Origin of the sequence: Paenirhodobacter sp. (genome assembly GCF_047600745.1) — a bacterium.
Lineage (GTDB): Bacteria > Pseudomonadota > Alphaproteobacteria > Rhodobacterales > Rhodobacteraceae > Rhodobacter.
Genome location: NZ_JASGKI010000001.1, coordinates 668842 through 723304 on the forward strand (window position 1 = coordinate 668842; position 54463 = coordinate 723304).

Here is a 54463-nt window from a genome sequence, read left to right on the forward strand (position 1 = left end):
CAGCACGCAAGGATCTTGTTTCCGTGCCGATACGGCGTCGCAAAGACTCCCTCCGTCGGCATGAAGCGGATTTCGGCCCCCATCGCCGCGTGAAAGGCCGTGATGAAGGGCGGCAATTCGGCGCGCTTCTCCTGCGGCACATAGGCGATGACCGGGACATCCCCCATCCGGGCGCGGATCGTGCTGAGCAGGATGATGCTGTCTCCCACCAGCGCGGGCGGATCCAGCACATAGATCAGGGCAAGGTCTTGCATCATAGAGGTCCAGACATGACAAACCCCGGCACAAAGGCCGGGGTTTGCTGCATTCACACGGAACGGGGCTCAGCCACGCTCTTCGATGATCTTCACAAGATGCGGGATCTTGTTGACCATGCCGCGAACCGCCGGGGTATCTTCCAGCTCACGGGTGCGGCGGATCTTGTTCAGCCCGAGGCCCTTCAGGGTCGCGGTCTGGATCGCGGGACGGCGGGCGGCCGAAGCGACCTGCTGCACGACGATGGTTTTCTTGGACATGTCTCAGTCTCCTCAGGCTTCGGCCGCTTCAGCGGTCTCGGTCTTCGGCAGGATGTCCGCAACCTTCTTGCCGCGGCGTTGCGCGACGTGACGGGGCGAGGCTTCCTTCTTCAGACCGTCGAGCGTGGCCCGGATCATGTTGTAGGGGTTCTGCGAGCCGATCGACTTCGCAACAACGTCCTGCACACCCAGCATCTCGAACACGGCCCGCATCGGACCACCCGCGATGATCCCGGTCCCGGGAACGGCGGTGCGCATCACCACCTTGCCGGCGCCATGACGGCCTTCGACATCGTGGTGCAGCGTGCGGCCGTCGCGCAGCGGAACGCGAACCAGCGAACGCTTCGCCTGTTCGGTCGCCTTGCGGATCGCTTCCGGCACTTCCTTGGCCTTGCCCTTGCCGAAGCCGACGCGACCGCGCTGGTCACCGACGACGACGAGAGCCGCAAAACCGAAGCGCTTCCCGCCCTTCACGGTCTTCGAGACGCGGTTGATCGCAACGAGGCGATCGGCGAATTCCGGGGTTTCCTCGCGTTCGCGACGGTCCCGACGGTTTTCCCGTTCTGCCATAAGGCATTCCTTTCGTGATGGCGCAGTTCACGCCGTAAATACCAATCCTGGTGAGTGGCCCGAAGACCACTCCCGGATCATCGGGGCGGCGCAGACGCCGCCCACCGGATCAGAACTTCAGACCACCTTCGCGGGCCGCATCGGCAAGAGCCTTGATCTTGCCGTGGAACAGGAAGCCGCCACGGTCGAAGTAGCATTCTTCGACACCCGCCGCCTTCGCGCGTTCCGCGATCGCCGCACCGATCTTCGCCGCCGCTTCGACGTTGTTCTTGCCGACGACACCGAAATCCTTTTCGAGGGTCGATGCCGCCGCCAGGGTCACGCCCTTTACGTCGTCGATCAGCTGCACGCTGATGTTCTTCGAGGAACGATACACCGACAGGCGCGCACGCCCGTTGGCCATCGCACGGAGCTTGTTCCGCACGCGCAGGCGGCGCTTGAGGAACAGATCGCGTTTGTTGTTCGCCATTTTCGCCACCCTTACTTCTTCTTGCCTTCCTTGCGGAAGACATACTCGCCCTTGTAGCGGATGCCCTTGCCCTTATAGGGCTCCGGCTGCCGCCATTCGCGGATATTCGCGGCAACCTGACCAACGAGTTGCTGGTCGATGCCTTCCACGGTGATTTCGGTCGGCTTGGCCGAGGTCACGGTGACCCCTTCCGGAACCTCGAAATTCACTTCGTGCGAATAGCCGAGCGAGAGCTTCAGAACCTTGCCCTGCATCGCGGCGCGGTAACCCACACCTTGAATTTCGAGCTCTTTCTTGAAGCCGGTGGTGACGCCGACGCCGAGGTTCTCGATCATCGAACGCGCCATGCCCCATTGCTGGCGGGCGCGCTTCGAAGTCCCGCGCGGCGTCACCTTCACGGTGTTGCCGTCGAGGGTGATCGTCACGTCGTCGGTGGCGGTGAAGCTGCGGGTGCCCTTCGGCCCCTTCACTTCGATGGTCTGGCCATCCAGCTTGGCGCTCACGCCAGCGGGCAGCTCGACCGGTTTCTTACCAATACGAGACATGCGAACCTCCTTAGAACACGGTGCAGAGCACTTCACCGCCAACATTGGCAGTGCGTGCAGCCGCGTCCGTCATGACGCCTTTCGGCGTGGAGACGATCGAGATGCCAAGGCCCTGGCGGACCGTCGGGATCTCCTTCACCGAAGCATAGACGCGGCGGCCGGGGGTCGACACGCGCTTCAGTTCACGGATGACGGGGGTGCCTTCGAAATACTTCAGCGAGATTTCGAGTTCCGGCAGGCCCTTCGCGCCTTCCTTCTTTTCATAGCCACGGATGTAGCCTTCCGCCGCCAGCACGTCCAGAACCCAGGCGCGCAGCTTCGACGCGGGGGTGCGGACGGTGGACTTGCCGCGCATCTGCGCGTTGCGGATACGGGTCAGCATATCGCCGATGGGGTCGTTCACAGACATTCCCGTTCTCCCTTACCAGCTCGACTTCACCATGCCCGGGATCTGGCCAAAGGAGGCCAGTTCGCGCAGCATGATCCGCGAGAGTTTGAGCTTACGGTAGTAAGCATGGGGACGGCCGGTGAGCTGGCAGCGGTTGTGCAGCCGGACAGCCGACGAGTTGCGGGGCAGTTCCGCCAGTTTCAGCGTCGCCTTGAAGCGATCTTCCATCGGAAGGGACTGGTCTTCGATGATCGCCTTCAGCGAGGCGCGCTTGTTGGCGTATTGCTTCACCAGCTTCGCGCGCTTCACTTCGCGTTCAACCATGGATTTCTTGGCCATAAGGTGTGTCTCCCGCGGATCAGCTGTTGAAGGGCATGTTGAATTGCTTCAACAGCGCCTTTGCTTCCGCGTCCACTTTGGTGGTGGTGCAGATGATGATGTCCATGCCGAGCACCTCATCGACCTTATCGAAGTCGATTTCCGGGAACACGATCTGTTCCTTCAGGCCCATCGCATAGTTCCCGTTGCCGTCGAACGAGGTGCCCTTCACGCCGCGGAAGTCGCGAACGCGCGGCAGCGCCACGTTGATCAGGCGGTCCAGGAATTCATACATCCGGTCACCACGGAGGGTCACCTTGCAGCCCAGCGGCATCTCTTCCCGCACGCGGAAGCCGGCGACCGACTTCTTCGCATGGGTGATGACTGCCTTCTGACCGGCGATGAGCGTCAGCTCCTCGGCCGCCTGCTTGACCTTCTTGGTGTCCTTCACGGCTTCGCCGACGCCCATGTTGATCACGATCTTGTCCAGACGCGGGATCTGCATGTCGTTCTTGAAGCTGAACTCTTCCTTCAGCGCCGCGCGGATCTTTTCGCGATACAGCGTCTTCAGGCGCGGGGTATAGGTGGCTTGGTCGAGCATCAGATCGCCTCCCCGGTGGTCTTGGCGAAACGCACCTTCTTGCCGTCTTCGAGACGGAAGCCGACGCGGGTGGCCTTGCCGTTGGCATCGACCAGCGCGAGGTTCGACAGGTCGATCGGCATCGCCTTCGCGATCCGGCCGCCTTGCGAGGTTTGCGACTGGCGGGTGTGGCGGATGGCGGTGTTCACGCCTTCCACGACGGCCTTATTGTCCTTGGGCGACACGGACGAAATCTCGCCCTGCTTGCCCTTGTCCTTGCCGGTGAGCACGACGACCTTGTCGCCCTTACGGAGTTTCGCAGCCATTACAGCACCTCCGGCGCAAGCGAGATGATCTTCATGAAGCTCTTCGCACGCAGTTCGCGCACGACCGGCCCGAAGATACGGGTGCCGACCGGTTCGCCCTGGTTGTTCAGGATGACAGCGGCGTTGCGGTCGAAACGGATCGACGTGCCGTCTTCGCGACGGACTTCCTTGGCGGTGCGGACGACGACGGCCTTGCGGACATCCCCCTTCTTCACGCGCCCCTTCGGAATCGCTTCCTTGACCGACACCACGATGATGTCGCCCACGGATGCGTAGCGGCGGTGCGAACCGCCCAGAACCTTGATGCACTGAACCTTCCGGGCTCCGGAATTGTCAGCAACATCCAGATTGGTCTGCATCTGGATCATTGGGTTACTCCCGACCTTTGGAAACTAGTTCCAGGGTTTCGACAAACTGACGTCTGTCGCCGGGCCTGAACGAATTCAGGCTTCGACGACGACCTTCCAGCGTTTGGTTTTCGAGATCGGCGCGCATTCCTCGATACGGACGGAATCGCCGGTCTTGAAAGTGTTTTCCGCGTCATGGGCGCGGTATTTCTTCGACTTCCGCACCGTCTTTTGCAGCAGCGGATGCTTGAAGCGGCGCTCCACGAGGACGGTGATCGTCTGATCGTTCTTGTCCGAGGTGACGACACCTTGCAGGATACGTTTGGGCATCGGAAGAACTCCTTACTTCGCGGCTTCGGCGGCTTGGGCGTTCAGCACCGTCATCACACGGGCCACATCCTTGCGGACGGCGCGCATACGGGCGGTGTTCTCAAGCTGGCCGGTGGCCTGCTGGAAGCGGAGGTTGAAGGCTTCCTTCTTCAGCGCAACGAGCGCGTCGCGAAGCTCATCAGGCGTTTTCGCCTTGAGTTCTTGGGCTTTCATCCCACGGTCCTTTGTTGGCACCGGAAGGCCCGCGAGGGGTCACCTTGGCTCCGGTGGGTTATTACAGAATCCACGGCTCCGGGAGACCCGAATCCGCAAGATGTGCCCGCATACAGGTTCAGGCCCGAAAGGGCAAGTAAAACCTGCCCTTCCCCCACGCGCGCGGCCCGATATGCTGCGCAGCAGGCAATTTGAAAGGGAGCACACCTTGTTCTGGGAGGACATCGGGGAATACCGGACCACGGTTCAACTGGCGCTTGTCGCCGGGCTGACATGGGGTCTTGGCGTCTGGGCCGGACGCGGGCGGGCGCACAGCCGCGACGGCTGGACCTATGCCTATTTCGGCCTGCCGATGAAGCTCATCACGGTCGCGATCGTCGCCATGCCGACCACCGCCCTTCTGCGCAAAGGCGCCACATTGTTCGCGGAACCCTGGCCGGTGATCGTGGCCTTCCTGGCGATGACCGCCGCCTTCTGGTGGCTGTTCTGGGAGATCTTCGTCACGCGTCTGCGCTGGAACGCCGATGGGCTGGAACTGCGCCGCCTGCCCTTCCGGGTGAAATATATCCCTTTCGATCAACTGGAGCGGATCGTCGTTCACCCGATCACCGAGTCGATCAGCTTCATCGGTGCAGACGGCACCCGGATCTGGCTCCCCTATAGCTATCGCACCGGGATGGCCGACCTCAATTTCCGGCTGTCGCAGGAATTGGAAGACCGCGGCGACTGATCGGAACACCCCGCCTTCAGGCGGTGCTATCCGGGATTGCCCCGTGCAAATAGAAAACGCCCGCCGATTTTCATCGACGGGCGCTGTCTGTTTCACGATTCCGCTCAGAATTACCAGTCTTCGCGGGCCACGATCCGGGTCAGGACCGGCAGCTTGTTCGCGCCGAGGCGCAGGGCCTCGCGGGCGATCGTTTCCGACACGCCGTCGATTTCGAACATGATCCGGCCGGGGTGAACGCGGGCCGCCCAGTAATCGACGGAGCCCTTGCCTTTACCCATCCGCACTTCGGTCGGCTTCGAGGACACCGGCACATCCGGGAACACCCGGATCCAGACGCGACCCTGACGCTTCATGTGGCGGGTGATCGCGCGGCGGGCCGCTTCGATCTGACGGGCGGTGACCCGCTCCGGTTCGGTAGCCTTGAGGGCGAAGGAGCCGAAGTTCAGGGCGAAACCGCCCTTGGCTTCGCCGTGGATCCGGCCCTTGTGCTGTTTGCGGAACTTCGTCCGTTTCGGTTGCAGCATCTTTCCCTACTCCTCAGCGCGCGTCGCGGTCACGACGCGGACCGCGCGGAGCCGGACCCTCTTGGGCTTCGGCTTGCTTGCGGTCACGCGCCTGCGGATCATGTTCCATGATCTCGCCCTTGAAGATCCAGACCTTCACGCCGATGATCCCGTAGGGGGTCGACGCTTCGGACAGCGCATAGTCGATGTCGGCGCGCAGCGTATGCAGCGGCACGCGGCCTTCGCGATACCACTCGGTCCGGGCGATTTCGGCCCCGCCGAGGCGGCCACCGACGTTGACCCGGATGCCCAGGGCACCCATGCGCATCGCGTTCTGCACCGCACGCTTCATCGCACGGCGGAACGACACCCGGCGCTCCAGCTGTTGCGCGATCGACTCGGCCACCAGCTGCGCGTCGAGTTCCGGCTTGCGGACTTCGACGATGTTCAGGTGCAGTTCGGACTTGGTGAAGTTCGCGAGCTTCTTGCGCAACGTCTCGATGTCCGCGCCCTTCTTGCCGATGATCACGCCCGGGCGTGCGGCAAAGATGGTGACGCGGCATTTCTTGTGCGGACGCTCGATGATCACGCGGCTGATGCCGGCCTGCTTGACTTCCTCATGGATGAAGTCGCGCATCTTCAGATCTTCGAGCAGCAGATCGCCGTAGTCCTTCGACTCCGCGAACCAGCGGCTGTCCCAGGTGCGGTTGACCTGGAGGCGCATCCCGATCGGGTTGACCTTCTGTCCCATTACGCACGCTCCTCGATCTGACGCACCTTGATGGTGATTTCCGAAAACGGCTTCATGATCTTGCCGAAGCGGCCACGGGCACGCGGACGACCACGCTTCATGACCAGGTTCTTGCCGACCCAGGCTTCCGCGACGACCAGGCTGTCGACGTCGAGGCCGTGGTTATTTTCAGCGTTGGCGATGGCCGATTGCAGGCACTTCTTCACGTCCGCCGAGATCCGCTTGTTCGAGAAGGTGAGGTCGGCCAGCGCCTTGTCCACCTTCTTGCCGCGGATCAGCGCGGCGACGAGATTCAGTTTCTGCGGCGAGGTGCGAAGCATCTTCGTTTTCGCGAAGGCTTCATTGTCCGCCACGCGGCGCGGATTTTGTTCCTTACCCATGGCTCTTACTTCCTCTTGGCTTTTTTGTCGGCGGCATGACCGTAGTAGGTCCGGGTCGGTGCATATTCACCGAACTTCTGGCCGATCATTTCCTCGGTCACGTTGACCGGGATATGCTTCTGGCCGTTGTAGACCCCGAACGTCAGACCAACGAATTGCGGCAGGATGGTCGAGCGACGCGACCAGATCTTGATGACGTCGCTTTTGCCCGATGCGCGCGACTTCTCCGCCTTCTTCAGAAGGTAGGCGTCAACGAACGGGCCTTTCCAAACAGAACGTGCCATATCTTAACGACCCTTCTTAGCTTTGCGCGAACGGAGAATGTACTTGTCCGTCTTCTTGTTCGAGCGGGTCTTCTTGCCCTTGGTGTCCTTGCCCCAGGGCGTCACCGGGGTCCGGCCACCCGAGGTCCGGCCTTCACCACCGCCATGCGGGTGGTCGATCGGGTTCATCGCAACACCGCGGACTGTCGGGCGGATGCCCTTGTGACGCATCCGGCCAGCCTTGCCGAAGTTCTGGTTGGAGTGGTCGGCGTTCGACACGGCACCGATGGTCGCCATGCATTCCTGACGCACGATGCGCAGTTCGCCCGAGGACAGGCGGATCTGGGCATAGCCGCCGTCACGGCCGACGAACTGGGCATAGGTGCCCGCGGCGCGCGCCAACTGGCCACCCTTGCCGGGCTTCAGTTCGACGTTATGGACGATCGTGCCGATCGGCATCCCCGAGAACGGCATCGCGTTGCCCGGCTTGATGTCCTGCTTCGCGCCGGCGATCACCGTATCACCAACAGCAAGGCGCTGCGGCGCCAGGATGTAGGCCAGTTCGCCATCCGCATATTTCACCAGCGCGATGAACGCGGTCCGGTTCGGATCGTATTCGATCCGCTCGACGGTCGCCGCGATATCGAACTTGCGACGCTTGAAATCGACAACCCGGTAGAGACGCTTCGCGCCGCCGCCCTTGTGCCACATCGTGACGCGTCCGGTATTGTTCCGGCCGCCCGTCTTGATCAGACCCTCGGTGAGGGCTTTGACGGGACGACCTTTCCAAAGCTCCGAACGGTCGATCAGAACCAGCCCACGCTGGCCAGGCGTCGTCGGTTTATACGACTTGAGTGCCATGCTCTCTGTCTTCCGTTGCTTTGGACCATAGGTCCGTTCGTTCAGGGGTTGCCCCCGGCTCACGTTCCCGGTTGCCCGGGACCATAAAACTCAGCGGGCCCGGCGAGGGGCCCGCGAGATTCGTGTGGCTTCTATCAGAGGCCCGTGGAAACGTCGATGGTGTTTCCGTCTTCGAGCGTCACATAGGCTTTCTTGACGTCCGAGCGGACCCCGGCCTGACCGCGGAACCGCTTGGTCTTGCCCTTGGTCACCAGCGTATTCACCGCCTTGACCTTGACGCCGAAGAGCGCCTCGACCGCTTCCTTGATCGCGGGCTTGGTGGCCGTGGGGGCCACGCGGAAGACCACCGCACCATTTTCCGAGGCCATGGTGGCCTTTTCGGTGATGACGGGCTTCACGATCACATCGTAATGTTCGGGTTTCGCGCTCATTTCAGGCGAGCCTCCAGAGCTTCGACACCGGCCTTCGTGATGACCAGGGTCTCACGACGCAGGATGTCATAGACGTTCGCGCCCATCGACGGCAGGATGTCCAGGCCTTCGATGTTGCGCGAGGCGACCAGGAAGTTCTGGTTCACTTCGGCACCGTCGATCACCAGAACCTTCTTCCAGCCCAGTTCCTTCGCGGCCTTGGCCAGCAGCTTGGTCTTGGCTTCGGCGAGTTCCGCCACATCGAGAACGACCAGGTTGCCCGCCTTCGCCTTGGCCGAAAGCGCATGCTTCAGGCCGAGCGCACGGAACTTCTTCGGCAGGTCATGGGCGTGCGACCGCGGGGTCGGGCCCTTGTAGACGCCACCGTGACGGAAGATCGGAGCCTTCTTGGACCCGTGACGTGCGCCGCCGGTGCCCTTCTGCTTGTAGATCTTCTTCGTCGAATAGCTGACGTCCGACTTGCCCAGCACCGAATGGGTGCCTGCCTGGGCCTTCGCACGCTGCCAGCGCACGACGCGGTGCAGGATGTCCGCACGCGGCTCCAGACCGAAGATGTCATCGGCGAGTTCGATTTCACCGGCCTTGCCGGCGTCGAGCTTGATCACATCGAGTTTCATGCTTCACCCCCTTCGACCGAAACTTCTTCGGCCGGAGCAGCAGCGGCGCCCTTCAGAGCGGCCGGGAACGGAACGTCCGACGGCAGCGGCTTCTTGACGGCATCCTTGACGGTGACCCAGCCACCCTTCGCGCCGGGCACCGAGCCCTTCACGAGGATCAGGCCACGCTCGGCATCGGTCTTGACGACCTGGATGTTCTGCGTGGTCACACGCACGGCGCCCAGATGGCCAGCCATCTTCTTGCCCTTGAACACCTTGCCCGGATCCTGGCACTGGCCGGTCGAACCATGCGAACGGTGCGAAATCGACACACCGTGCGAGGCCCGCAGACCGCCGAAGTTGTGCCGCTTCATGACGCCCGCGAAGCCCTTACCGATCGAGGTGCCGGCGATGTCGACGAACTGACCGGCATTGTAGTGCTCGGCCGAAATCTCCGCGCCCACTTCGATCAGGTTTTCCGGATCGACGCGGAATTCCGCCAGCTTGCGCTTCGGCGCCACATTCGCTTTCGCGAAATGGCCACGCATCGCCGCCGTCGTCCGCTTCGCCTTGGCTTCGCCCGCGCCGAGCTGAACAGCGGTGTAGCCATCCTTCTCTTCGGTGCGTTGTGCCACGACTTGCAGCGCGTCGAGTTGCAGAACCGTCACCGGAACCTGCTTGCCGTCTTCGAGGAACAGCCGGGTCATGCCCAGCTTCTTGGCGATAACACCAGAACGTTGAGTCATGGTGAACCTCCTCAGACCTTGATCTCGACATCGACACCCGCAGCGAGGTCGAGCTTCATCAGCGCGTCCACGGTTTGCGGGGTCGGGTCAACGATGTCCAGAAGACGCTTGTGCGTGCGGATTTCCCACTGGTCGCGCGACTTCTTGTCGATGTGCGGACCACGGAGAACCGTAAATTTCTCGATCTTGTTCGGCAGCGGAATCGGACCGCGCACCTGTGCACCCGTGCGCTTCGCGGTGTTGACGATTTCCTGGGTGCTGGCGTCCAGCACGCGGTAATCGAACGCCTTGAGCCGGATGCGGATATTTTGACCACTCATTTAGTCTTGCCTCTCGCAGGGGCCTGGAAGGTTGAGAGGCAGACACCGCCGAATGCGACGCCTGCATCGAACCACATAAAACAAAGACAGGCCACCATACCCGGCAGCCACGCCCTTAAGCGCGCCGATTCTCGTCAGAATGGCAATGCTGCGGTGCTATGGAGGAAAAGCGCGGCTGCGTCAAGCCGCTTCGCCCCATCCTCATCGCCCGGACCCCGACAGCCCCGGGATGGGCCATCCGGCTATTTCTTCACGCCCAGTATATAGTCAACGCCCTCAAGGAGGTTGGGACCGGCAGCCTTCAGATGCTTGTCCAAGGCCGACCTTATCGCGTGATCGGTGAAATGATCTCTCAACGCATTGAAGTCCATCTTTTCACGGTCGAAATCCGAAACCGTCCATTCTCTCGGAACACGCGCCTCCACCGGCCCTCCGGCATCAGAATGGGCCATGACGATCACCCCGGCATTCCGGGCATGCCCGATCTCCTCCGGTCCCCTTGCCGGCTCCGCCCCCGACGCGGGCGCCGTTGACAGAACGTGGTCGAGTCTGTCGCGCAACTCGGCGTCCGCACGTTTCAGATCCCGCTCCAGACCGTCGAACCAGGCCTTGATCGTTTTCGTTGCATCGGTGAAAGGCCGCCCGTCTTGCAGCCTGACCTTCCCGACCTTCTTGAGCAGGGCTTTGGTTTCCTCTCGGAATTGATGCAGCGCCGCAGCGGACTCCGGCGACGGACCGCCCTGAAGCAGCGATTGATGCCGGTCCAGATGCGCCCTCACCTCCTCAACCAGCCCCGCATTCGCGTCGGAAAGAACCCGTTCAATAGCCTCCAGGTCCAATGAAAACAGATTATTCCCGCGATGCTCTCGTGCCACAGATGCTCTCCGGATGACCGATGTCCGACCATAGGCAGCCCCGGAACCAGACACAATGGGGCATTACCCCACACATCCGGCTTCCCGAAGCAACCACGACACATCCCGATTTCAGGGGCATCACGGAAAACCAACGCCCACGCCTGTGCGGCTTCGCTCCCTGTCGCACGGGGGAGACGTTCCGCCGACCTGCCCAGCGGGTCCGCCCGGCGCGTGTGAAAACCGCCGCCGCCATGCAAAAGGCCGCCCCGGAGGGCGGCCTTTGTTGTCCGATCAGGACAAGATCACTTGAGGATCTTCGAGACGACGCCCGCGCCGACGGTGCGGCCGCCTTCGCGGATGGCGAAGCGCAGCTTTTCTTCCATCGCGATCGGGGCGATCAGTTCGACCGTGAACTTCAGGTTGTCGCCCGGCATCACCATTTCGGTGCCTTCCGGCAGCTTCACCGTCCCGGTCACGTCCGTCGTGCGGAAGTAGAACTGCGGCCGGTAGTTCGCGAAGAACGGCGTGTGGCGACCGCCTTCTTCCTTCGTCAGGATGTAGGCTTCGGCCTCGAACTCGGTGTGCGGCGTCACCGAGCCCGGCTTCGCCAGAACCTGACCGCGTTCCACGCCGTCACGGTCCACACCGCGCAGCAGCGCGCCGATGTTGTCGCCCGCCTCGCCGCGATCCAGCAGCTTGCGGAACATTTCAACGCCGGTGCAGGTGGTCTTCTTCGTCGGGCGGATGCCGACGATTTCCAGTTCGTCACCCACGTTCACCGCGCCGCGCTCGACACGGCCGGTCACCACGGTCCCGCGGCCCGAGATCGAGAACACGTCTTCGATCGGCATCAGGAACGGCAGGTCCACGGCGCGTTCCGGCGTCGGGATGTAGTCGTCGACCGCCGACAGCAGCGCACGGATCGAATGCTCGCCGATTTCCGGATCGCGGCCTTCCAGCGCCGCCAGCGCCGAACCCTTCACGATCGGAATGTCGTCGCCCGGATAGCCGTAGGCCGACAGCAGTTCGCGGATTTCCATTTCCACGAGCTCCAGCAGCTCTTCGTCGTCAACCTGGTCGATCTTGTTCATGTAGACGACCATGTAGGGGATGCCCACCTGACGGCCGAGCAGGATGTGCTCGCGCGTTTGCGGCATCGGGCCGTCCGCGGCGTTCACAACCAGGATCGCGCCGTCCATCTGCGCCGCGCCGGTGATCATGTTCTTCACATAGTCCGCGTGGCCGGGGCAGTCGACGTGCGCATAATGGCGCTTCTCGGTCTCATACTCAACGTGCGCCGTCGAGATCGTGATCCCGCGCGCCTTCTCTTCCGGCGCTCCGTCGATCTGGTCGTAGGCCTTGAATTCACCGAAATACTTCGTGATCGCCGCCGTCAGCGTCGTCTTCCCATGGTCAACGTGACCAATCGTCCCGATGTTGACGTGCGGTTTCGTCCGTTCAAACTTTGCCTTTGCCATACTGGCCTCCTGGTGTTCCTGAAACGTGGGCGCTGGCGCCGGGTTGCCCCGGCGCCCTCACATCACGCGTATTTCTTTTGGATCTCGTCCGAGATGTTCTGCGGAACGGCTTCGTAGTGATCGAAGATCATGGTGAAGACCGCACGGCCCGAGGACATCGAACGCAGGTTGTTGATGTAGCCGAACATGTTCGCGAGCGGCACGAAGGCGTTGATCACGTTCGCGTTGCCGCGCGTGTCCTGCCCCTGCACCATGCCCCGACGCGAGGTCAGGTCGCCGATGATGCCGCCGGTATACTCTTCCGGGGTCACCACTTCGACCTTCATGATCGGTTCGAGCAGCTTCGCGCCGGCCTTCTTGAGGCCTTCGCGCATCGCCGCACGGGTCGCGATTTCGAACGCCAGCACCGAGGAGTCGACGTCGTGGAACGCACCGTCGATCAGCGCGACCTTGAAGTCGATCACCGGGAAGCCCGCCAGCGGACCGGAGTCCATGACCGACTTGATGCCCTTTTCGACACCCGGGATATATTCCTTCGGAACCGCACCGCCGACGATCTTCGACTCGAACGAATAGCCTTCGCCCGGCTCGGTCGGCGTGATCACCAGCTTCACGCGCGCGAACTGACCGGTGCCACCGGTCTGTTTCTTGTGCGTGTAGTCGATTTCCGCCTCTTGCGAGATCGTTTCACGATAGGCCACCTGCGGCGCACCGATATTCGCCTCGACCTTGAACTCGCGCCGCATGCGGTCGACGAGGATGTCGAGGTGAAGTTCGCCCATGCCCTTCATGATCGTCTGGCCCGACTCGAAGTTGGTCTCGACGCGGAAGGACGGATCTTCGGCCGCCAGACGTGCCAGCGCGAGGCCCATCTTTTCCTGGTCGGCCTTCGACTTCGGCTCGACGGCGATTTCGATCACCGGCTCGGGGAAGGTCATGGTTTCCAGAACCACCGGCTTCGCGGGATCGCAAAGCGTATCCCCCGTGGTGGTTTCCTTCAGACCCGCCAGCGCGATGATGTCGCCCGCGAAGGCTTCTTCGATTTCCTCGCGGTTGATGGCGTGCATCATCATCATCCGGCCGACGCGTTCCTTCTTGCCCTTGGTGGCATTGAGGATCGAATCGCCCTTCTTCATCTGGCCCGAGTAGATCCGGGTGAAGGTCAGCGAACCGACGAAGGGGTCGTTCATGATCTTGAACGCCAGCGCCGAGAAGGGTTCGCTATCCGCCGGATGCCGTTCGATGTTCCGGGTTTCCGTCTCGTCGCCCGGGGCGAAGCCGACATAGGCCGGCACGTCGAGCGGGCTCGGCAGGTAGTCGATCACCGAGTTCAGAACCGGCTGAACGCCCTTGTTCTTGAACGACGAACCTGCGGTCACCGGAACGAAGGCCATCGCCAGCGTGCCCTTGCGGATCAGCTTGCGCAGGGTGTCCACATCCGGCTCGGTGCCTTCGAGATAGGCTTCCATCGCCGCGTCGTCCTGCTCGACAGCCAGTTCGACCAGCTTGCCGTGCCACTCATCGGCCACGTCCTTCAACTCGTCACGGATGTCGCGGATTTCCCACGAGGCGCCCAGGTCTTCGCCCTGGTAGACCCATTCCTTCATCAGAACGAGGTCGACGATGCCTTCCAGCTTGTCCTCGGCGCCGATCGGCAGGGCGATCGGGCACGGGGTCGCGCCGGTGCGGTCCTTGATCATCTGCACGCACTTGAAGAAGTCCGCGCCGATCTTGTCCATCTTGTTGACGTAGACGATCCGCGGAACCTTGTAGCGGTCGGCCTGACGCCAGACGGTTTCGGTCTGCGGTTCGACACCGGCGTTGGCATCGAGCAGGCAGACCGCACCATCGAGCACCGCCAGCGAACGTTCGACTTCGATGGTGAAGTCGACGTGGCCGGGGGTGTCGATGATGTTGAACCGATACTTCGGACCCTCATGGGTACCGTCCACGGTGCGCTGCCAGAAGGTGGTGGTCGCAGCCGAGGTGATGGTGATGCCCCGTTCCTGCTCCTGTTCCATCCAGTCCATCGTCGCGGCGCCGTCGTGGACTTCGCCGATCTTGTGCGACTTTCCGGTGTAGTACAGGATCCGCTCGGTCGTGGTGGTCTTGCCCGCGTCGATGTGGGCCATGATCCCGAAGTTGCGGTAAAGGTCGAGGGGGTATTCGCGTGCCATGAGGGCTTCCTCTCTTACCAGCGGTAGTGGCTGAATGCCTTGTTGGCATCGGCCATCTTGTGGGTGTCTTCGCGCTTCTTCACAGCCGAACCACGCGAATTCATCGCGTCGAGCAGTTCGCCCGCCAGACGCTCTTCCATCGTGTGTTCGTTGCGGTTCTTCGCGGCCGTGATCAGCCAGCGGATCGCCAGCGCCTCACGGCGGGTCGGACGCACTTCGACCGGAACCTGGTAGGTGGCCCCGCCGACGCGGCGCGACCGGACTTCGACGGCCGGCTTCACGTTGTCGAGCGCTTCGTGGAACACTTCCACCGGCTCGCGCTTCAGCTTGCCCTCTACGCGCTCCAGCGCGTTGTAGACGATGCGTTCGGCGACAGATTTCTTGCCGTCGATCATCAGGTTGTTCATGAACTTGGTCAGAACCCGGTCGCCATACTTGGCGTCGGGCAGGACTTCGCGTTTTTCAGCGGCGTGACGACGAGACATATTTCACACTCCTCACTTCGGCCGCTTCGCGCCGTACTTCGACCGGCGTTGACGACGATCCTTGACGCCTTGGGTATCCAGCACACCGCGCAGGATGTGGTAACGGACACCCGGAAGGTCCTTCACACGGCCGCCGCGGATCAGAACAACGGAGTGTTCTTGCAGGTTGTGCTTTTCGCCCGGGATGTAGGAGATGACCTCGAAGCCGTTCGTCAGGCGCACCTTGGCGACCTTACGCATAGCGGAGTTCGGTTTCTTCGGCGTCGTGGTATAGACGCGCGTGCAGACACCGCGCTTCTGCGGGCACTGCTGAAGGTGTTGCGACTTGGATCGCACCACCTTGGGCTGCCGCGGCTTGCGGATCAGCTGCTGGATGGTAGGCATTCGGTTCCCCGTCTTGCTCTGTCAATACTCGCGCCAGAACCCGGTTTCCCGCATCTTGACGCGCCACTTCTCGACGACGTTTCATGCGGATCATGAAACGCCAATTCCATCCCCCGCCCGAAGGCCGCGGATGTGCCGATGTCCCAGAGGATCTGGGTTGTCGGCCCGGATCTTACCAGAAATGTTCCCGCCGGGCAGACTGCGCCCGTCAGGTGGCTCGCGCTATAGGCGGAGTCGCCCGCCTTGTCAACCGCGCCTCCACGTCAGGAGGGCGTAGAGCCCCCAGCCCACGGCGAGCGTGAGCAGCGTGGCAAAGACCGCATCCGAGGCGAAGTGCCGCCCCGTCGTGAGCCGCTGCACCGTGATGAAAACCGGGATCAGAACGCCCGCCACCCGCAGATAGATCCGCTGCCACGGCTCCAGCCGCCAGACCGCCGACACCAGCCACAGCGCCACACCTAGCGCCACGGCGGCGGAGACTTCGCCCGAGACGAAGGCGCAGTTCTTCGCGCATTGATCCGCGAAACTTCCCGCCGGTGTGAACAGCCGGTCGCCGCCGAATTCGATAATATCCGCCGGACGCGCCCGCCCCGAATGGCTTTTCAGCCATCCATTCGCCAAAAGACCCGGCGCCAGCAGGAACAGCCCCGCGACAAAGCCCCAGGCCCGCGCACCCATCCCCAGCACGTCGCGCCCCTTCAGCCCCGCGCGGATCCACGCGACCAGCGCAACAGCGAAGACCACGATCTCCGCATTCCACAGCGCATTGCGCAGAAAGTCCCACAGCGGCCGGTCGATCAGCGTGAACCCGGCGCCGTCGCGCCAGAACAGCCGCGCAATATCCAGATCGACCGACGGCGCGCCCCAGAACAGCACCCCCGCCGCCAGCCATCCCGCCAGCAACCAACGTCCAGTCAGGCTCAGGTCAATCCGCGGCAGCAAGGCAGTCTCCTGTCACAATATAGGGGGTGATGTTCTTCCCCGCCCAGACACCCGACGCATTCAGGATCCCGGCAGGCGGCACATCGCCCTGCCCGCAATCCATCGGACCGCGCCGGATCACCAGAATGCGGCCATCGAAGCCTTCGGGCAACGGGAAGTTCTGTTCGTAATAGTTGCGCGGCCGACCCTCGGCACGCGGGGCATAGACCGTCACGCCCGCATCCCGTCCGATATAGAACAGATCGGCGAGGATATCGCGGTCCGACGCATAGACCGGCACATCCTCGGCCTGCGCCAGCGCTAGGATGCGGCGGCTCAGCTCGGCCCGGCCCAGATAGCGGTTCAGCGCGGGCTTGCCATGGAGTTCCGGCCAGGGCGCCGCCACGATCAGCAGCGGCACCAGCAGCGCCGCCACCATATTGACCACCAGCGCCGCCCATCGACCCCAGGGCGGCAGCATCAGCACCGCTGCGATCACCCCGGTGAAATAGGCCGCCACCGCCCAGTTCGCATAGGCCTTGCCCAGAAGCGCCTGCACCGTGACGACGATCAGCGGCGGCAGCGACAGAAGCGCCAGCGCCCGGACATCCCCGCCACGCCCCCGCACGATCGCCCAGAGCAGCGCCGCCATCGTCACCGGGCCGAACACACCGAACTGGCTCAGGACGAATTCCGCCATCGACGCCCAGTTCAGCGCCGCCCCCGTGCGCACCCAGCCAACATTGTCCATCGTATGCTCGACGGTCGCCAGTTGATGCGTCAGGTTCCAGACCACATTGGGCGCGATCACCACGGCAAAGGCCAGCCCCATCAGCACCGTATTGCGCCAGCCGATCCGCCGCGCGGGCACGAACAGCATCGCCAGCCCCGCCCCCATGAACATGTAGAAGGCCACATATTTCGCCATGAAGGCCGCGCCGGTGCAGACCCCCGCAATCAGCGCATCGCGTGGCGCCCGCGTCTCGCCCGCGCGCCAGAAGAACAACGCGGCACCCGCATAGAACGGCGCCATCACCGTATCGGTCGAGATCATCACCGAGCCGACGGCCACGAAAGGCAGCGAAACGTAAAGCACCGCCGTCCACAGCGCCGCCTTCGCCCCCGCGATCCGCGCCGCCAGCGCCCCCAGGATCAGCGCCGTGATCCCATGCAGCAGCGCCCCCGGCATCCGCAGCCAGAACGGCGCATCCGACCCCGCCAGATCCGTCACCAGCCGGATCACCCAGCCGATCAGCGGCGGCTTCGAATAATAGCCGAAATCCAGCCGCTGACCCCAGAGCCAGTATTGCGCCTCGTCGACGAAAATATCGGTGCGGTCGAAGGCCAGCGCCAGCAGCCGCAGCGCCGTCAGCGCGGCGACAAAGGCCAGCGCGGGCCGAAGCCAGCCGGTCCTATCGGCGCTTTGCATGGATCAGCCAGAGATTGCGCATATAGATGACCACACCCAGCCCCTGCCCCAGGATGAACACCGGATCGGCGCGGTAGACGGCATAGCTGAGCAGCATCACCCCGCCCGCGAGCGAGAAATACCAGAAGGCCACCGGCATGACGGAATCCTTCGCGCGTTCGGAGGCGATCCATTGCACCACGAAGCGCGCCGTGAACATCAACTGCGCGGCGAAACCGAAAAGCACCCAGAGCAGTTCGCTCACCGAGTCGACATGAAACAGGCGTTCGAGCCATTCGGTCATCGCGTCACCTCGGTCGGTCGCGCCTTCTTGCGGCGGCGGATCAGCCAGGCGACGCCCATCAGATCCGAAATCCCGACCAGCCCGCGCTGAAGGTTGTTGTAATGCGAGTGCCCGCCCCCGCGCGGCCGGTGGCTGACATCGACATGCGCCACCTGCCAGCCGTCACGCGTGAACAGCGCGGGCAGGTAGCGGTGCATGTGGTCGAAATAGGGCAGCTCCAGAAAGGCGTCGCGCCGGAACCCCTTCAGCCCGCAGCCGGTGTCTCGGGTATGGTCGTGCAGCACCCGCGCCCGCAGCGCATTCGCGAATTTCGAGGCATAGCGTTTCGACCAGCTATCCTGCCGCCCGACACGCTGTCCGGCCACCAGCCCCACCGCAGGATCGGCGAGCGGCGCCAGCAGCTTCGGCAGTTCTCCGGGCGGGTTCTGCCCGTCGCCGTCCAGCGTGCAGCAGATCGCCCCGCGCGCGGCCCTCACGCCGGAATGCACTGCCGCCGATTGCCCGCCCGAACGGTCGTGGCGCAGCACCCGCAGATGCGGCGCCTGCCGGGCCGCCAGAACCGCTGCCATCCCGTCATCCGAGGCATCATCGACCACGATCACCTCGTAATCGTGCCCGGCCATCGCCGCGTCGATCCCGTCGAGCAGAGCCTCGATATTCTCCGCTTCGTTCTTCGCGGGAATCACGATGGATATATCTGTCACTGAAAGGCCCTCTCTGCCCGGGGTCGGGAGCGGCTTTTATTAACCGCTGCCCGATGGGTTGTAAACGGAGCAGCCCGGATTGCGAAAGCCCCGCACGCATGGCGCACGGGGCTGATTTCAAACCGGGAAACGGTGATCAGAATTGGCTTTCCGGTGTTTCGACCGGGCCGGTCTGCACATCGCTGCCGGTGTCGATCGGTGCCGCCAGTGCCGCGGCAGCTTCGGCCTCGGCCCGGCGGGCCTCGATGACCTTGCTGTCGCGATCGGCCGCGATCTTGCGCACCCGGGTGGTGGCGCCACCCGTGCCCGCCGGGATCAGACGACCGACGATCACGTTCTCCTTCAGGCCGACGAGCTTGTCGCGCTTGCCCTGGGTCGAGGCTTCGGTCAGCACGCGGGTCGTTTCCTGGAACGAGGCCGCCGAGATGAAGGACCGCGTTTGCAGCGACGCCTTGGTGATGCCCAGCAGCACGGGTTCCCCCGTCGCCGGACGGCCACCGCGGGCCTCGACCTTGGCGTTCTCTTCCTCGAACTCCTGCTTGTCGATGTTCTCGCCCTTCAGCAGCGTCGTATCGCCGGAATCGAGGATCTCGATCTTTTGCAGCATCTGGCGAACGATCACCTCGATGTGCTTGTCGTTGATCTTCACCCCTTGCAGACGATAGACGTCCTGAACCTCGTCGATCAGATAGTCGGCCAGCGCCTCGATCCCCATGATCCGCAGGATGTCGTGCGGCGCCGGGTTGCCGTCCATGATGTAGTCACCCTTCTGCACGAAGTCGCCTTCCTGCACCGGGATGTGCTTGCCTTTCGGCACCATGTATTCGACGGGCTCGTGCCCTTCCTGCGACGGCTCGATGGTGATGCGGCGCTTGTTCTTGTAGTCCTTGCCGAAGCGGACATAGCCGTCCATTTCCGCGATGATCGCGTGATCCTTCGGGCGACGGGCCTCGAACAGTTCGGCCACACGCGGCAGACCGCCGGTGATGTCCTTCGTCTTCGCCCCTTCGCGCGGGATCCGCGCCACCGTGTCACCGGCCTTCACGTCCTGCCCATCCTCGACCGACAGAATCGCGTCGACCGACATCGGATAGGTCACCGGGTGACCCGCGTCGTTGCGGACGGGCTCGCCATCCTCGTTGACGATGATCAGTTCCGGCTTCAGGTCGTTGCCCTTCGGCGCGGTGCGCCAGTCGACCACGATCTTCTGCGTCATGCCGGTGGCTTCGTCGGTTTCCTCCTTCACGGAGATCCCCGAAACCAGGTCCACGAACCGCACCTTACCCGCCTTTTCGGCGATGATCGGCAGGGTATAGGGATCCCATTCGAACAGCTTGGCGCCGCGCTTGATGCTGTCGCCTTCCTTGACGTGCAGCTTCGAGCCGTAGGTCAGCTTGTAGGCCACCCGCTCGCTGCCGTGATCGTCCATGATCGCGATCTGCATGTTCCGGCCCATCACGATCTGGTCGCCGTTTTCGGCGACGAGCAGCGACGGGTTGCGGAACTCGACCTTGCCCTCTTGCGAGGCTTCCTGGAACGACTGCTGGCCACCCTGCGCGATGCCGCCGATGTGGAAGGTCCGCATCGTCAGCTGCGTGCCCGGTTCCCCGATCGACTGCGCCGCGATGATGCCCACCGCTTCGCCGATGTTCACCAGCGTACCACGCGCCAGATCGCGGCCGTAGCAGAGCGCGCAAACGCCCTCCTCGGCCTCGCAGGTCAGTGCCGAACGGATCCGCAGCGACTGCACGCCCGCCTGCTCCAGCAGGTCGGCCTTGCGTTCGTCGATCAACTCGTTCTTGCGCACGATCATGTCGTCCGTGCCCGGAGCAAAGACGTCATCCGCCGCAACCCGGCCCAGAACCCGCTCGGAAAGCGGCGCAACCACCTCACCATCGTTGACCGCCGCCGTCGCGGTGATCGCCCGCTCGGTGCCGCAGTCATGCACGCGCACGATGCAATCCTGCGCCACGTCCACCAGACGGCGGGTCAGATAGCCCGAGTTCGCCGTCTTCAGCGCGGTATCGGCCAGGCCCTTCCGCGCGCCGTGGGTTGAGTTGAAGTATTCAAGAACGGTCAGGCCTTCCTTGAAGTTCGAGATGATCGGCGTTTCAATGATCTCGCCCGAGGGCTTGGCCATCAGGCCGCGCATCCCACCGAGCTGCTTCATCTGCGCCGGCGACCCCCGCGCCCCGGAGTGGGACATCATGTAGACCGAGTTCGGCTCCTGCTCCATCCCCGCGTCATCGACGCGAACGGCGGAGATTTCCTTCATCATCTCGGCCGCGACGGCATCCGAGCACTTCGACCAGGCATCGACGACCTTGTTGTATTTCTCACCCTGGGTGATCAGGCCGTCCATGTATTGCTGTTCGAATTCCTTCACCTGATCGCGAACGTTGTTCACGATGTCCCATTTGGTATCCGGGATCACCATGTCGTCCTTGCCGAAGGAGATCCCGGCCTTGAACGCCTCGCGGAAGCCCATGCCCATGATCTGGTCACAGAAGATCACCGATTCCTTCTGGCCGCAGTAGCGGTAAACGGTGTCGATGACGTTCTGCACGTCCTTCTTCCGCAGCAGGCGGTTCACCAGATCGAACGGCGCCTTGGCGTTGAGCGGCAGGAGCGCGCCCAGACGCAGACGGCCGGGCGTGGTCTCGAACCGCTTGAAGACCTCGTTGCCTTCTTCGTCGATCTGCTTCACCCGCGCCTGGATCTTCGAATGCAGATGCACCGCGCCGGCGTTCAGCGCGTGTTCCACTTCCTCGATCGAACCAAAGACCATGCCTTCGCCCGGCAGGCCCTTGCGCTCCATCGTGGTGTAGTAAAGGCCCAGGATCATGTCCTGCGACGGAACGATGATCGGCGCGCCGTTCGCGGGCGACAGAACGTTGTTCGTCGACATCATCAGCACGCGCGCTTCCAGCTGCGCTTCGAGCGACAGCGGAACGTGAACGGCCATCTGGTCACCGTCGAAGTCGGCGTTGAAGGCCGAGCAGACCAGCGGGTGAAGCTGGATCGCCTTGCCTTCGATCAGCGTCGGCTCGAACGCCTGAATCCCCAGCCGGTGCAGCGTCGGCGCCCGGTTCAGCAGAACCGGATGTTCGCGGATCACTTCGTCGAGAATATCCCAGACTTCCGGGCGTTCCTTTTCGACCAGCTTCTTCGCCTGCTTCACCGTCGAGCTGTAGCCCTTGGCTTCCAGCCGCGAATAGATGAACGGCTTGAACAGTTCGAGCGCCATCTTCTTCGGCAGGCCGCATTGATGCAGCTTCAGTTCCGGCCCGGTCACGATGACCGAACGGCCCGAGAAGTCGACCCGCTTGCCCAGAAGGTTCTGCCGGAACCGGCCCTGCTTGCCCTTGAGCATGTCGGAGAGCGATTTCAGCGGGCGCTTGTTGGTGCCCGTGATGACGCGGCCGCGGCGGCCGTTGTCGAACAGTGCATCGACCGATTCTTGCAGCATCCGCTTTTCGTTGCGGACGATGATGTCGGGCGCGCGCAACTCGATCAGCCGCTTCAGGCGGTTGTTCCGGTTGATCACCCGGCGATACAGGTCGTTCAGGTCCGAGGTCGCGAACCGGCCCCCATCGAGCGGCACCAGCGGGCGCAGTTCGGGCGGGATCACCGGCAGCACGGTCAGGATCATCCATTCCGGACGGTTGCCCGATTCCAGGAAGGACTCGACGATCTTCAGCCGCTTGATGATCTTCTTCGGCTTCAACTCGCCGGTGGCTTCCTTCAGCTCCTCGCGCAGCTGCTCCGCCGTCGCGTCGAGGTCGATCGCCGCCAGCATCTCGCGGATCGCTTCCGCGCCGATATTCGCGGTGAAGGCATCGGCGCCATATTGGTCCTGCGCGTCGAGGTATTCGTCCTCGGTCAGCAACTGGCCATAGGACAGATCGGTCAGGCCCGGCTCGATGACGACATAGTTTTCGAAATACAGGATGCGTTCGAGATCCCGCAGCGTCATGTCCAGCATCAGGCCGATGCGCGAGGGCAGCGACTTGAGGAACCAGATATGCGCAACCGGCGAGGCCAGTTCGATATGGCCCATCCGCTCGCGACGCACCTTTTGCAGCGTGACTTCGACGCCGCATTTTTCACAGACGACGCCGCGGTATTTCATCCGCTTGTATTTGCCGCACAGGCATTCGTAGTCCTTGATCGGCCCGAAGATCCGGGCGCAGAACAGCCCGTCCCGCTCCGGCTTGAACGTGCGGTAGTTGATCGTTTCCGGCTTCTTGATCTCGCCGTAGGACCACGACAGGATCCGCTCGGGCGAGGCGAGCGAGATCTTGATCTCGTCGAACGCCTTCGGCTGGGCGAGCGGGTTGAACGGGTTCTGGGTCAGTTCCTGGTTCATCTGCTATTCCTTGAATGAGAGGTCAGAGGGTGGGGAGCGCCGTGGCGCTCACTCCTCTTCCTCCGAGTCCAGGAGTTCCATGTTGAGGCCGAGGCCCCGGACCTCTTTGACGAGAACGTTGAACGATTCGGGCACGCCCGCCTCGAAATTGTCCTCGCCCTTGACGATGCTTTCGTAGACCTTGGTCCGGCCCGCCACGTCGTCCGACTTGACGGTGAGCATTTCCTGAAGGGTATAGGCGGCGCCATAGGCTTCGAGCGCCCAGACTTCCATTTCCCCCAGACGCTGACCACCGAACTGCGCCTTCCCGCCCAGCGGCTGCTGGGTGACGAGCGAGTAAGGCCCGGTCGAACGCGCGTGCATCTTGTCATCGACAAGGTGGTGCAGCTTCAGGAAGTATTTCACCCCCACGGTGACCGGACGCGCGAACTGCTCCCCGGTGCGGCCGTCGAAGACGATCGACTGGCCGGACTGGTTGAAGCCCGCACGGCGCAGCGCGTCGTTGACATCCGCCTCCTTGGCGCCGTCGAAAACCGGGGTCGCGATCGGCACACCGCCGCGCACCGATTCCGCCAGTTCCACGAAGCGATCCGCCTCCATGTCGGCGAAGACCTCTTCATAGGTCTCGTCGCCATAGCCGTGGCGCATCGCCTCGCGCACCGGGGACATGTCGCCCGAGCGGCGGTATTCGCGCAGGGCTTCGTCGATCTGGATGCCCAGACCGCGCGACGCCCACCCCATATGGGTCTCAAGGATCTGCCCGACGTTCATCCGCGACGGCACGCCCAGCGGGTTCAGCACCAGGTCGACCGGCGTGCCATCCGCGAGGAACGGCATGTCCTCCATCGGAACGATCTTCGACACGACGCCCTTGTTGCCGTGACGACCGGCCATCTTGTCGCCCGCTTGCAGCTTGCGCTTCACGGCGACGAAGACCTTGACCATCTTCATCACGCCCGGAGGCAGGTCGTCGCCGGCGCGAACCTTCTCGACCTTATCCTCGAACCGCAGTTCCAGCGCGCGCTTCTGCACGTTGAACTGATCGTTCAGGGCTTCGACTTCCTTGGCGTCGTTCTCGCCTTCCAGCGCGAGCTGCCACCACTGGCCGCGGCTCAGCGAAGCCAGCAGATCCTCGGTGATCTCCGCCCCGGCCTTGATGCCCTTCGGCCCCTTCACCGCGGTCTTGCCCAGGATGATCTGCTTCAGACGCGCATAGAAGTTGCGCTCAAGGATCGCCAGCTCGTCGTCCCGGTCACGGGCCAGACGTTCGACTTCCTCACGCTCGATCTGGAGCGCGCGTTCGTCCTTGTCCACACCGTGGCGGTTGAACACCCGCACTTCGACGATCGTGCCATAGGCCCCCGGCGGCAAGCGCAGCGACGTGTCGCGCACGTCCGACGCCTTTTCACCGAAGATGGCGCGCAGCAGCTTTTCTTCCGGCGTCATCGGGCTTTCGCCCTTGGGCGTGATCTTGCCGACCAGAATATCCCCCGGCCCCACTTCGGCGCCGATATAGACGATCCCGGCTTCGTCGAGGTTGCGCAGCGCTTCCTCGCCGACGTTCGGAATGTCGCGGGTGATTTCTTCCGGCCCGAGCTTCGTATCCCGCGCGGCGACCTCGTATTCCTCGATATGGATCGAGGTAAAGACGTCATCGCGGTGGATCCGCTCGGAGATCAGGATCGAGTCTTCGTAGTTGTAGCCGTTCCACGGCATGAAGGCCACGACCACGTTCCGACCAAGCGCCAGTTCGCCAAGCTCGGTCGACGGACCATCCGCCACGACCTGACCCTTGGCGATGGTGTCGCCCACCTTCACGATCGGACGCTGGTTGATCGTCGAGGACTGGTTCGAGCGCTTGAACTTGCGCAGACGGTAAATATCCACGCCCGCGTCGCCGATGCCCAGGTCTTCGGTCGCGCGGATAACGATCCGCTGCGCATCGACCTGATCCACGATCCCGCCGCGCTTCGCCATGATCGCGGCGCCCGAGTCACGCGCCACGGTGGCTTCCATGCCGGTGCCGACATAGGGCGCCTCGGCGCGGAGCAGCGGAACCGCCTGACGTTGCATGTTCGCGCCCATCAGCGCGCGGTTGGCGTCGTCGTTTTCAAGGAAGGGAATGAGCGCCGCACCGACCGAAACCAGCTGCTTCGGCGACACGTCGATCAGATCCACCGCTTCCGACGGGTTCAGCATGAATTCGCCCGACTGACGGGTCGAGATCAGGTCGCTGGTGAAGCGGCCTTCGCTGTCGAGGTCGGCGTTCGCCTGCGCGATCGTGTGGCGCATTTCCTCGGTCGCCGACATATAGACGACATCATCGGTCACATGGCCATCGACAACCCGGCGATAGGGGGTTTCGATGAAGCCGTATTTGTTCACGCGGGCAAAGGTGGCCAGCGAGTTGATCAGACCGATGTTCTGGCCTTCGGGCGTTTCGATCGGGCACATCCGGCCGTAATGGGTCGGGTGAACGTCGCGCACCTCGAAGCCCGCGCGCTCGCGGGTCAGACCGCCCGGCCCGAGCGCCGAGAGACGCCGCTTGTGCGTGACTTCGGAGAGCGGGTTGGTCTGGTCCATGAACTGCGACAGCTGCGAGGAGCCGAAGAATTCACGCACCGCCGCCGCCGCCGGTTTGGCGTTGATCAGATCCTGCGGCATCACCGTGTCGATCTCGACCGAGGACATGCGCTCCTTGATCGCCCGCTCCATGCGGAGCAGACCGACGCGGTACTGGTTCTCCATCAGCTCGCCGACCGAGCGCACCCGGCGGTTGCCGAGGTGGTCGATGTCGTCGATCTCACCCTTGCCGTCGCGCAGTTCCACCAGCCCCTTGATGCAGGCGATGATGTCTTCCTTGCGCAGCGTGCGTTGGGTGTCCGGCGCGTCCAGATCCAGCCGCATGTTCATCTTGACCCGGCCCACGGCGCTCAGGTCATAGCGTTCGCTGTCGAAGAACAGCCCGTCGAACATGGTCGAGGCGGCTTCCACGGTCGGCGGCTCGCCCGGGCGCATGACCCGGTAGATGTCCATCAGCGCGGTGTCGCGGTTCCAGTTCTTGTCCGCCGCCATCGTGTTGCGGATGTAGGGGCCGACGGTCACGTTGTCGATGTCCAGCACCGGAATCTCGGTGATGCCGTTGTCGAGCAGCGTCTTGACCGTGCCGCCGACAAGCTGGCCTTCCTTGTCGTAATCGGCGGTCAGTTCCTCGCCCGCTTCGATATAGATGAAGCCGGTGCGTTCGTTGATGATGTCCTTGGCACTGTAGCGGCCCAGGATATGCTCGAACGGAACCAGCAGTTCCTTGACCGCGCCCTCGTCGGCCCATTTCTTGACCATCCGCGGCGTCGCCTTTTCACCGGCGGCCAGGATCACTTCGCCGGTGGCGGCGTCGATCAGGTCATAGGTCGGGCGGGTGCCGCGGACGCGATCCGGGAAGAACGGCGCGACCCAGCCACGCTTGCCCTCGGCGCGGAAGGTGATGGTGTTGTAATAGGCATCCATGATGCCTTCCTGATCCAGCCCGAGCGCATAGAGCAGCGTCGTCACCGGCAGCTTCCGGCGGCGGTCGATCCGCGCGAAGACCAGATCCTTGGCGTCGAATTCGAAATCGAGCCACGAGCCGCGATAGGGAATGATCCGGCAGGCGAACAGCAGCTTGCCCGAGGAATGGGTCTTGCCGCGGTCATGGTCGAAGAACACGCCGGGCGAACGGTGCATCTGGCTCACGATGACCCGCTCGGTGCCGTTCACGATGAACGTCCCGTTATTGGTCATGAGGGGCATGTCCCCCATGAACACGTCCTGTTCCTTGATGTCCTTGACCGAACGCGCGCCGGTGTTTTCGTCCACGTCGAACACGATCAGGCGCAGCGTGACCTTCAGCGGCGCCGAATAGGTCAGGTCGCGCTGCATGCACTCCTCGACGTCGAACTTCGGCTTTTCCAGCTCGTATTTGACGAATTCGAGGATCGCGTTGTCGTTGAAGTCCTTGATCGGGAAAACCGACTGGAACACACCCTGGAGGCCCTCGCCATCCAGCGGCCTGTCGGCGTCGCCCGAGCGCAGGAACAGATCGTAGGAGGCTTTCTGAACCTCGATGAGGTTCGGCATCTCCAGGACTTCGCGGATTTTGCCGTAATAGCGGCGGATGCGCTTCTGACCAACGTATGCGTGAGCCATGCTCGTCGTGACCTTTCGTCTCTTCGCGGGTGCGCATCGTCGGGGCCCGGTGCGCGTCGCAGGCGAATGAAGGAGGGCGGTCCCATACCTGCCCCCCGTCCCACCGGAAGGCTCCCGAACCGCGTCGCCGCCTTGGAGAATGCTTTCGCGAAAGCCCTCTCCGAGACAGCTAAAGCCGGGCCCGGGAAATCCCGGACCCAGCCAAATTCAGGGAAGAGGATGCGGACGCATCCTACCCGATTACTTGAGCTCGACCTTCGCGCCGGCTTCTTCGAGCTTCTTCTTGATCTCTTCGGCTTCGGCCTTCGCCGCGCCTTCCTTGACCTTGCCGCCAGCTTCGACCAGATCCTTGGCTTCCTTCAGGCCAAGGCCGGTGATCGCGCGGACTTCCTTGATCACGTTGATCTTGTTCGCGCCGGCTTCGACCAGAACGACGTCAAATTCGGTCTTTTCTTCGACGGCTTCGGCAGCAGCGGCCGGGCCGGCAACCATGACGGCGCCACCAGCAGCCGGCTCGATGCCGTATTCGTCCTTCAGGATCGTCTTCAGTTCTTGGGCTTCGAGCAGGGTCAGGTTGACGATTTGCTCAGCAAGGGCTTTAAGATCGGCCATTTTTCCGTTCCATTCTGTATAGGGTTATCCGACATCGCATGACGTCGGCATGTGATTGCTTCAGGCGGCTTCCCGCTCCTCAAGAGTCTTGAGGATACCCGCGATGTTGGAAGCAGGCGCGCCAATGGCACCGGCGATGTTCGAGGCGGGCGCGCCAATGCAGGACACGATCTGAGCGATAAGCTCTTCACGCGACGGCATTTGTGCGACAACCTTGACACCTGCCGGATCCAGAGCCGTGTCACCCATGGCCCCGCCGAGGATCACGAACTTGTCGTTCCCCTTGGCATAGGCGTCCGCGACCTTGGCCGCAGCCACCGGGTCTTCGGAATAGGTGAGGACGGTCATCCCCGTCAGAAGCTTACCCATGCTGGCGCAGGGCTTGCCTTCGAGGGCGATCTTGGCGAGCGTGTTCTTGGCAACGCGAACAGAACCCCCGACTTCGCGCATCTTCGCGCGGAGGTCCTGCATCTGAGCAACCGTCATGCCGGCGTAGTGGGCAACCACCACGACGCCAGAGCTTCTCGAAGATCTGGCCGAGTTCCTCGACCACTTTCTCTTTCTGGGCTCTATCCACGGTTACACTCCAAGTTCGGGGGTTTCCCCCCTGCTCTCATTTCCCCCGACTCATGCCGGAGGTTCGGGTCCGAACGGTCCCCGAGAAGATCGCCCGAGGCGAACCCCGGAATTCTCTCAGTTCCCATCTCAGGCAGGAGATTAAGCCCCGGAGGGCACCCACCGTCTCGGACGACATGCCCCGCCCACGAATCGCGAGCAGGACACGAGCGCTGCATATAGGACTTGTTTACAGGATTGCCAAGACCAAAGCGTCCGGCCTGCCCCGCATCAGATCGCGAATTCGTCGATCGAGCGGCCCGCCGCCAGCGCATCGTTCAGCCAGCCCGGCTTGCGGCCGCGCCCGGTCCAGGTCTGCTCAGGATTCAGCGGATTGCGGTATTTCGCTTCCGACACCGTTTTCTTCCGGAGGGTGGCGGTCTGGGCAAGCTCGTCGATGCTGAAACCCAGGCGCTTGGCCAGGTCTTCCACTTCACGACGCGCTTCCAAAAGCCGCCGGGATTCAAATGACGCGATTGCCCGCGACACTTCCTTTTCCAGCTGCTTCAACTCCGAAAGAGTTAGAGCGTTCAGATCAATTCCATTCATGTTCAGGGCTCCCGCAAAATGACTATTGAACAAACGATAGCAGGCATTCATTCGGAGGATCAAGATCATATGGAGATATATCCATAACCGACACGCATTCTTTATCCATCCGGGAAAACGGGAATGAATAGTGCATTTCCGACTGCCACCGGAAACACCAAATCCCGCACCGCCATCACGAAAGTCGAAATGAAAAAGGGCGCGCCGAAGGCACGCCCTTTGCATTCCGATGATCCCGCGATCAGTTCGCGGTCGCCGAGACCAGATCAAGCGTCACGCCCGGGCCCATGGTGGCCGAAAGCGAAACCTTCTTCAGATAGGTGCCCTTCGCGCCGGTCGGCTTCGCCTTGGCAACCGCCTCGACGAAAGCGCGGACGTTCTGCGCCAGAGCTTCCTCGGTGAAGGAGATCTTGCCGATGCCGCCGTGGATGACGCCGGCCTTTTCGACCTTGAACTGGACTTCGCCGCCCTTCGCGGCCTTGACCGCGTTCGCGACATCCATCGTCACCGTGCCGACCTTCGGGTTCGGCATCAGGTTGCGCGGCCCGAGGATCTTGCCCAGACGGCCGACCAGCGGCATCATGTCCGGCGTCGCGATGCAGCGATCGAACTCGATCCTGCCCGACTGGATCGTTTCCATCAGGTCTTCGGCGCCGACGATATCCGCCCCGGCGGCCTTCGCCTCATCAGCCTTCGCGCCACGGGCGAACACCGCCACGCGGACGGTCTTGCCGGTGCCGTTCGGCAGTTGCACCACGCCCCGGACCATCTGGTCCGCGTGACGCGGATCGACGCCGAGGTTCAGGGCGATTTCCAGCGTCTCGTCGAATTTCGCCGAAGCGGTCGACTTGATCAGCTTGACCGCCTCTTCCACCGAGAGGCTGGCCTTGTTTTCAAATGCGGCGCGCGCGGCGACGGTGCGTTTACCCAGCTTAGCCATGGTTTACCCCTTCACCTCGATACCGACCGACTTGGCCGAACCCAGAATGATCTGCATCGCGGCTTCGACGTCGTTCGCGTTCAGATCCTTCATCTTCGCTTCGGCGATCGCACGGATCTGCGCGGCGGTGACGGTACCCGCGACTTCGTGGCCCGGCTTCACCGAACCCTTCGGACGGTTGCGCTTGCCCACCGGCTTCAGGCCCGCGGCCTTCTTGAGCAGGAACGACGCCGGGGTGGTCTTCACTTCAAACGTGAACGACTTGTCGGCGTAATAGGTGATCACGACCGGGGTCGGCGTGCCCTGCTCCATCTCCTGCGTGCGCGCGTTGAACGCCTTGCAGAATTCCATGATATTGATGCCGCGCTGACCGAGCGCGGGGCCGACCGGCGGGGAGGGGTTGGCTTGCCCCGCCTTGATTTGCAGCTTGAGCTGCCCCATGACTTTCTTGGCCATCTGGCCTTCTCCTTTTCACTGTCACCCCTGCGGGCGAAGTTTAGCGGTCCGGCTCACGCCTCCCGCAGCTCACACGTCAGGCGACTTTCGACACCTGCGTGAATTCCAGTTCGACCGGCGTCGGGCGGCCAAAGATCGACACCGTGACCTTCAGGCGGCCCGCGGCCTCGTCGACTTCCTCGACCATGCCCGAGAAGCCCTCGAACGGGCCGTCGGTCACACTCACATTCTCGCCGACCTCGAATCGGATCAGGTTGCGCGGCGCGGCCGCCTCTCCCGTTTCCGTCGTCCGGTTCAGCATCTGGTTCACCTCCGAATCGCGCATCGGCGTCGGCTTACCCTGCGGCCCCAGGAACCCGGTCACCCGGTTGGTCGAGGTGATCAGGTGATAGCCCCGGTCGGTCATGTCCATCCGCACCAGGACATAGCCCGGCATGAAGCGACGCTCGGACGTCACCTTCTTGCCACGGCGGATCTCGATCACTTCCTCGGTCGGAACCAGAACCTCTTCGATCTCATCCTCCAGGCCCTTTTCGATCACGGACTGCTTGATCTGCTCGGCCACCTTCTTCTCGAAATTCGAGAGAACGCTCACCGAATACCACCGCTTCGCCATGCCGTCAGCCTCTTCCACCCGGCGTCACCGCCGCTAGATCCAAGTTCGCGGGTCATCCCGCACCGCAATACGAAACCCGCGCCCGAATCGGGGCGCGGCGTCAGCGGTCAAACTCCCGCCCCTTTAACGCCAAGGGCCTGCCGATGCAAGCCCCGGCCCTTACCCGATCAGGAGTTGCACACCCGTCCGGATCACCCAGTCGACCAGCGAGAAGAACACCGCCGCCAGCGTCGCCAGGACGAAGACCATCGCCGTGGTCAGCAGAACCTCGCGGCGCCCTGGCCAGGTGATCTTGCCCACCTCGGACCGCACCTGTTGCAGGAACTGAACCGGATTCGTCATATTGCTGATCCTCTGTTTCGGGTCCGGCCCCAGATACGCGCTCGCCCCCGTCTGTTCAAGGCTTGGCTGCACCGGCGCGTGTGAAAACCGCCGCCGCCATGCAAAAGGCCGCCCCGGAGGGCGGCCTTTGTTGTCCGATCAGGACAAGATCACTTGAGGATCTTCGAGACGACGCCCGCGCCGACGGTGCGGCCGCCTTCGCGGATGGCGAAGCGCAGCTTTTCTTCCATCGCGATCGGGGCGATCAGTTCGACCGTGAACTTCAGGTTGTCGCCCGGCATCACCATTTCGGTGCCTTCCGGCAGCTTCACCGTCCCGGTCACGTCCGTCGTGCGGAAGTAGAACTGCGGCCGGTAGTTCGCGAAGAACGGCGTGTGGCGACCGCCTTCTTCCTTCGTCAGGATGTAGGCTTCGGCCTCGAACTCGGTGTGCGGCGTCACCGAGCCCGGCTTCGCCAGAACCTGACCGCGTTCCACGCCGTCACGGTCCACACCGCGCAGCAGCGCGCCGATGTTGTCGCCCGCCTCGCCGCGATCCAGCAGCTTGCGGAACATTTCAACGCCGGTGCAGGTGGTCTTCTTCGTCGGGCGGATGCCGACGATTTCCAGTTCGTCACCCACGTTCACCGCGCCGCGCTCGACACGGCCGGTCACCACGGTCCCGCGGCCCGAGATCGAGAACACGTCTTCGATCGGCATCAGGAACGGCAGGTCCACGGCGCGTTCCGGCGTCGGGATGTAGTCGTCGACCGCCGACAGCAGCGCACGGATCGAATGCTCGCCGATTTCCGGATCGCGGCCTTCCAGCGCCGCCAGCGCCGAACCCTTCACGATCGGAATGTCGTCGCCCGGATAGCCGTAGGCCGACAGCAGTTCGCGGATTTCCATTTCCACGAGCTCCAGCAGCTCTTCGTCGTCAACCTGGTCGATCTTGTTCATGTAGACGACCATGTAGGGGATGCCCACCTGACGGCCGAGCAGGATGTGCTCGCGCGTTTGCGGCATCGGGCCGTCCGCGGCGTTCACAACCAGGATCGCGCCGTCCATCTGCGCCGCGCCGGTGATCATGTTCTTCACATAGTCCGCGTGGCCGGGGCAGTCGACGTGCGCATAATGGCGCTTCTCGGTCTCATACTCAACGTGCGCCGTCGAGATCGTGATCCCGCGCGCCTTCTCTTCCGGCGCTCCGTCGATCTGGTCGTAGGCCTTGAATTCACCGAAATACTTCGTGATCGCCGCCGTCAGCGTCGTCTTCCCATGGTCAACGTGACCAATCGTCCCGATGTTGACGTGCGGTTTCGTCCGTTCAAACTTTGCCTTTGCCATTCGCGGGCGCCTCGTGTTTTGGGGCCGGCACTCGGCCCGAGTCAATATCGCGCCGCTACCTATTGCCCCGGAGGGCAAAAATCAAGCCCGCTTCGCAGCTTCCGGCCCATGCCGTGCGTGGGTGTTGCCGCCGGGCCGAAAATGAGGAACCGCCGTATCGGTTTTCCCCCGCGCGCGGGGGCCAAAAACGCCACCTCGCTGACGGAACCGCAGCAGGGCGACACGGCAGTGCCCCGGTCAAGCACATGCGGGCATCGGCCTTATCCGGCACGACAGCATCACCTGGCATGGCCTTGGGGGGGTGCGGGAGGCTTGCCCCCCGCATCGGTCGGACGCGAAGCGTCCGAAACCGCCTTAGTTGAACCGATTGTCCCTCGGGAAACCGCGCGGCGCCATCCGCCCCGCCGTTCCGCGCTTGGCCAGCCATTCGCTCAGGTCCGTCTCCGTCCGCGTCCGCCCGGCCGGATCCTTCCAGCTCAGCCCGCCCGCCAGCGCGAAGGTCACGGCATCGGTCAGGCCGCCGTCCTTGAACTTCTGCAACCGAACCCCCTTGCCACGCGCCATCTCGGGCAGTTCCTCCAGCGCGAAGACCAGCATCTTCCGGTTCTCGCCGACGCAGGCCACATGATCCCCCGACACCGGGCGGCAGACCACCGTCCGCGCGCCGTCGCGCATATTCAACACCTGCTTGCCCGCCCGCGTCTGCGCGATCAACTCATCGCCCGGCACCACGAATCCATCGCCATCCGACGAAGCCAGCAGGAATTTCTCCCCCGCCTTCGGGATCAGCACATGCGTCACCTCGACCTCGTTCGGCAGATCGACCATCAGCCGCACCGGCTCCCCCATGCCGCGCCCGCCGGGCAGGTTCGCGCCCAGCACCGTCCAGGCCCGCCCGTTCGAGCCCATCAGCACGATCCGGTCGGTGGTTTCCGCATGCAGCGCGAAACCCGGCCCGTCGCCATCCTTGAACTTCACCTCGGCATCGAGCGGCTGATGCCCCTTCATCGCCCGGATCCAGCCCATCTTCGACAGGATCACGGTGATCGGTTCGCGCTCGATCATCGCCTCGATCGGCACCTCGACCACCTCGCCCGCCTCGTCGAAGACGGTGCGGCGTCGCCCGGCCACGGTGCCCTTGCCGAAGGCCTTGCGCACCTCGCCCAGTTCCTGCCCGATCTTGCGCCACTGCGCCTTGTCGGAGGCCAGCAGCGCCTCCAGCCCGGCGCGTTCGGCCAGCAGCCCGTCCCGCTCGCCGCGCAACTCCATCTCTTCGAGCCGCCGCAAGCTGCGCAGCCGCATGTTCAGGATCGCCTCGGCCTGCGCCTCGGTCAGATGCACCACCCCGGCCTCGCCCTTCCAGGGCTCCGCCATCAGGGCGCGCTTCGGTTCGTCCTCGTGGCGGATGATCTCGATCACCCGGTCGAGGTTCAGATAGGCGACGATATAGCCTTCAAGGATCTCCAGCCGGTTCGCGATCTTCTCCAGCCGGTGCTGAGACCGGCGGCACAGCACATCGCGCCGGTGGTCCAGAAACGCCCGCAACACTTCCTTCAGCGAACAGACCTTCGGCACCTTGCCGTCGATCAGCACGTTCATGTTCAGGCTGAACCGCACTTCGAGTTCGGAGCTGCGGAACAGCATCCCCATCAGCTGCGCCGGATCCACCGTCTTCGCCCGGGGCTCCAGCACGATCCGCACGTCATCGGCGCTTTCGTCGCGCACATCGGCCAGCGCCGGAACCTTCTTCGTCTCGATCAGTTCGGCCAGCCGCTCGATCAGCTTCGCCTTCTGCACCTGATAGGGGATCTCGGTGACCACGATCTGCCACTGCCCGCGCCCCAGATCCTCCGTCGCCCATTTCGAGCGCAGCCGGAACGCGCCGCGCCCGCTGCGATAGGTCTCGCGGATCGACTCCTTCGGCTCGACCAGCACACCGCCGGTCGGGAAATCCGGGCCGGGAATCAGATCGACCAGCGCATCGTCCGAAATCCCCGGATCCCTGATCATCGCAAGGCAGCCCTCGACCAGTTCGTCGAGGTTATGCGGCGGGATATTCGTCGCCATCCCCACCGCGATGCCGCTCGCGCCATTGGCCAGAAGGTTCGGGAAGGCGGCGGGCAGCACCACCGGCTCTTCCAGCGTGCCGTCGTAGTTCGGCCGGAAATCCACCGCGTTTTCGGCCAGCCCCTCCAGCAGCACCTCGGACGGCGCCGCAAGTCGCGCCTCGGTGTAGCGCGAGGCCGCCGGATTGTCGCCGTCGATATTGCCGAAGTTCCCCTGCCCGTCCACCAGCGGGTAGCGCATGGCGAAATCCTGCGCCAGACGCGCCATCGCATCATAGATCGCCGCGTCGCCGTGCGGGTGATAGTTCCCCATCACATCGCCCGAAATCTTCGCCGATTTCCGGAACCCCCCGGTCGAGGTCAGCTTCAGCTCCCGCATCGCGAACAGGATCCGCCGATGCACCGGCTTAAGCCCGTCGCGCGCATCCGGCAGCGCCCGGTGCATGATCGTCGACAGCGCATAGGTCAGGTAACGCTCGCCGATCGCGCGGCTCAGCGGCTCGGAATGGGTCGAGGGCGGGGTGTCGTCATGCTCGGTCATGCGCGGGGTGTAATTCGCCCCGCGCGCCCGGTCCAGCCGGAAGTTATTGCGCCCGCCCGGGGGACGCGTAATCATGCGCGCGGCAATATGGGTTCCAGGACTTCAGGCGCATGACAGAACCGACGTGGAAAGAGGCGATCATCGAGGTTCTGAAAGAGGCGGGGGAAGCCTTGCACTATACCGAGATCGCCGAGCAGATCGCCACACGCGGCTTGCGGACGAATCTCGGCGTCACGCCCGCTCAGACGGTAAATGCACAGATTGGCAGGAATGGCGCCCTTTTCCTCAGAACGGGGCGCGGCACATATATGCTGAATACAGCAGATCCTGAAGTGCCGAACTCCGTGGCTGCACGCCACGAAGCCATGACGGAAAGTCGCGCGATCGGCGAAATGACAGGAGATGCGGCTGAGGAAACCGAGGCAGCCCCGGTTCTCAAGAGCATCGGAATATTCTGGAACCGACTGGACCGCGCGGCCGAAACTCCTTGGCCAGCAGCAGTTCGGCAGTGCAACGGTCGATTTTTCAGAACAGATTGGCGTATATGTCCTCTATGACGGAAATCGGGCAGTTTATGTCGGCAGAGTCTGTAGACCGGCCAATCAGCATCCGCCTGAGAGAACATCTGCGCGATCGGCTGAATGGCCGATGGAACCGTTTCAGCTGGTTTGGCCTGAGAGGTGTGGATGATGCCGGTCGCCTCACCGAACCGGATTTCGCAACAAGTCAACGAGACATCATCGCACTGATGGAAGGCATCCTGATCGAGACGCTGGAGCCGCCCCTGAACCGCAAACGGGGAGACGATTTCAGCGCCCGAGAATATCTTCAGGTGGACGATCCCGGGCTTGAGGAACGGCGTTTCAAGGAAACGGTCGAGGCTCTGTGGAAAGGCCGCCGGAACTGAAATCCCGACGACCCATAAGGGGCCGCCCTCACTCGTCCATCTTCAGCGCAGAAATGAAGGCCGATTGCGGGATTTCGACCTTGCCGAACTGGCGCATCTTCTTCTTCCCGGCCTTCTGCTTTTCCAACAGCTTCTTCTTCCGGGTGGCGTCGCCGCCATAGCATTTCGCCGTCACGTCCTTGCGCATCGCCGAAAGCGTCTCGCGCGCGATAACCCGGCCGCCGATCGCCGCCTGGATCGGGATCTTGAACATGTGCCGCGGGATCAGTTCCTTCAGCTTTTCCACCATCGCCCGGCCCCGGCTTTCGGCACGGTCGGCATGGACCATGATCGACAGCGCATCGACGGGTTCGTCGTTCACCAGAATCGACATCTTCACCAATCGGTCCTCGCGGTATTCGCTCAGCTGATAGTCGAACGAGGCATAGCCCTTGGTCACCGATTTCAGCCGGTCATAGAAGTCGAAGACCACCTCGGCCAGCGGCAGGTCATAAACCACCATCGCGCGCGAACCGGCATAGGTCAGGTCCATCTGGATCCCGCGCCGGTCCTGACACAGCTTGAGCACATCGCCAAGGTATTCGTCCGGGACCATGATCGTCGCCTTGATCCGCGGCTCCTCGATATGGTCGACATAGGTCAGGTCGGGCATGTCGGCGGGGTTGTGCAGGTCGCGCACCTCGCCATCCTTCATGTAGATCTTGAACACCACCGAAGGCGCCGTGGTGATCAGGTCGAGGTCATATTCCCGTTCCAGCCGGTCGCGCACGACCTCAAGGTGCAACAGCCCGAGGAACCCGCAGCGGAAGCCGAAGCCAAGCGCCGCCGACGTCTCCATCTCATAGCTGAAGGACGCATCGTTCAGCGCCAGCTTCTCGATCGCGTCGCGCAGAGCCTCGAAATCATTCGCATCGACCGGGAACAGCCCGCAGAACACCACCGGCTGCGCGGGCTTGAACCCCGGCAGCGCCGCGGCGCAGGGCTTTTTCTCGTGGGTGATCGTGTCGCCGACGCGGGTGTCGCGCACCTGTTTGATGGAGGCCGTGAAGACGCCGATCTCGCCCGGCCCAAGCTCCGGGAAATCGACCATCTGCGGCTTCAGCACGGCCAGCTTGTCGATGCCGTAAACCGCGCCGGTCTGCATCATCTTGATCCGGTCGCCCTTGCGGATCACGCCGTCCATGACGCGGATCATCACGACGACGCCCAGATAGGGGTCATACCACGAATCGACCAGCATCGCCTTCAGCGGCGCGTTGCGGTCCCCCTTCGGCGCGGGCAGGCGGGTGACGATCGCCTCCAGCACATCGGGAATGCCAAGGCCGGTCTTCGCCGAAATCGGGATCGCATCCGAAGCGTCGATGCCGATCACATCCTCGATATTCGCCTTCACCGCGTCCGGGTCAGCGGCGGGCAGGTCGATCTTGTTCAGCACCGGCACGATTTCGTGGCCCGCGTCGATCGCCTGATAGACGTTCGCCAGCGTCTGCGCCTCGACGCCCTGCGAGGCATCGACAACCAGCAAAGACCCCTCCACCGCGCGCATCGAGCGGCTGACCTCATAGGCGAAATCGACGTGGCCGGGCGTGTCGATCAGGTTCAGGACATAGGTCTCCCCGTCCTTCGCCGGATATTCGATCCGCACGGTATTCGCCTTGATGGTGATGCCGCGCTCGCGCTCGATGTCCATGCTGTCGAGAAGCTGCGCCTTCATGTCGCGTTCGGCCACCGTCCCCGTCATCTGGATCAGGCGGTCGGCCAGCGTGGATTTGCCGTGGTCGATATGCGCCACGATCGAGAAGTTGCGGATGTGATCAAGCTCGGTCATGGCGGCGCGTATATCCAGAAAAACAGGGGCCGGGAAGGGGTGTCAGAGCGGGCGCGACAGCAGCGCGCCGGGCCGGTATTTCGCGATGGTCATGGTGAGCCAGCCCGCGATCACCGCCTTGATCAGATCGCCCGGGATGAACGGCACCGAAAGCAGGGCCGCTTCCAGGAAACCCTTGCTCAGGATCGCCATCATGCCGAGCGTGCCGCACAGATACAGCACCACGATCCCGCCGATGATCGCGCCGAAGGCGGCGGTGGCGCCGATATGGCCGCGGGTGCGTTCGACGATCAGCCCGGCGACGAAGGCCGCGGGCAGCCAGCCGATCAGGAAACCGACCGTCGGCCCGGCGAAAACGCCCAGTCCCCCGCGCCCGCCCGCCAGCACCGGCAGGCCAAGCGCCACCAGCGCGATCACCACCAGCACCGCCAGCGCCCCCCGCCAGCTGCCCAGCACCGTCCCCGCCAGCATCACGCCAAGCGACTGCGCCGACACCGGCACCCCCGAGGCCAGCGCGATCGGTGGCACGAAGCCAAGCGCGCAGATCAGCGCGGCGAACAGCACGACAAGGGCGAAGTTGCGTTCCAAATCAGTCTCTCCCATTCTGGCGCGGCGGGTTCAGCCCGCCCCGCGCACGCAATGCTTCCGCCAGATGATCCGAATCGTCCAGAAGCGAAAGAGTCATCGGCACGATCAATCGCACGCCGGGCCTGCGCCGCGACCGCGCCCGCCAGGCCAGCGCCAGCGCCTCCATCCGCCCGCGCAGCACCGGAATCAGCCGCAGCACCATCGCCACCGCCAGCGCCGGCAGCCGCGGCGGCAGCCCGAACCGCGCCAGCGGCCGGGCCAGCCGCTCGACCAGCGCGATCAGGTCGGGCAGCGGCGTCGTCAGCGTCACGAAATTCGCCAGCGCCACCATCGTCAGGATCCGCAGCACCAGAACAGCCGCCTCGCGCGGGGCACCAAGCCACATCCACCACAGCGCAATGGCCGCAACGATCCACAGCACCGGGCGCAGCGCCACCATCCCCTCGCGCATCGCGCGGGGCCCGAGCGTCGCATAAAGCCCCACCACCGCCAACAGCGCCGCCATCAGCGGCACCGGCGCGCGCAGGAAGGTCAGCGCCGGAAGAACCACCGCCAGCGCGCCGAACTTTGCCCCGGCGGGCAGCCGGTGCGCCCAACTGGTTCCGGGCAGCGCGAGGCTCAGCATGGCGCCGCGCGCGCGAGGCGCTCCATTTCGGCGCCATAGGCGGGCAGGACCGTGCCCGGCGGGCCATCCGCCACCACCTGCCCCTGTTCCAGCCAGATCACCCGGTCGTATCCCCGCACCCGCGCCGGATCATGCGTCACCGTCAGCACGTTCTGCGGCAGTGCGGCGATCCGGGCCTCGATGCGCAGCGTCGAGGGCAGGTCGAGGCTCGCGAAGGGTTCGTCGAACAGGATCCAGCGCGGAGCCATCGCCAGAATCGCCAGCAGGCAGACCATCTGCCGCTGCCCCTGCGACAGGGTGTGGCACAGTCGCTCCGCCCAGTCGGGCCGGTCCGCCAGCATCTCCGCCGCCCGCGCCCGTGCCGCCGGACGGGTCATGCCCTGCTGCTCCAGCCCGAAGGAAATCTCCTCGATCACGGTCGGAAAGATGATCTGGTGGTCCGGGTTCTGGAACAGGATCCCCACGGTATCGAGCGCGCCGCGCCGGTCCCGCGCCACGTCGATGCCGTTCACCGTCACCCGCCCCGCCTGCGGCACCGCCAGCCCCGCGATCAGCCGCAGGAGCGAGGACTTGCCCGAGCCGTTGCGCCCGACCACCGCCACGCGCCGTTCCGACAGGCTCAGGCTCAGGCCGTCGAAGACGCGCCCCGCTTCGCGCGTGAATGTGATGTTGCGGATGTCGATCGTGCTGCTCATGGCGGTGGTGTTTGCCCTGCGCGCAAGGCCGGGTCAAACGAAACCGGCATTGACGCGGGCCGCGCGCTGACCGATCTTCATGCCGATTGATCAGGAGGTTCCCATGATCCTTTCCGTTCCCGACATGACCTGCAACCACTGCAAGGCGAGCGTCGAAGCCGCCATCACCGAAGTCGGCGGCAAGGCCGTCGTGAGTCTCGAAGACCGCGAGGTCGAGGTCAACGGCCTGCCCGAAGCCACCGTCCTCGCCGCGCTGAAGGCCGCCGGATACGAGGCCGAAGTCATCGCCTGACGCAACCTCTGGTGGTGATTCCGCACCGCCGCACCACCCCTTGCTGCTGCGGATTTCGTTGTGTTTTCACGCCGGAATCGCTACCATCCCGCCCAAACAAATGGGGTGAGCAACCAAGCCCGCTCCGCGCGACGAGAGGCAGCAGTATGAAATATTCCCTGTTCGTGATCGCGGGTGTTCTCGCATCCGGGGCCGCCCATGCGGGCGCCATTGATTCCGCCTGCATGAAATATGCGGGCCGTGCCAGCGCCGCCACCTGCGGCTGCATCCAGCAGGTCGCTGATTCGACGCTGAGCCGGTCGGATCAGCGCCGCGCCGCGGGCTTCTTCAAGAACCCTGACAAGGCGCAGGACGTGCGGATGTCGCCGAGCCAGTCGGACAACGACTTCTGGGCGCGTTACAAGACCTTTGCCCAGACCGCCGAAGCCTACTGCGCCCGCTGAAGCCGGTCGATCCAGACCCGCGCGCCTGCCTCGATGATGTCGAGGCAGCGTTCGTAATCGCGTGTATAATAGGGGTCGGGCACATCGCGCAGGCCCGTCCCGCCCTCCAGGAACAGCCCGAGCTGCGCCCGCCCGCCCTGCGGCGCGATCCGCTCGGCCTCCGCGATATTGCGCGAATCCATCGCCAAGATCCGGTCGAACCGGTCGAAGTCGCCCGGTTCCAGCCGCCGCGCCCGCAGTTTCGACAGGTCATAGCCCCGCCGCCGCGCGGCCACCTGCATCGGCCCATAGGGCGCCGCCCCGACATGCCAGCCACCGGTTCCGGCACTGTCCAGTTCGACCGAGAGGCCCGCCTTCGCGGCCATGTCACGAAAAACGCCTTCGGCGGCGGGGGAGCGGCAGATATTGCCCAGGCAGAGAAACAGGATACGCATAAGGGGCATATAGCAGGAGGAACGCATGGCGAGAATCGTTGTCCTGACCGGAGCGGGGATTTCCGCCGAAAGCGGCATCCGGACCTTCCGCGCGGCGGATGGGCTGTGGGAAGACCACCGGATCGAGGATGTCGCCACGCCCGAGGGATTCGCGCGTGATCCGGAGCTTGTCCTGCGCTTCTACAACGAGCGCCGGGCCGCAGCGGCGGCGGCCGAGCCCAATGCGGCGCACCGGGCGCTGGCCCGGCTGACGCAGGCGCATCAGGTGACGGTGGTGACGCAGAACGTCGACGACCTGCACGAGCGCGGCGGCTCGCGGGGCGTGATCCACATGCACGGCACGCTGAACGGGGCGCTTTGTGCGCGCTGCGGGCATCGCTGGACGGCGCCGAGGGTGATGCAGGTCACCGACCCCTGCCCCGCCTGCGGCGCCCCCGCCAGTCGGCCCGATATCGTCTGGTTCGGCGAAATGCCCTATCGGATGGCGGAAATCTGGCAGGCGCTGCGGGCCGCCGATCTGTTCGTGTCGATCGGCACCTCCGGGAATGTCTATCCGGCGGCGGGGTTCGTGGCCGATGCGCGCCATGCCGGGATTGCGACGCTGGAGCTGAACCTCGAACCCTCGGCGGGGTCGCGGCTGTTCGATGCCGCGCGCCACGGCCCGGCCACGCAGATCGTGCCCGCATGGGTGGCGGAGATGCTGGCCGCCGCATGAATCGCTTGACGTCCGGCGGCTTTGCCCTTATCCCGCCAGACAGATTCATCGGCGCCGCAGTCCGCGGCGGTCGTAGTATTGGTATAGGGCGGACACGCGCCCCGAGGAAACGAAGGATACACGCCATGTCGCGCGTCTGCGAACTGACCGGCAAGGGCCCGATGTCGGGCAACAACATCAGCCACGCGAACAACAAGACGCGTCGCCGCTTCCTGCCGAACCTGAACGAAGTCACCCTGATCTCCGACGTGCTGGGCCAGTCGTTCAAGCTGCGCATCTCGGCCGCCGGCCTGCGCTCGGTCGACCATCGCGGCGGTCTGGACGCCTATCTGCTGAAGGCGACCGACACCGAGCTTTCGGCCAATGCGCTGAAGATCAAGAAGGCGATCGTCAAGGCGCAGGCCGCCGCCTGATCGGCCCGACAGTATTCCGGAAGGGCGTGGGGAAACCCGCGCCCTTTTTGCTTTGCCGCGGGGAAACCTGCGCGGGCGATCGGGCAGGTGCGCCTCCACCACCGGTCGAAAGCACCGCGTCATGACCCCGGCGAACGATAAGGCCGCGCTGCCCGTCAGGGTTCCACTGCCGCAAGGAACCGCACTAACAGGTTGTTGAAAAAGTTCGCGCGATGAGAGGGGCCAAGCCAGGATCCGGGAAAACCACCTCGGATGGGCCGGAAATGCCCAATTTTCAGACCGTCACCGAATCCAGAACGATTTCGGCCACAACAGCTTCTCAAAACCCTTTCTCAGCAGCCCACTAACCCAGTGCGCCACGCCACGGCCCCAGCGGGCGCAACCGGCGCCGGGTGGAACTGGCCACGACCGCAACGCCCTCGCCGGGCTCAGCTACCGGACGAAGGCATCGCGGAAGCCGTTGCGGCGCAGCTTGCGCACGGCCTGATCGGCGCCCTTCGCATCGAACGGCCCCGAGAAGATCAGCTCCAGTTCCTTGCCGCCACGCTTCAGCGTCGATGTCGCCACCGGCAGCCCGAGCGCCCAGATCTGCGCCTTGACCTTCTGCGCATTCTCCGGATCGCCAAAGGCACCGATCTGCACGAAGCGCTCGCGCCCTTGCTTGCGGATCTTGGCGGGGACATGCGCCCGGGGCGCCTCGGGCAGCGGATTGCGCAGCGCGAGGTCGAGCAGGACGGTCATCCGCGGCGTTGCCGGCAGCGGCCCGGGCGCGGGCCCTTCGACCCGCAGCCCCGGCAGCCCGGCGGCATTGATGAATCCCACCGGATCGCCCCGCAGCGAGGAACAGCGCATCACCACCCGCCCGTCGGACAACAGATAGCGCTGCGCCATCGCCGGGCGGTTCGGGCAACTGGTCAGCGCACCCGGAACCGTCCGCGTCTCGGTGATCGTCACCCGTTGCGGCGCGGCCTGCACCAGCGGCCTGGGCGCGCCCGGCACCGGGCTGGGCGTATAGCCGCACAGCGGCTGGCCGTCACGCGTCAGCCGCGCCTGCCACTGCCCTGCGGCATCGCGGCGGAACACGCAGCCCGCGCTATCGACATATTGCGCCCCGGCATACTCCGGCGGCGGCAGTTCCACCGGCCCCGCCGCCACCGGCAGCGCCGCCATCAGGCCAACAGCAAGCGCACGCAGATTTATCATTTCGTCCCGAACATCCGGTCCCCGGCATCGCCAAGACCGGGAACGATATAGCCGTGATCGTCCAGGTGATCGTCGATCGAGGCCGTCACGATCGGCACATCCGGATGCGCCGCGCGCATATGCGCGATGCCCTCGGGCGCGGCCAGCAGGCACAGGAAGCGGATATTCTTCGCCCCCCGGTCCTTGAGCATCTGCACCGCCGCCGCCGAACTGTTGCCAGTGGCCAGCATCGGATCGACGACGATCACCATCCGCTCGCCCAGCATCGGCGGCACCTTGCAGTAATATTCGACGGGTTGCAGCGTCTCCGGATCGCGATAGAGCCCGATGAAGCCGACCCGCGCCGCCGGGATCAGCTCCAGGATGCCGTCCAGCAGCCCGTTGCCCGCCCGCAGGATCGACACCAGCGCGAGCTTCTTGCCCTCCAGGATCGGCGCCTCCATGGTGCAGAGCGGGGTTTCGATCGTCTTCTTCGTGACCTCAAGGCCGCGGGTGACCTCATAGGCCAGAAGCAGGCTGATTTCGCGCAGCAACTGGCGGAAACTCGCGGTCGAGGCGTCCTTCTCGCGCATCAGCGTCAGCTTGTGCTGCACCAGCGGGTGATCCACCACCGTCACGAACTCGTCCATCTGCGTCCCCTATATGAATGCGCGCCCCGGCCCTTCGGCAGCCAGCCCCAGATGCGCGGCGACCGATGCCGCCACATCCACATAACCCACTTGGCCGACAGGTTTCAAACCCAACCCGTAGCCCAGCACCGGAACCCGCTCCCGCGTGTGGTCGGTGCCGGTGAAGGTCGGGTCATTGCCGTGATCTGCCGTAAAAAGCGCCAGATCCCCGGGGCGCAGCCGCGACAGGAACACCCCCGCCCGTTCATCGAACCATTCGAGCGCCCGGGCATAGCCCGCCACATCGCGGCGGTGGCCATAGAGGCTGTCGAACTCGACGAAATTGGCGAAGGTCAGGCTGCCCGGTTCGGCCTCATCCGCCAGCCGGATCAGGTGCTCCATCAGCGCGGCATCGTCCCGGCCCTTGTGCAGCCGGTCAATGCCGCGATGGCTGAAGATATCGCCGATCTTGCCGATGGCATGGGTCACCCGGCCCGCCGCCTGCGCCCGGTCGAGGATCGTCGCCCCGGGTGGTTCGATCGCGAAATCGCGCCGGTTCGGGGTGCGGGTGAAATGGCCGGGGGTACCGGTAAAGGGCCGCGCGATCACCCGCCCCACCCGCATCGCATGCAGCACCGGGGCGATGGCGCGGCACAGGGTCAGCAGGCGATCGAGGCCGAAGCTCTCCTCATGCGCGGCGATCTGGAACACGCTGTCGGCGGAGGTGTAGCAGATCGGCCAGCCGCTGCGCAGATGTTCGGCCCCCAGCCGTTCGATGATCGCGGTGCCGGGCGCGTGGCAATTGCCCAAAATCCCCGCCGTCCCCGCCGCGCGGGCCACCTGCGCGACCAGATCGGCGGGGAAGCTGTTTTCGCGGTCGGGGAAATAGTGCCAGTCCCACGGCACCGGCACCCCGGCCAGTTCCCAATGGCCGGAGGGGGTATCCTTGCCGCGCGACACTTCCGTCGCCGCGCCCCACAGGCCGGTCGGCGCAGCCCCCAGCCCCGGCGCCCGCAGCCCGGAGGCCAATTCCACCGCCGCGCCAAGGCCCAGCCCGTCCAGCACCGGCATTCGCAAAGGCCGAGCCTGCGCGATATGGCCCACGGTATTCGCCCCGGTGTCGGGCGTGCCCTCGTTGAAGAACGTCCCGGCATCCGGCGCTCCGCCGATGCCCACGCTGTCCATCACGATCAGGAAAGCCCGGCTCATGCGACATCCTCCGGGCCGATGCGGTCATGGATCAGCGGCGGTTCCTCGGGCAGGTCTGCGGACAGGCCATAGGCCGCGCGGACGGCGGCCACGGCGCGCGCGGCGTCCGTGTCATTGGCGGCATGGATCAGGGCGAGCGGCTCGCCCTCGGCCATTTCCTCGCCGATCACGGCAAGCCCCGTCAGCCCGACCGAAGGGTTCACCCGATCCGTCGCCACCAGCCGCCCGCCGCCCAGCCGCACCACCGCCTCGCCAAGCGCGCGCCCGTCCACCCGGGCCACGAACCCCGCCCGCGGCGCGGGCACCGGCACGATCACCGGCGCCGCGGGCAGCCGGTCCGGATAGCGCTCCACGAAATCCGCCGGGCCGCCGAGCGCCGCCACCATCCGGCCGAATACCTCTGCCGCGCGGCCCGATTCCAGCGCATGGTCGATCATCGCCGCGCCCTCATCCAGATCCGCCGCCCGGCCCGCAAGCGCCAGCGCCTCGCCGCCAAGCGCCGCCGCCACATCCCACAGCGCTTCGTTCACCGCCGTGCCGGTCAGCGTCTCCATCACTTCCAGCACCTCCAGCGCATTGCCCGCCGAATGACCAAGGCTCTGGCTCATGTCGGTGATCAGCGCGGTGGTCCGGCACCCCGCCCCGTTCGCCGTGGCGACCAGCGCCCGGGCCAGCGCGCGCGCCTGCTCCATGTCAGGCAGGAAGGCACCGGAACCCACCTTCACATCCAGAACCAGCGCCTCCAGCCCCGCCGCCAGCTTCTTCGACAGGATCGAGGCGGTGATCAGGTCGATGCTTCTCGACCGTGGCGGATTCGTCGCGCACCGCATAGAGGCGCCGGTCCGCCGGGGCGATTTCGCCGGTGGCTCCGATGATCGCACAGCCGACCTCCGCCACCACCTTGCGCAGCGCCTCCACCCCCGGATAGGCGCGATAGCCCGGGATCGCCTCCATCTTGTCGAGCGTGCCGCCGGTATGGCCGAGCCCCCGCCCCGAGATCATCGGCACGAACACCCCGCAGGCCGCCAGCGCCGGCGCGAGCAGCAGCGACACGCTGTCGCCGATGCCGCCAGTCGAATGCTTGTCCACCACCGGGCCGGGCAGATCCCATCGCAGCACCTGCCCCGAATCGCGCATCGCCTCGGTCAGCGCGACCCGGCCCGCATCGCCGATCCCGTTCAGCACGACCGCCATCGCGAAGGCGCCCGCCTGCGCATCCGACACCTGCCCCGTGGCCAGCCCGCGCGCGAACCACCGCGCCGCGCCGGCGTCCAGCCCCCGGCCATCGCGCAGGGCCGCGATGATGCCGCGCGCCTCCATCAACACTTGTCCATATGGCTCGGGTCGAAGCGGGCGGGCAGGAGTTCCCCGATCGTGGTGGCCAGAACCTTGCCCGAAACGGTGGCCAGCGTGACCGGGGTTCCGGGCTTACCGAATTCCGCGAGCTTCTGGCGGCAGCCGCCGCAGCAGGGCACGGGCTCCGGGCTGTCGGCGATGACGGCGACCTCGACCAGCTCGGTCTCTCCCGCCGCCACCATCGCCGCGATCGCCCCCGCCTCGGCGCAGGTGCCTTCGGGATAGGCGACATTCTCGACATTCACGCCGCGATAGACCCGGCCCGAAGCCCCGCGCACTGCCGCGCCGACCTTGAACCGCGAATAGGGAGCATAGGCATTCTCGCGCACCTCGCGCGCCGCATCGAGAAGGGACATTCGGGCCTCCGGGCTGTTTCACCGAATTCTGCGCCGCGCGCGAAGTTGATGCAAGCGGCCATACGGAGCCTTGCCGCCGCACGCTGGCCGCCCTATTCCCCAAGGGCACGGAGTGGTTTAAGGCTAAACCAGTTTCAGGGAGGCTCTCATGGACGAGGCGAGGCACGATCAGGCGCGGCATTCGGCGCTGGACTATCACGAATTCCCGACCCCAGGGAAACTGGAGATCCGAGCGACGAAACCCCTCGCCAATGGTCGCGACCTGAGCCGCGCCTACAGCCCCGGCGTCGCCGAAGCCTGCCTTGAGATCAAGGCCGACCCCGCCACCGTATCGCGCTATACCGCGCGCGGCAATCTGGTCGCCGTGGTGACGAACGGCACCGCGGTGCTGGGCCTTGGCAATATCGGCGCGCTGGCCTCGAAGCCGGTGATGGAAGGCAAGGCCGTCCTGTTCAAGAAATTCGCCAATATCGACGCCTTCGACATCGAGGTGAACCAGTCCGACCCCGAAAAGCTCGCCGAACTGGTCTGCGCGCTGGAGCCCTCCTTCGGCGCGATCAACCTTGAGGACATCAAGGCCCCCGACTGTTTCATCGTCGAAAAGATCTGCCGCGAGCGGATGAACATCCCGGTGTTCCACGACGATCAGCACGGCACGGCCATCGTCGTCGGTGCCGCCGCCACCAACGCGCTGCGCATCGCGGGCAAGAAGTTCGAGGAGATCAAGATCGTCTCCACCGGCGGCGGGGCGGCGGGGATCGCCTGCCTGAACATGCTGCTGAAGCTGGGGGTGAAGCGCGAAAACGTCTGGCTGTGCGACATCAAGGGGCTGGTCTATCAGGGCCGCAACGAAGAGATGACGCCGCAGAAAGAGGCCTATGCGCAACCCTCCGACCTGCGCACACTCGACGAGGTGATCACGGGCGCGGACATGTTCCTCGGCCTCTCCGGCCCGGGCGTGCTGAAGCCCGAAATGGTCGCGAAGATGGCGAAGGATCCGATCGTCTTCGCGCTGGCGAACCCCACCCCCGAAATCCTGCCCGACGAGGTGCGCGCCGTCGCGCCGGGCGCGATCATCGCCACCGGCCGGTCGGATTTCCCGAACCAGGTCAACAACGTCCTGTGCTTCCCCTTTATCTTCCGCGGCGCGCTGGATGTGGGGGCCACCACGATCAACGACGAAATGCAGCTGGCCTGTATCGAGGGCATCGCCGCGCTCGCCCGCGCCACCACCTCGGCCGAGGCAGCGGCGGCCTATAGCGGCGAGCGACTGACCTTCGGCGTCGATTACCTGATCCCGAAACCCTTCGACCCGCGGCTGATCGGGGTTGTTTCGGTCGCCGTGGCGAAGGCGGCGATGGAAACCGGCGTCGCCACCCGGCCGATCGCCGATCTGGATGCCTACCGCCGGAAGCTGGAAGGGTCGGTGTTCAAATCCGCCCTGATCATGCGCCCGGTGTTCGAGGCCGCCGCCACCGCCACCCGCCGCATCGTCTTTGCCGAGGGCGAGGACGAGCGCGTGCTGCGCACCGCCAACGGCATGCTGGAGGAAACCACCGACCGGCCGATCCTGATCGGGCGGCCCGACGTGATCGCGGCCCGCTGCGAACGCGCGGGCCTGCCGATCCGCCCCGGCGTGGATTTCGACATCGTGAACCCGCAGGACGACCCGCGCTATCGCGACTACTGGGGCACCTATCATGAACTGATGGCCCGGCGCGGCGTGACGCCAGACCTGGCGCGGGCGATCATGCGCACGAACACCACCGCCATCGCCGCCGTCATGGTCCACCGCGACGAGGCCGACAGCATGATCTGCGGCACCTTCGGGCAATATCTGTGGCACCTGAACTACGTCCGGCAGGTTCTGGCGCGGGGCGGGCTGCACCCGATCGGCGCGCTCAGCATGATGATCCTCGAAGACGGGCCGCTGTTCATCGCCGACACCCATGTCCACCACGAACCGACACCCGACGAGCTCACCGCCACCGTGATCGGCGCGGCGCGGCATGTGCGCCGCTTTGGCCTGACGCCGCGCGTCGCGCTGTGTTCGCACAGCCAGTTCGGCAATCTCGACATCGATTCGGGCCGCCGGATGCGCGCCGTTCTGGAAATGCTCGACGCGCGCGAGCCGGATTTCCAGTATGAGGGCGAGATGAACATCGACGCCGCGCTGGACCCGGACCTGCGGCGCCGGCAACTGCCGGAGAGCCGGTTGGAGGGATCCGCGAACGTGCTGATCTTCGCCAATACCGATACCGCCTCGGGCGTGCGCAACATCCTGAAGATGAAGGCCGGGGGGCTTGAGGTCGGGCCGATCCTGATGGGCATGGGGAACCGCGCGCATATCGTGACGCCCTCGATCACCACGCGCGGGCTGCTGAACATCTCCGCGCTGGCGGGTACGCCGGTCTCGCAATACGGCTGATGGGGAGTCGGCGCCCCGCGCGGGCGCCGCTTTGCAAATCCTTCGGCAAAATTTCTGGACGCAAACAAAACCCCTGCATTTGCAAATTTATTGCCGGATCTTCGGCCGGAATCTGCAAATTTTATCCGCTACGATGCGCCTGCGGGCGGTAACATTGTTGCGGAATTTTTCTCCGATGCCTTACATGCTTGCAAGTCTGGAGGAGACTCAAGCATGACATACAAGGACGTTTATGCCGCCTGGCAAGCCGACCCCGAAGGGTTCTGGATGAAGGCGGCCGAAGCGATCGACTGGGTGGAAAAACCCTCGAAAGCGTTGTTCGACGAAAACGCACCGATCTACGAATGGTTCTGCGACGCCAAGGTGAACACCTGCTGGAACGCGGTGGACCGCCATGTCGAGGCGGGCCGGGGCGACGAACTCGCCATCATGCACGAAAGCCCGATCACCCATTCGACGAAGGGCATCACCTACCGGGAACTGCGCGACCGGGTGGCCTCGCTTGCGGGGGCGCTGCGGGCGAAGGGCATCGAAAAGGGCGACCGGGTGATCATCTACATGCCGATGATCCCCGAGGCGCTGGAGGCGATGCTGGCCTGTGCCCGGCTGGGCGCGGTGCATTCGGTGGTGTTCGGCGGCTTCGCGGCACATGAGCTCGCGGTGCGGATCGACGATGCGACGCCGAAGGCGATCATCGCGGCCTCTTGCGGGATCGAACCCGGGCGGATCGTGCATTACAAGCCGCTGCTCGATGCCGCACTCGAAGCCGCGACGCACAAGCCCGACTTCTGCGTGATCTACCAGCGCGAACAGGAAGTGGCGAAGCTGGAAGAGGGCCGCGATGTGGCCTGGCACTCGTTCCAATATGGCGTGGAACCGGCGGAATGCGTGCCGGTCGAGGGCAACCACCCCGCCTATATCCTTTATACCTCGGGCACGACCGGGCAGCCGAAGGGCGTGATCCGCTCGACCGCCGGGCATCTGGTGGCGCTCGCCTGGACGATGAAGAACATCTACAACATCGAGGCGGGCGACCGGTTCTGGGCGGCCTCGGATGTGGGTTGGGTCGTCGGCCACAGCTATATCTGCTACGGGCCGCTGATCGCCGGGGGGCAGACGGTGGTCTTCGAGGGCAAGCCGGTGGGCACGCCGCACCCCGGCGTATTCTGGCGCGTGATCCAGAACCAGCGGATCAAGAGCTTCTTCACCGCGCCCACCGCCCTGCGCGCGATCCGGCGCGAGGATCCGACCGGCGAATGGATCAAGCGCTACAAGCTCCACGACCTTCAGGCGCTGTTCCTGGCAGGTGAACGGGCGGACCCGGACACCGTGAAATGGGCCGAGGAGCATCTGGGCGTGCCGGTGATCGACCACTGGTGGCAGACGGAAACCGGCTGGGCGATCGCGGCGAACCCGCTCGGGATCGAACTGCTGCCGGTGAAGCCGGGCAGCCCCTCGGTGCCGATGCCGGGCTACAACGTGCAGGTTCTGGACGAGGGCGGCCATCCGGTCGAGCCGGGCACGCTCGGCGCGATCGCGATCAAGCTGCCGCTGCCGCCCGGCACCCTGCCCGGCCTGTGGAACGCCGAGGCGCGCTTCCGCAAAAGCTATCTGGAGCATTTCCCCGGCTATTACGAAACCGGCGACGCGGGCTATGTCGACGAGGACGGCTACCTTTACATCATGTCGCGCACCGATGACGTGATCAACGTCGCCGGGCACCGGCTCTCGACCGGGGCGATGGAGGAGGTTCTGGCCTCCCACCCCGACGTGGCCGAATGCGCGGTGATCGGCGTGGCCGACGATCTGAAGGGGCAGTCGCCGCTGGGCTTCCTGTGCCTGAAGAAGGGCACGACCCGGAGCGAGGCCGAGATCGTCAAGGATTGCGTGAAGCTGGTGCGCCAGCAGATCGGCCCGGTCGCGGCGTTCAAATCCGCGCTGGTGGTCGAGCGTCTGCCGAAGACCCGCTCGGGCAAGATCCTGCGCGCGACGATGGTCAAGATCGCCGACGGCCAGCCGTTCAAGGTTCCGGCGACGATCGACGATCCGGTAATTCTGGACGAGATCGCGGAGCGGCTGAAGACGATCGGCTATCCGGCGGGCTGATGTATCGCGGCCACGAATGGCCCTGTGGAAATCCTGAAGGGGGCGTATAGCGCCCCCTTTCGGCTGTAGCTCTTGATTTGTCGGGACAAGGCCGCGAATGATGCGGCAGGACCAGTGATGAACAAAGCGACGACCCTTCCGATATCTGGCGGCCTGAATGGGGGGAGCCGCTGTCACGCATCGGGCGCGGCAGGTCGCGATCCATGCAGCATCGCGAAAATGCCGCTTCCCTCATCGGCTCCCGTGCTGGTGATCGAGGACATCCCCTCGCTGCGCACGACCTATCAGGCCTGCCTTGCCGATGCGGGCTATCCGGTTGTCACGGCGAAATCCGCCGCCGAAGGGCTTGATCTGTTCCATCGGTCCGGCACGACGGTAGTTCTGCTGAGCCTGTTTCTGCCGGATCGCAACGGGCTCGACCTGATGCGCGAAATGCTGGCGCTGCGCCCCGCCACGGCGGTGATCGTCCTGAGCGTGGATCTGTCGATCGGTCGCGCGGTCGAGGCGATGCGCCTCGGGGCCCGTGATTTCCTGATCAAGCCAGTGGGCGAGGATCGGTTGCTGCACGCCGTCGCGCAATCCCTGCTCCGCCCCGTTCAGGTTCCGGATGCCCGTCCGACCGCGCCGATCCTTGTTCCGGACCCGGAGGGGACCAGCCCCGCCCTGCCCGGGGTTCTGTCGGGGCTGACCCTGGCCGAGATCGAAAAGATCGCGATCGAACAGGCCATTGCGCGGCATGATGGCTCTGTGCCCCGCGCGGCCAGCGAACTCGGCGTCGCGCCCTCGACAATTTACCGCAAGATGGGGATGTGGCGGCAGGCCTAGGCGAATTGCTCGCGCATCAGCCGCTCTTCGAGCCCATGGCCCGGGTCGAACAGGATGCGGTGCTGCACCTTTGGCTCGGAACGGACCTCTACCCACAGGACGGGCTTCACCGCGCGCGAATCGGCATCGGCCATCACCGGGCGCTTCTCGGGCTCCAGCACGTCGAACCGCACCACGGCCGAAGACGGAAGGATCGCCCCCTGCCAGCGCCGCGGCCGGAACGAGGCGATCCCGGTCAGTGCCAGCACATCCGACCCGATCGGCAGGATCGGCCCGTGGACCGAATAATTATAGGCCGTGGACCCCGCCGGGGTGGCGACGATCGCGCCATCGCAGACCAGTTCCTCCATCCGCACCCGACCGTTGACCGAAATCCGCAGCTTGGCCGCCTGCGGCCCGACGCGCAGCAGCGAAACCTCGTTGATCGCCAGCGCCGCATGCACCACTCCGTCGGCGGTCTGCGCGGTCATGGCGAGCGGATTGATCACCGCCTCTTCGGCGGCGGCAAGGCGCGCGGGCAGGTTTTCCGGCACATAATCGTTCATCATGAAGCCGACCGAGCCCCGGTTCATACCATAAACCGGCAGCCCCGCCCCGGAATGCAGGGTCTGCAACATGAAGCCGTCGCCGCCGAGCGCCACGATCACATCGGCCCGCCCGACCGGGGATTGCCCGTAAAGCGCCACCAGTTCGTCCAGAGCGGCCTGCGCCGTCTCGCTGCCCGAGGCGGTGAAATGGATGTGGTTCGGTCTGTTCACGCCCGCTCCTCCGGTTTCCGGCACAGGTGTGGCAAGCGCCAGCCGGAAAGACAAGGCCACCGTGGCGCGCCAAATGCGCCTTTGGTCGCTTTGAGCGCTTTCGGTGGCGGATTTTCTGCGATAAACGACCCGCGACATTTCCCTTTCGTGTCAGGAGACAGCGATGACTGACCAGCGCGACCCGGGCTTTTTCACCGAAAGCCTTGCCACCCGTGACCCCGAAATCTTCAAGTCGATCGAACTGGAGCTGGGGCGCCAGCGTGACGAGATCGAGCTGATCGCCTCGGAGAACATCGTCTCGAAAGCGGTGATGGAGGCTCAGGGCTCCGTCATGACCAACAAATATGCCGAGGGCTATCCGGGCAAGCGCTACTATGGCGGCTGCCAGTTCGTCGATATCGCCGAGAATCTGGCGATCGACCGGGCGAAGCAGCTGTTCGGCTGCGATTTCGTCAACGTGCAGCCGAATTCCGGCAGCCAGGCGAACCAGGGCGTGTTCAACGCGCTGCTGCAACCGGGCGACACGATCCTTGGCATGAGCCTCGATGCCGGCGGTCACCTGACCCATGGCGCGCGCCCGAACCAGTCGGGCAAGTGGTTCAACGCGGTCCAGTATGGCGTGCGCCAGCAGGACAGCCGTCTGGACTACGATCAGGTCCGCGCGCTGGCGAACGAACACAAGCCGAAGCTGATCGTGGCGGGCGGTTCGGCGATTCCGCGCCAGATCGACTTTGCCGAATTCCGCAAGATCGCGGATGAGGTCGGCGCCTGGCTGATGGTGGACATGGCGCATTTCGCCGGTCTGGTTGCGGGCGGCGAACATCCCTCGCCCTTCCCGCATGCCGATGTGGTCACCACCACCACGCACAAGACCCTGCGCGGCCCGCGCGGCGGCATGATCCTGACCAACAACGAAGAGATCGCGAAGAAGGTCAATTCGGCGATCTTCCCGGGGATTCAGGGCGGCCCGCTGATGCATGTGATCGCGGGCAAGGCCGTCGCCTTCGGCGAGGCGCTGCGGCCCGAGTTCAAGGTCTATGCGAAGCAGGTCATCGCCAATGCGCAGGCGCTGGCGGATGAGCTGATGAAGGGCGGGCTGGACATCGTAACCGGCGGCACCGACACCCATGTGATGCTGGTCGACCTGCGCCCGAAGGG

Annotated in this window: 61 protein-coding genes and 2 pseudogenes (2 of these 63 running past the window's edge); 11 read left to right on the forward strand and 52 right to left on the reverse strand. The window is 64.4% G+C overall.

Features of this window, described 5'->3' with window-relative positions; genetic code table 11:
* From QM789_RS03555 to rpmC, 12 genes are all read right to left on the reverse strand, one after another.
* Positions 1-254, reverse strand: partial view of a hypothetical protein gene (locus QM789_RS03555; protein ID WP_420350580.1) — the beginning only. Its footprint begins 805 nt before the window's first position; only the first 254 of its 1059 coding nucleotides appear in the window; it begins with the start codon at positions 252-254; its stop codon lies beyond the left edge, outside the window.
* A gap of 69 nt (positions 255-323) precedes the next feature.
* Positions 324-515, reverse strand: coding sequence for a 50S ribosomal protein L30 (rpmD, locus tag QM789_RS03560; protein WP_420350581.1), 192 nt, complete (start codon positions 513-515; stop codon positions 324-326).
* A gap of 12 nt (positions 516-527) precedes the next feature.
* The gene (rpsE, locus tag QM789_RS03565) at positions 528-1085 is read right to left on the reverse strand and encodes a 30S ribosomal protein S5 (RefSeq protein WP_420350582.1); all 558 of its coding nucleotides are present in this window, start codon (positions 1083-1085) and stop codon (positions 528-530) included.
* Between the two features lie 109 nt (positions 1086-1194).
* On the reverse strand, positions 1195-1554 hold the full coding sequence (gene rplR / locus QM789_RS03570; RefSeq protein ID WP_420350583.1) for a 50S ribosomal protein L18: 360 nt from the start codon (positions 1552-1554) through the stop codon (positions 1195-1197).
* An 11-nt stretch (positions 1555-1565) separates the two neighbouring features.
* On the reverse strand, positions 1566-2099 hold the full coding sequence (gene rplF, locus QM789_RS03575; RefSeq protein ID WP_420350584.1) for a 50S ribosomal protein L6: 534 nt from the start codon (positions 2097-2099) through the stop codon (positions 1566-1568).
* A 10-nt stretch (positions 2100-2109) separates the two neighbouring features.
* On the reverse strand, positions 2110-2508 hold the full coding sequence (gene rpsH / locus QM789_RS03580; protein WP_420350585.1) for a 30S ribosomal protein S8: 399 nt from the start codon (positions 2506-2508) through the stop codon (positions 2110-2112).
* Positions 2509-2520: 12 nt separating this feature from the next.
* Positions 2521-2826, reverse strand: a complete 306-nt coding sequence (rpsN, locus tag QM789_RS03585; protein ID WP_420350586.1) for a 30S ribosomal protein S14 — start codon at positions 2824-2826, stop codon at positions 2521-2523.
* Positions 2827-2845: 19 nt separating this feature from the next.
* A complete protein-coding gene (gene rplE, locus QM789_RS03590) occupies positions 2846-3406 on the reverse strand; it encodes a 50S ribosomal protein L5 (protein ID WP_420350587.1) in 561 nt (186 codons plus the stop codon).
* Positions 3406-3711 carry a 50S ribosomal protein L24 gene (rplX, locus tag QM789_RS03595; RefSeq protein WP_420350588.1) on the reverse strand — a complete coding sequence of 102 codons (306 nt, stop codon included), beginning with the start codon at positions 3709-3711 and terminating at the stop codon, positions 3406-3408. Before rplX ends, rplE begins: the two co-directional genes overlap by 1 nt.
* The gene (gene rplN, locus QM789_RS03600; protein WP_420350589.1) at positions 3711-4079 is read right to left on the reverse strand and encodes a 50S ribosomal protein L14; all 369 of its coding nucleotides are present in this window, start codon (positions 4077-4079) and stop codon (positions 3711-3713) included. The genes rplX and rplN overlap by 1 nt, the downstream gene beginning before the upstream one ends.
* 75 nt (positions 4080-4154) lie before the next feature.
* Positions 4155-4388 carry a 30S ribosomal protein S17 gene (gene rpsQ / locus QM789_RS03605; protein ID WP_420350590.1) on the reverse strand — a complete coding sequence of 78 codons (234 nt, stop codon included), beginning with the start codon at positions 4386-4388 and terminating at the stop codon, positions 4155-4157.
* A 12-nt stretch (positions 4389-4400) separates the two neighbouring features.
* Positions 4401-4601, reverse strand: a complete 201-nt coding sequence (gene rpmC, locus QM789_RS03610) for a 50S ribosomal protein L29 (protein WP_420350591.1) — start codon at positions 4599-4601, stop codon at positions 4401-4403.
* Between the two features lie 208 nt (positions 4602-4809).
* Between rpmC and QM789_RS03615 the strand changes: the two genes are divergently transcribed.
* Positions 4810-5331 (forward strand): hypothetical protein, encoded by a 522-nt coding sequence (locus tag QM789_RS03615; RefSeq protein WP_420350592.1) that lies wholly within the window; start codon positions 4810-4812, stop codon positions 5329-5331.
* A 110-nt stretch (positions 5332-5441) separates the two neighbouring features.
* Here the strand turns inward: QM789_RS03615 and rplP are convergent, their stop codons facing one another.
* The 29 genes and pseudogenes from rplP to parC all read right to left on the reverse strand — a co-directional run bounded on the left by rplP (position 5442) and on the right by parC (position 35516).
* On the reverse strand, positions 5442-5855 hold the full coding sequence (gene rplP / locus QM789_RS03620; protein ID WP_420350593.1) for a 50S ribosomal protein L16: 414 nt from the start codon (positions 5853-5855) through the stop codon (positions 5442-5444).
* Between the two features lie 13 nt (positions 5856-5868).
* The gene (gene rpsC, locus QM789_RS03625; protein WP_420350594.1) at positions 5869-6585 is read right to left on the reverse strand and encodes a 30S ribosomal protein S3; all 717 of its coding nucleotides are present in this window, start codon (positions 6583-6585) and stop codon (positions 5869-5871) included.
* On the reverse strand, positions 6585-6965 hold the full coding sequence (rplV, locus tag QM789_RS03630; protein ID WP_420350595.1) for a 50S ribosomal protein L22: 381 nt from the start codon (positions 6963-6965) through the stop codon (positions 6585-6587). Before rplV ends, rpsC begins: the two co-directional genes overlap by 1 nt.
* Before the next feature lie 5 nt (positions 6966-6970).
* Complete coding sequence (rpsS, locus tag QM789_RS03635; RefSeq protein WP_420350596.1) at positions 6971-7249, reverse strand: 30S ribosomal protein S19; 279 nt, start codon at positions 7247-7249, stop codon at positions 6971-6973.
* Between the two features lie 3 nt (positions 7250-7252).
* The gene (rplB, locus tag QM789_RS03640) at positions 7253-8089 is read right to left on the reverse strand and encodes a 50S ribosomal protein L2 (protein ID WP_420350597.1); all 837 of its coding nucleotides are present in this window, start codon (positions 8087-8089) and stop codon (positions 7253-7255) included.
* Between the two features lie 134 nt (positions 8090-8223).
* Entirely contained in the window at positions 8224-8520 is a 297-nt protein-coding gene (locus QM789_RS03645) for a 50S ribosomal protein L23 (RefSeq protein WP_420350598.1), read from the reverse strand.
* A complete protein-coding gene (rplD, locus tag QM789_RS03650; protein WP_420350599.1) occupies positions 8517-9137 on the reverse strand; it encodes a 50S ribosomal protein L4 in 621 nt (206 codons plus the stop codon). Before rplD ends, QM789_RS03645 begins: the two co-directional genes overlap by 4 nt.
* Entirely contained in the window at positions 9134-9862 is a 729-nt protein-coding gene (gene rplC, locus QM789_RS03655; protein WP_420350600.1) for a 50S ribosomal protein L3, read from the reverse strand. Before rplC ends, rplD begins: the two co-directional genes overlap by 4 nt.
* 11 nt (positions 9863-9873) lie before the next feature.
* Positions 9874-10182, reverse strand: a complete 309-nt coding sequence (gene rpsJ / locus QM789_RS03660; RefSeq protein ID WP_013066043.1) for a 30S ribosomal protein S10 — start codon at positions 10180-10182, stop codon at positions 9874-9876.
* Positions 10183-10424: 242 nt separating this feature from the next.
* Positions 10425-11057: a hypothetical protein gene (locus QM789_RS03665; RefSeq protein WP_420350601.1), complete on the reverse strand. Its 633-nt coding sequence runs from the start codon at positions 11055-11057 to the stop codon at positions 10425-10427.
* 284 nt (positions 11058-11341) lie between these two features.
* Positions 11342-12517 carry an elongation factor Tu gene (tuf, locus tag QM789_RS03670; protein WP_420350602.1) on the reverse strand — a complete coding sequence of 392 codons (1176 nt, stop codon included), beginning with the start codon at positions 12515-12517 and terminating at the stop codon, positions 11342-11344.
* A 62-nt stretch (positions 12518-12579) separates the two neighbouring features.
* Positions 12580-14694 (reverse strand): elongation factor G, encoded by a 2115-nt coding sequence (gene fusA, locus QM789_RS03675; RefSeq protein ID WP_420350603.1) that lies wholly within the window; start codon positions 14692-14694, stop codon positions 12580-12582.
* Positions 14695-14708: 14 nt separating this feature from the next.
* Positions 14709-15179: a 30S ribosomal protein S7 gene (rpsG, locus tag QM789_RS03680; protein WP_420350604.1), complete on the reverse strand. Its 471-nt coding sequence runs from the start codon at positions 15177-15179 to the stop codon at positions 14709-14711.
* 12 nt (positions 15180-15191) lie between these two features.
* Positions 15192-15563 (reverse strand): 30S ribosomal protein S12, encoded by a 372-nt coding sequence (gene rpsL, locus QM789_RS03685; RefSeq protein WP_128180653.1) that lies wholly within the window; start codon positions 15561-15563, stop codon positions 15192-15194.
* A gap of 246 nt (positions 15564-15809) precedes the next feature.
* Positions 15810-16505: a phosphatase PAP2 family protein gene (locus QM789_RS03690; RefSeq protein WP_420350605.1), complete on the reverse strand. Its 696-nt coding sequence runs from the start codon at positions 16503-16505 to the stop codon at positions 15810-15812.
* A complete protein-coding gene (locus QM789_RS03695; RefSeq protein WP_420350606.1) occupies positions 16489-17913 on the reverse strand; it encodes an ArnT family glycosyltransferase in 1425 nt (474 codons plus the stop codon). The genes QM789_RS03690 and QM789_RS03695 overlap by 17 nt, the downstream gene beginning before the upstream one ends.
* On the reverse strand, positions 17897-18196 hold the full coding sequence (locus QM789_RS03700) for a lipid-A-disaccharide synthase N-terminal domain-containing protein (protein WP_420350607.1): 300 nt from the start codon (positions 18194-18196) through the stop codon (positions 17897-17899). The genes QM789_RS03695 and QM789_RS03700 overlap by 17 nt, the downstream gene beginning before the upstream one ends.
* Positions 18193-18900: a glycosyltransferase family 2 protein gene (locus QM789_RS03705; RefSeq protein ID WP_420350608.1), complete on the reverse strand. Its 708-nt coding sequence runs from the start codon at positions 18898-18900 to the stop codon at positions 18193-18195. Before QM789_RS03705 ends, QM789_RS03700 begins: the two co-directional genes overlap by 4 nt.
* Before the next feature lie 136 nt (positions 18901-19036).
* Positions 19037-23269 (reverse strand): DNA-directed RNA polymerase subunit beta', encoded by a 4233-nt coding sequence (rpoC, locus tag QM789_RS03710; RefSeq protein ID WP_420350609.1) that lies wholly within the window; start codon positions 23267-23269, stop codon positions 19037-19039.
* 48 nt (positions 23270-23317) lie between these two features.
* Positions 23318-27454: a DNA-directed RNA polymerase subunit beta gene (gene rpoB / locus QM789_RS03715; protein ID WP_420350610.1), complete on the reverse strand. Its 4137-nt coding sequence runs from the start codon at positions 27452-27454 to the stop codon at positions 23318-23320.
* 240 nt (positions 27455-27694) lie between these two features.
* On the reverse strand, positions 27695-28066 hold the full coding sequence (gene rplL / locus QM789_RS03720; RefSeq protein ID WP_420350611.1) for a 50S ribosomal protein L7/L12: 372 nt from the start codon (positions 28064-28066) through the stop codon (positions 27695-27697).
* Positions 28067-28126: 60 nt separating this feature from the next.
* Positions 28127-28643: pseudogene (gene rplJ / locus QM789_RS03725) on the reverse strand (50S ribosomal protein L10).
* A gap of 269 nt (positions 28644-28912) precedes the next feature.
* Positions 28913-29230 carry an H-NS family nucleoid-associated regulatory protein gene (locus tag QM789_RS03730; RefSeq protein ID WP_420350612.1) on the reverse strand — a complete coding sequence of 106 codons (318 nt, stop codon included), beginning with the start codon at positions 29228-29230 and terminating at the stop codon, positions 28913-28915.
* A 241-nt stretch (positions 29231-29471) separates the two neighbouring features.
* Entirely contained in the window at positions 29472-30170 is a 699-nt protein-coding gene (gene rplA, locus QM789_RS03735) for a 50S ribosomal protein L1 (protein WP_420350613.1), read from the reverse strand.
* 3 nt (positions 30171-30173) lie between these two features.
* Positions 30174-30626 (reverse strand): 50S ribosomal protein L11, encoded by a 453-nt coding sequence (gene rplK, locus QM789_RS03740; RefSeq protein ID WP_420350614.1) that lies wholly within the window; start codon positions 30624-30626, stop codon positions 30174-30176.
* 76 nt (positions 30627-30702) lie between these two features.
* A complete protein-coding gene (nusG, locus tag QM789_RS03745) occupies positions 30703-31242 on the reverse strand; it encodes a transcription termination/antitermination protein NusG (RefSeq protein WP_420350615.1) in 540 nt (179 codons plus the stop codon).
* Positions 31243-31401: 159 nt separating this feature from the next.
* A complete protein-coding gene (secE, locus tag QM789_RS03750; protein ID WP_420350616.1) occupies positions 31402-31584 on the reverse strand; it encodes a preprotein translocase subunit SecE in 183 nt (60 codons plus the stop codon).
* Between the two features lie 149 nt (positions 31585-31733).
* Positions 31734-32909 carry an elongation factor Tu gene (gene tuf, locus QM789_RS03755; protein WP_420350602.1) on the reverse strand — a complete coding sequence of 392 codons (1176 nt, stop codon included), beginning with the start codon at positions 32907-32909 and terminating at the stop codon, positions 31734-31736.
* 354 nt (positions 32910-33263) lie between these two features.
* On the reverse strand, positions 33264-35516 hold the full coding sequence (parC, locus tag QM789_RS03760) for a DNA topoisomerase IV subunit A (RefSeq protein ID WP_420350755.1): 2253 nt from the start codon (positions 35514-35516) through the stop codon (positions 33264-33266).
* 110 nt (positions 35517-35626) lie between these two features.
* Here parC and QM789_RS03765 point away from each other — a divergent pair, with 110 nt between their 5' ends.
* Complete coding sequence (locus tag QM789_RS03765; RefSeq protein WP_420350617.1) at positions 35627-36073, forward strand: winged helix-turn-helix domain-containing protein; 447 nt, start codon at positions 35627-35629, stop codon at positions 36071-36073.
* A complete protein-coding gene (locus QM789_RS03770; RefSeq protein WP_420350618.1) occupies positions 36070-36423 on the forward strand; it encodes a hypothetical protein in 354 nt (117 codons plus the stop codon). The genes QM789_RS03765 and QM789_RS03770 overlap by 4 nt, the downstream gene beginning before the upstream one ends.
* A 28-nt stretch (positions 36424-36451) precedes the next feature.
* Here QM789_RS03770 and lepA read toward each other — a convergent pair whose 3' ends face one another.
* Genes lepA through QM789_RS03790 form a run of 4 tightly spaced genes read right to left on the reverse strand, consistent with a single transcriptional unit; the run spans position 36452 to position 40159 of the window.
* Positions 36452-38251, reverse strand: coding sequence for a translation elongation factor 4 (lepA, locus tag QM789_RS03775; protein ID WP_420350619.1), 1800 nt, complete (start codon positions 38249-38251; stop codon positions 36452-36454).
* Positions 38252-38293: 42 nt separating this feature from the next.
* Entirely contained in the window at positions 38294-38839 is a 546-nt protein-coding gene (locus tag QM789_RS03780) for a biotin transporter BioY (RefSeq protein ID WP_420350620.1), read from the reverse strand.
* 1 nt (position 38840) lies between these two features.
* Positions 38841-39464, reverse strand: a complete 624-nt coding sequence (locus QM789_RS03785; protein WP_420350621.1) for an energy-coupling factor transporter transmembrane component T family protein — start codon at positions 39462-39464, stop codon at positions 38841-38843.
* Positions 39458-40159: an energy-coupling factor ABC transporter ATP-binding protein gene (locus QM789_RS03790; RefSeq protein ID WP_420350622.1), complete on the reverse strand. Its 702-nt coding sequence runs from the start codon at positions 40157-40159 to the stop codon at positions 39458-39460. The genes QM789_RS03785 and QM789_RS03790 overlap by 7 nt, the downstream gene beginning before the upstream one ends.
* A gap of 103 nt (positions 40160-40262) precedes the next feature.
* On the opposite strand from QM789_RS03790, the gene QM789_RS03795 reads away from it, so the two are divergent.
* Together QM789_RS03795 and QM789_RS03800 are read left to right on the forward strand one after the other, a co-directional pair.
* Positions 40263-40451, forward strand: a complete 189-nt coding sequence (locus QM789_RS03795; protein ID WP_420350623.1) for a heavy-metal-associated domain-containing protein — start codon at positions 40263-40265, stop codon at positions 40449-40451.
* Between the two features lie 146 nt (positions 40452-40597).
* Positions 40598-40894, forward strand: coding sequence for a hypothetical protein (locus tag QM789_RS03800; RefSeq protein WP_420350624.1), 297 nt, complete (start codon positions 40598-40600; stop codon positions 40892-40894).
* Here QM789_RS03800 and QM789_RS03805 read toward each other — a convergent pair.
* The gene (locus QM789_RS03805; protein ID WP_420350625.1) at positions 40879-41328 is read right to left on the reverse strand and encodes a low molecular weight protein-tyrosine-phosphatase; all 450 of its coding nucleotides are present in this window, start codon (positions 41326-41328) and stop codon (positions 40879-40881) included. The genes QM789_RS03800 and QM789_RS03805 overlap by 16 nt on opposite strands.
* A gap of 25 nt (positions 41329-41353) precedes the next feature.
* Here QM789_RS03805 and QM789_RS03810 point away from each other — a divergent pair, with 25 nt between their 5' ends.
* A complete protein-coding gene (locus QM789_RS03810) occupies positions 41354-42043 on the forward strand; it encodes an NAD-dependent deacylase (protein WP_420350626.1) in 690 nt (229 codons plus the stop codon).
* A 125-nt stretch (positions 42044-42168) separates the two neighbouring features.
* Positions 42169-42456, forward strand: coding sequence for a 50S ribosomal protein L28 (rpmB, locus tag QM789_RS03815; protein ID WP_420350627.1), 288 nt, complete (start codon positions 42169-42171; stop codon positions 42454-42456).
* Positions 42457-42888: 432 nt separating this feature from the next.
* Here the strand turns inward: rpmB and QM789_RS03820 are convergent, their stop codons facing one another.
* From QM789_RS03820 to QM789_RS03840, 5 genes and pseudogenes are all read right to left on the reverse strand, one after another.
* The gene (locus QM789_RS03820) at positions 42889-43659 is read right to left on the reverse strand and encodes an SPOR domain-containing protein (protein WP_420350628.1); all 771 of its coding nucleotides are present in this window, start codon (positions 43657-43659) and stop codon (positions 42889-42891) included.
* Positions 43656-44288 (reverse strand): uracil phosphoribosyltransferase, encoded by a 633-nt coding sequence (gene upp, locus QM789_RS03825; protein WP_420350629.1) that lies wholly within the window; start codon positions 44286-44288, stop codon positions 43656-43658. The genes QM789_RS03820 and upp overlap by 4 nt, the downstream gene beginning before the upstream one ends.
* A gap of 9 nt (positions 44289-44297) precedes the next feature.
* Positions 44298-45476 (reverse strand): phosphopentomutase, encoded by a 1179-nt coding sequence (locus QM789_RS03830; RefSeq protein WP_420350630.1) that lies wholly within the window; start codon positions 45474-45476, stop codon positions 44298-44300.
* Positions 45473-46796: pseudogene (locus QM789_RS03835) on the reverse strand (thymidine phosphorylase). Before QM789_RS03835 ends, QM789_RS03830 begins: the two are co-directional and overlap by 4 nt.
* Positions 46796-47188, reverse strand: coding sequence for a cytidine deaminase (locus QM789_RS03840; protein ID WP_420350631.1), 393 nt, complete (start codon positions 47186-47188; stop codon positions 46796-46798). Before QM789_RS03840 ends, QM789_RS03835 begins: the two are co-directional and overlap by 1 nt.
* A gap of 148 nt (positions 47189-47336) precedes the next feature.
* Between QM789_RS03840 and QM789_RS03845 the strand changes: the two genes are divergently transcribed.
* The 3 genes from QM789_RS03845 (at position 47337) to QM789_RS03855 (ending at position 52547) form a co-directional block, all read left to right on the forward strand.
* The gene (locus QM789_RS03845) at positions 47337-49616 is read left to right on the forward strand and encodes an NADP-dependent malic enzyme (RefSeq protein WP_420350632.1); all 2280 of its coding nucleotides are present in this window, start codon (positions 47337-47339) and stop codon (positions 49614-49616) included.
* 213 nt (positions 49617-49829) lie between these two features.
* On the forward strand, positions 49830-51722 hold the full coding sequence (locus QM789_RS03850; protein WP_420350633.1) for a propionyl-CoA synthetase: 1893 nt from the start codon (positions 49830-49832) through the stop codon (positions 51720-51722).
* A gap of 219 nt (positions 51723-51941) precedes the next feature.
* The gene (locus QM789_RS03855) at positions 51942-52547 is read left to right on the forward strand and encodes a response regulator (RefSeq protein WP_420350634.1); all 606 of its coding nucleotides are present in this window, start codon (positions 51942-51944) and stop codon (positions 52545-52547) included.
* On the opposite strand, the gene QM789_RS03860 is transcribed toward QM789_RS03855, so the two are convergent.
* Positions 52544-53305, reverse strand: coding sequence for an NAD kinase (locus tag QM789_RS03860; RefSeq protein WP_420350635.1), 762 nt, complete (start codon positions 53303-53305; stop codon positions 52544-52546). The genes QM789_RS03855 and QM789_RS03860 overlap by 4 nt on opposite strands.
* 163 nt (positions 53306-53468) lie before the next feature.
* Here QM789_RS03860 and glyA point away from each other — a divergent pair, with 163 nt between their 5' ends.
* Positions 53469-54463: the 5' portion of a serine hydroxymethyltransferase gene (glyA, locus tag QM789_RS03865; RefSeq protein WP_420350636.1), read on the forward strand. Its footprint extends 298 nt past the window's final position; only the first 995 of its 1293 coding nucleotides appear in the window; its start codon is at positions 53469-53471; the stop codon falls past the right edge of the window.

Coding starts and splice junctions, on each gene's coding strand:
- QM789_RS03645 (WP_420350598.1), bottom strand. CDS start 8,520: ATGAGCGCGAAACCCGAACATTACGATGTGATCGTGAAGCCCGTCATC.
- lepA (WP_420350619.1), bottom strand. CDS start 38,251: ATGACCGAGCTTGATCACATCCGCAACTTCTCGATCGTGGCGCATATC.
- upp (WP_420350629.1), bottom strand. CDS start 44,288: ATGGACGAGTTCGTGACGGTGGTGGATCACCCGCTGGTGCAGCACAAG.
- QM789_RS03820 (WP_420350628.1), bottom strand. CDS start 43,659: ATGATAAATCTGCGTGCGCTTGCTGTTGGCCTGATGGCGGCGCTGCCG.
- rpsH (WP_420350585.1), bottom strand. CDS start 2,508: ATGTCTGTGAACGACCCCATCGGCGATATGCTGACCCGTATCCGCAAC.
- rpsC (WP_420350594.1), bottom strand. CDS start 6,585: ATGGGACAGAAGGTCAACCCGATCGGGATGCGCCTCCAGGTCAACCGC.
- rpmC (WP_420350591.1), bottom strand. CDS start 4,601: ATGAAAGCCCAAGAACTCAAGGCGAAAACGCCTGATGAGCTTCGCGAC.
- QM789_RS03850 (WP_420350633.1), top strand. CDS start 49,830: ATGACATACAAGGACGTTTATGCCGCCTGGCAAGCCGACCCCGAAGGG.
- rplR (WP_420350583.1), bottom strand. CDS start 1,554: ATGGCGAACAACAAACGCGATCTGTTCCTCAAGCGCCGCCTGCGCGTG.
- rplV (WP_420350595.1), bottom strand. CDS start 6,965: ATGGGTAAGGAACAAAATCCGCGCCGCGTGGCGGACAATGAAGCCTTC.
- rplF (WP_420350584.1), bottom strand. CDS start 2,099: ATGTCTCGTATTGGTAAGAAACCGGTCGAGCTGCCCGCTGGCGTGAGC.
- parC (WP_420350755.1), bottom strand. CDS start 35,516: ATGACCGAGCATGACGACACCCCGCCCTCGACCCATTCCGAGCCGCTG.
- rplL (WP_420350611.1), bottom strand. CDS start 28,066: ATGGCCGATCTTAAAGCCCTTGCTGAGCAAATCGTCAACCTGACCCTG.
- rplP (WP_420350593.1), bottom strand. CDS start 5,855: ATGCTGCAACCGAAACGGACGAAGTTCCGCAAACAGCACAAGGGCCGG.
- rpsG (WP_420350604.1), bottom strand. CDS start 15,179: ATGTCTCGTCGTCACGCCGCTGAAAAACGCGAAGTCCTGCCCGACGCC.
- rplA (WP_420350613.1), bottom strand. CDS start 30,170: ATGGCTAAGCTGGGTAAACGCACCGTCGCCGCGCGCGCCGCATTTGAA.
- QM789_RS03805 (WP_420350625.1), bottom strand. CDS start 41,328: ATGCGTATCCTGTTTCTCTGCCTGGGCAATATCTGCCGCTCCCCCGCC.
- rplD (WP_420350599.1), bottom strand. CDS start 9,137: ATGAAACTCGATGTGATCAAGCTCGACGCCGGCAAGGCCGGTGAAATC.
- tuf (WP_420350602.1), bottom strand. CDS start 12,517: ATGGCAAAGGCAAAGTTTGAACGGACGAAACCGCACGTCAACATCGGG.
- rpsQ (WP_420350590.1), bottom strand. CDS start 4,388: ATGCCCAAACGTATCCTGCAAGGTGTCGTCACCTCGGACAAGAACGAT.
- rpoB (WP_420350610.1), bottom strand. CDS start 27,454: ATGGCTCACGCATACGTTGGTCAGAAGCGCATCCGCCGCTATTACGGC.
- QM789_RS03800 (WP_420350624.1), top strand. CDS start 40,598: ATGAAATATTCCCTGTTCGTGATCGCGGGTGTTCTCGCATCCGGGGCC.
- rpsJ (WP_013066043.1), bottom strand. CDS start 10,182: ATGAGTGGTCAAAATATCCGCATCCGGCTCAAGGCGTTCGATTACCGC.
- rpmD (WP_420350581.1), bottom strand. CDS start 515: ATGTCCAAGAAAACCATCGTCGTGCAGCAGGTCGCTTCGGCCGCCCGC.
- QM789_RS03840 (WP_420350631.1), bottom strand. CDS start 47,188: ATGTCCCTTCTCGATGCGGCGCGCGAGGTGCGCGAGAATGCCTATGCT.
- QM789_RS03795 (WP_420350623.1), top strand. CDS start 40,263: ATGATCCTTTCCGTTCCCGACATGACCTGCAACCACTGCAAGGCGAGC.
- fusA (WP_420350603.1), bottom strand. CDS start 14,694: ATGGCACGCGAATACCCCCTCGACCTTTACCGCAACTTCGGGATCATG.
- rpmB (WP_420350627.1), top strand. CDS start 42,169: ATGTCGCGCGTCTGCGAACTGACCGGCAAGGGCCCGATGTCGGGCAAC.
- rpsL (WP_128180653.1), bottom strand. CDS start 15,563: ATGCCTACCATCCAGCAGCTGATCCGCAAGCCGCGGCAGCCCAAGGTG.
- rplC (WP_420350600.1), bottom strand. CDS start 9,862: ATGACTCAACGTTCTGGTGTTATCGCCAAGAAGCTGGGCATGACCCGG.
- QM789_RS03695 (WP_420350606.1), bottom strand. CDS start 17,913: ATGCAAAGCGCCGATAGGACCGGCTGGCTTCGGCCCGCGCTGGCCTTT.
- secE (WP_420350616.1), bottom strand. CDS start 31,584: ATGACGAATCCGGTTCAGTTCCTGCAACAGGTGCGGTCCGAGGTGGGC.
- rpoC (WP_420350609.1), bottom strand. CDS start 23,269: ATGAACCAGGAACTGACCCAGAACCCGTTCAACCCGCTCGCCCAGCCG.
- rplE (WP_420350587.1), bottom strand. CDS start 3,406: ATGCTCGACCAAGCCACCTATACCCCGCGCCTGAAGACGCTGTATCGC.
- QM789_RS03790 (WP_420350622.1), bottom strand. CDS start 40,159: ATGAGCAGCACGATCGACATCCGCAACATCACATTCACGCGCGAAGCG.
- rplN (WP_420350589.1), bottom strand. CDS start 4,079: ATGATCCAGATGCAGACCAATCTGGATGTTGCTGACAATTCCGGAGCC.
- rplX (WP_420350588.1), bottom strand. CDS start 3,711: ATGGCTGCGAAACTCCGTAAGGGCGACAAGGTCGTCGTGCTCACCGGC.
- QM789_RS03700 (WP_420350607.1), bottom strand. CDS start 18,196: ATGACCGAATGGCTCGAACGCCTGTTTCATGTCGACTCGGTGAGCGAA.
- QM789_RS03855 (WP_420350634.1), top strand. CDS start 51,942: ATGCCGCTTCCCTCATCGGCTCCCGTGCTGGTGATCGAGGACATCCCC.
- rplK (WP_420350614.1), bottom strand. CDS start 30,626: ATGGCCAAGAAAGTCATGGGGCAGCTCAAGCTGCAAATCAAGGCGGGG.
- QM789_RS03830 (WP_420350630.1), bottom strand. CDS start 45,476: ATGAGCCGGGCTTTCCTGATCGTGATGGACAGCGTGGGCATCGGCGGA.
- QM789_RS03810 (WP_420350626.1), top strand. CDS start 41,354: ATGGCGAGAATCGTTGTCCTGACCGGAGCGGGGATTTCCGCCGAAAGC.
- rpsE (WP_420350582.1), bottom strand. CDS start 1,085: ATGGCAGAACGGGAAAACCGTCGGGACCGTCGCGAACGCGAGGAAACC.
- nusG (WP_420350615.1), bottom strand. CDS start 31,242: ATGGCGAAGCGGTGGTATTCGGTGAGCGTTCTCTCGAATTTCGAGAAG.
- QM789_RS03770 (WP_420350618.1), top strand. CDS start 36,070: ATGACGGAAATCGGGCAGTTTATGTCGGCAGAGTCTGTAGACCGGCCA.
- QM789_RS03845 (WP_420350632.1), top strand. CDS start 47,337: ATGGACGAGGCGAGGCACGATCAGGCGCGGCATTCGGCGCTGGACTAT.
- rplB (WP_420350597.1), bottom strand. CDS start 8,089: ATGGCACTCAAGTCGTATAAACCGACGACGCCTGGCCAGCGTGGGCTG.
- QM789_RS03765 (WP_420350617.1), top strand. CDS start 35,627: ATGACAGAACCGACGTGGAAAGAGGCGATCATCGAGGTTCTGAAAGAG.
- rpsN (WP_420350586.1), bottom strand. CDS start 2,826: ATGGCCAAGAAATCCATGGTTGAACGCGAAGTGAAGCGCGCGAAGCTG.
- tuf (WP_420350602.1), bottom strand. CDS start 32,909: ATGGCAAAGGCAAAGTTTGAACGGACGAAACCGCACGTCAACATCGGG.
- QM789_RS03785 (WP_420350621.1), bottom strand. CDS start 39,464: ATGCTGAGCCTCGCGCTGCCCGGAACCAGTTGGGCGCACCGGCTGCCC.
- QM789_RS03730 (WP_420350612.1), bottom strand. CDS start 29,230: ATGAATGGAATTGATCTGAACGCTCTAACTCTTTCGGAGTTGAAGCAG.
- rpsS (WP_420350596.1), bottom strand. CDS start 7,249: ATGGCACGTTCTGTTTGGAAAGGCCCGTTCGTTGACGCCTACCTTCTG.